Origin of the sequence: Nocardia takedensis NBRC 100417 (genome assembly GCF_000308695.1) — a bacterium.
GTDB classification, from domain to species: domain Bacteria; phylum Actinomycetota; class Actinomycetes; order Mycobacteriales; family Mycobacteriaceae; genus Nocardia; species Nocardia takedensis.
The window spans coordinates 1-53,209 of the sequence record NZ_BAGG01000003.1 but is presented as its reverse complement, the minus strand read 5'-3'; the positions used below and the strand labels follow the sequence as shown (position 1 = coordinate 53,209).

47 protein-coding genes and 1 tRNA gene are annotated in these 53,209 nt (G+C 69.6%); 27 read left to right on the top strand and 21 right to left on the bottom strand.

The genetic code is table 11. The features are described from left to right. From ON30_RS01500 to nth, 4 genes are all read right to left on the bottom strand, one after another. Positions 1–1,044, bottom strand: a 1,044-nt coding sequence (locus tag ON30_RS01500; protein ID WP_040703552.1) for a MarP family serine protease, incomplete at its 3' end; no start/stop codon positions are given. Next, positions 1,041–1,760 (bottom strand): NUDIX hydrolase, encoded by a 720-nt coding sequence (locus ON30_RS01495; RefSeq protein WP_040703551.1) that lies wholly within the window; start codon positions 1,758–1,760, stop codon positions 1,041–1,043. The genes ON30_RS01500 and ON30_RS01495, both read right to left, overlap by 4 nt. Positions 1,761–1,783: 23 nt before the next feature. Continuing rightward, positions 1,784–2,404, bottom strand: coding sequence for a TlpA family protein disulfide reductase (locus ON30_RS01490; protein WP_040703550.1), 621 nt, complete (start codon positions 2,402–2,404; stop codon positions 1,784–1,786). Further along, positions 2,401–3,102: an endonuclease III gene (nth, locus tag ON30_RS01485; protein WP_051028814.1), complete on the bottom strand. Its 702-nt coding sequence runs from the start codon at positions 3,100–3,102 to the stop codon at positions 2,401–2,403. The genes ON30_RS01490 and nth overlap by 4 nt, the downstream gene beginning before the upstream one ends. A gap of 238 nt (positions 3,103–3,340) precedes the next feature. On the opposite strand from nth, the gene ON30_RS01480 reads away from it, so the two are divergent. Together ON30_RS01480 and ON30_RS01475 are read left to right on the top strand one after the other, a co-directional pair. Then, positions 3,341–3,568, top strand: coding sequence for a hypothetical protein (locus ON30_RS01480; protein ID WP_083911079.1), 228 nt, complete (start codon positions 3,341–3,343; stop codon positions 3,566–3,568). A gap of 188 nt (positions 3,569–3,756) precedes the next feature. Then, the gene (locus ON30_RS01475; RefSeq protein WP_040703546.1) at positions 3,757–4,431 is read left to right on the top strand and encodes a Crp/Fnr family transcriptional regulator; all 675 of its coding nucleotides are present in this window, start codon (positions 3,757–3,759) and stop codon (positions 4,429–4,431) included. Positions 4,432–4,578: 147 nt separating this feature from the next. Here ON30_RS01475 and ON30_RS01470 read toward each other — a convergent pair whose 3' ends face one another. Genes ON30_RS01470 through sp36 form a run of 3 tightly spaced genes read right to left on the bottom strand, consistent with a single transcriptional unit; the run spans position 4,579 to position 6,053 of the window. Next, positions 4,579–5,370: an MBL fold metallo-hydrolase gene (locus tag ON30_RS01470; protein ID WP_040703545.1), complete on the bottom strand. Its 792-nt coding sequence runs from the start codon at positions 5,368–5,370 to the stop codon at positions 4,579–4,581. A 42-nt stretch (positions 5,371–5,412) separates the two neighbouring features. After that, positions 5,413–5,886 carry a RidA family protein gene (locus tag ON30_RS01465; protein WP_051028811.1) on the bottom strand — a complete coding sequence of 158 codons (474 nt, stop codon included), beginning with the start codon at positions 5,884–5,886 and terminating at the stop codon, positions 5,413–5,415. A 2-nt stretch (positions 5,887–5,888) separates the two neighbouring features. After that, entirely contained in the window at positions 5,889–6,053 is a 165-nt protein-coding gene (gene sp36, locus ON30_RS38305) for a Sp36 family protein (protein WP_085999251.1), read from the bottom strand. A 150-nt stretch (positions 6,054–6,203) separates the two neighbouring features. On the opposite strand from sp36, the gene bagA reads away from it, so the two are divergent. Together bagA and bagB are read left to right on the top strand one after the other, a co-directional pair. Further along, positions 6,204–7,223, top strand: coding sequence for an ATPase BagA (gene bagA / locus ON30_RS01460; RefSeq protein WP_373282471.1), 1,020 nt, complete (start codon positions 6,204–6,206; stop codon positions 7,221–7,223). Then, positions 7,223–8,359: an ATPase BagB gene (gene bagB, locus ON30_RS01455; protein ID WP_040703543.1), complete on the top strand. Its 1,137-nt coding sequence runs from the start codon at positions 7,223–7,225 to the stop codon at positions 8,357–8,359. Before bagA ends, bagB begins: the two co-directional genes overlap by 1 nt. Positions 8,360–8,639: 280 nt before the next feature. Here bagB and ON30_RS01450 read toward each other — a convergent pair whose 3' ends face one another. Next, complete coding sequence (locus tag ON30_RS01450; protein WP_040703540.1) at positions 8,640–8,963, bottom strand: WhiB family transcriptional regulator; 324 nt, start codon at positions 8,961–8,963, stop codon at positions 8,640–8,642. Positions 8,964–9,336: 373 nt separating this feature from the next. Between ON30_RS01450 and ON30_RS01445 the strand changes: the two genes are divergently transcribed. Further along, positions 9,337–11,694, top strand: a complete 2,358-nt coding sequence (locus ON30_RS01445; RefSeq protein ID WP_040703539.1) for a penicillin-binding protein — start codon at positions 9,337–9,339, stop codon at positions 11,692–11,694. A 68-nt stretch (positions 11,695–11,762) separates the two neighbouring features. Here ON30_RS01445 and ON30_RS01440 read toward each other — a convergent pair whose 3' ends face one another. Further along, on the bottom strand, positions 11,763–12,227 hold the full coding sequence (locus ON30_RS01440) for a GatB/YqeY domain-containing protein (protein ID WP_040703537.1): 465 nt from the start codon (positions 12,225–12,227) through the stop codon (positions 11,763–11,765). A gap of 191 nt (positions 12,228–12,418) precedes the next feature. Between ON30_RS01440 and ON30_RS01435 the strand changes: the two genes are divergently transcribed. The 6 genes from ON30_RS01435 to ON30_RS01410 all read left to right on the top strand — a co-directional run bounded on the left by ON30_RS01435 (position 12,419) and on the right by ON30_RS01410 (position 17,305). Then, the gene (locus ON30_RS01435) at positions 12,419–13,381 is read left to right on the top strand and encodes a metallophosphoesterase (RefSeq protein WP_040703536.1); all 963 of its coding nucleotides are present in this window, start codon (positions 12,419–12,421) and stop codon (positions 13,379–13,381) included. Between the two features lie 857 nt (positions 13,382–14,238). After that, positions 14,239–14,949 (top strand): DUF8017 domain-containing protein, encoded by a 711-nt coding sequence (locus ON30_RS01430; protein ID WP_157183573.1) that lies wholly within the window; start codon positions 14,239–14,241, stop codon positions 14,947–14,949. Between the two features lie 60 nt (positions 14,950–15,009). Continuing rightward, positions 15,010–15,083: transfer RNA gene (locus ON30_RS01425), tRNA-Pro, on the top strand. Positions 15,084–15,215: 132 nt separating this feature from the next. Beyond that, entirely contained in the window at positions 15,216–15,764 is a 549-nt protein-coding gene (locus ON30_RS01420; protein ID WP_040703533.1) for a flavoprotein, read from the top strand. A gap of 189 nt (positions 15,765–15,953) precedes the next feature. Then, the gene (locus tag ON30_RS01415) at positions 15,954–17,096 is read left to right on the top strand and encodes a helix-turn-helix domain-containing protein (RefSeq protein ID WP_083911075.1); all 1,143 of its coding nucleotides are present in this window, start codon (positions 15,954–15,956) and stop codon (positions 17,094–17,096) included. Beyond that, a complete protein-coding gene (locus ON30_RS01410; RefSeq protein ID WP_040703531.1) occupies positions 17,093–17,305 on the top strand; it encodes a hypothetical protein in 213 nt (70 codons plus the stop codon). Before ON30_RS01415 ends, ON30_RS01410 begins: the two co-directional genes overlap by 4 nt. A gap of 79 nt (positions 17,306–17,384) precedes the next feature. On the opposite strand, the gene ON30_RS01405 is transcribed toward ON30_RS01410, so the two are convergent. After that, entirely contained in the window at positions 17,385–17,672 is a 288-nt protein-coding gene (locus tag ON30_RS01405) for a hypothetical protein (RefSeq protein ID WP_040703530.1), read from the bottom strand. A gap of 258 nt (positions 17,673–17,930) precedes the next feature. On the opposite strand from ON30_RS01405, the gene ON30_RS01400 reads away from it, so the two are divergent. From ON30_RS01400 to atzF, 3 genes are read left to right on the top strand one after another with little or no spacing between them, the layout of a single operon-like run. Then, complete coding sequence (locus ON30_RS01400) at positions 17,931–18,638, top strand: GntR family transcriptional regulator (RefSeq protein WP_040703529.1); 708 nt, start codon at positions 17,931–17,933, stop codon at positions 18,636–18,638. A gap of 8 nt (positions 18,639–18,646) precedes the next feature. Further along, on the top strand, positions 18,647–22,267 hold the full coding sequence (uca, locus tag ON30_RS01395) for an urea carboxylase (protein ID WP_040703528.1): 3,621 nt from the start codon (positions 18,647–18,649) through the stop codon (positions 22,265–22,267). Then, positions 22,268–23,998 (top strand): allophanate hydrolase, encoded by a 1,731-nt coding sequence (gene atzF / locus ON30_RS01390; protein ID WP_040703527.1) that lies wholly within the window; start codon positions 22,268–22,270, stop codon positions 23,996–23,998. It begins immediately after the preceding gene. Positions 23,999–24,022: 24 nt separating this feature from the next. On the opposite strand, the gene ON30_RS01385 is transcribed toward atzF, so the two are convergent. Beyond that, positions 24,023–24,553, bottom strand: coding sequence for a MarR family winged helix-turn-helix transcriptional regulator (locus ON30_RS01385; RefSeq protein ID WP_051028810.1), 531 nt, complete (start codon positions 24,551–24,553; stop codon positions 24,023–24,025). 174 nt (positions 24,554–24,727) lie between these two features. Between ON30_RS01385 and ON30_RS01380 the strand changes: the two genes are divergently transcribed. Continuing rightward, entirely contained in the window at positions 24,728–26,704 is a 1,977-nt protein-coding gene (locus ON30_RS01380) for an MMPL family transporter (RefSeq protein ID WP_085999253.1), read from the top strand. A gap of 729 nt (positions 26,705–27,433) precedes the next feature. On the opposite strand, the gene ON30_RS01375 is transcribed toward ON30_RS01380, so the two are convergent. From ON30_RS01375 to ON30_RS01365, 3 genes are all read right to left on the bottom strand, one after another. Then, complete coding sequence (locus tag ON30_RS01375) at positions 27,434–27,817, bottom strand: Fur family transcriptional regulator (protein WP_373282470.1); 384 nt, start codon at positions 27,815–27,817, stop codon at positions 27,434–27,436. Between the two features lie 153 nt (positions 27,818–27,970). Further along, a complete protein-coding gene (locus ON30_RS01370) occupies positions 27,971–28,960 on the bottom strand; it encodes a tetratricopeptide repeat protein (protein WP_040703523.1) in 990 nt (329 codons plus the stop codon). Beyond that, entirely contained in the window at positions 28,957–30,459 is a 1,503-nt protein-coding gene (locus ON30_RS01365; RefSeq protein ID WP_040703520.1) for an ATP-binding protein, read from the bottom strand. The genes ON30_RS01370 and ON30_RS01365 overlap by 4 nt, the downstream gene beginning before the upstream one ends. A 118-nt stretch (positions 30,460–30,577) precedes the next feature. On the opposite strand from ON30_RS01365, the gene ON30_RS01360 reads away from it, so the two are divergent. Both ON30_RS01360 and ON30_RS01355 read left to right on the top strand, forming a co-directional pair. Further along, on the top strand, positions 30,578–31,834 hold the full coding sequence (locus ON30_RS01360) for an APC family permease (RefSeq protein WP_040703561.1): 1,257 nt from the start codon (positions 30,578–30,580) through the stop codon (positions 31,832–31,834). Positions 31,835–31,870: 36 nt separating this feature from the next. Continuing rightward, positions 31,871–33,220: a serine hydrolase domain-containing protein gene (locus tag ON30_RS01355; RefSeq protein ID WP_040703518.1), complete on the top strand. Its 1,350-nt coding sequence runs from the start codon at positions 31,871–31,873 to the stop codon at positions 33,218–33,220. Between the two features lie 47 nt (positions 33,221–33,267). Here ON30_RS01355 and ON30_RS01350 read toward each other — a convergent pair whose 3' ends face one another. Together ON30_RS01350 and ON30_RS01345 are read right to left on the bottom strand one after the other, a co-directional pair. Beyond that, positions 33,268–34,302, bottom strand: a complete 1,035-nt coding sequence (locus ON30_RS01350) for an aspartate-semialdehyde dehydrogenase (RefSeq protein WP_040703515.1) — start codon at positions 34,300–34,302, stop codon at positions 33,268–33,270. 2 nt (positions 34,303–34,304) lie between these two features. Continuing rightward, positions 34,305–35,570 (bottom strand): aspartate kinase, encoded by a 1,266-nt coding sequence (locus ON30_RS01345; protein WP_040703514.1) that lies wholly within the window; start codon positions 35,568–35,570, stop codon positions 34,305–34,307. Between the two features lie 416 nt (positions 35,571–35,986). Here ON30_RS01345 and ON30_RS01340 point away from each other — a divergent pair, with 416 nt between their 5' ends. Next, positions 35,987–36,391: a secondary thiamine-phosphate synthase enzyme YjbQ gene (locus ON30_RS01340; protein WP_040703512.1), complete on the top strand. Its 405-nt coding sequence runs from the start codon at positions 35,987–35,989 to the stop codon at positions 36,389–36,391. Positions 36,392–36,406: 15 nt separating this feature from the next. Here the strand turns inward: ON30_RS01340 and ON30_RS01335 are convergent, their stop codons facing one another. Further along, positions 36,407–36,976 (bottom strand): dihydrofolate reductase family protein, encoded by a 570-nt coding sequence (locus tag ON30_RS01335; protein WP_040703560.1) that lies wholly within the window; start codon positions 36,974–36,976, stop codon positions 36,407–36,409. Positions 36,977–37,050: 74 nt separating this feature from the next. Here ON30_RS01335 and ON30_RS01330 point away from each other — a divergent pair, with 74 nt between their 5' ends. The 4 genes from ON30_RS01330 to ON30_RS01315 all read left to right on the top strand — a co-directional run bounded on the left by ON30_RS01330 (position 37,051) and on the right by ON30_RS01315 (position 39,739). Further along, positions 37,051–37,623 (top strand): TetR/AcrR family transcriptional regulator, encoded by a 573-nt coding sequence (locus ON30_RS01330; protein WP_373282469.1) that lies wholly within the window; start codon positions 37,051–37,053, stop codon positions 37,621–37,623. 70 nt (positions 37,624–37,693) lie between these two features. Continuing rightward, complete coding sequence (locus ON30_RS01325) at positions 37,694–37,882, top strand: DUF1918 domain-containing protein (protein ID WP_373282467.1); 189 nt, start codon at positions 37,694–37,696, stop codon at positions 37,880–37,882. 155 nt (positions 37,883–38,037) lie between these two features. Beyond that, positions 38,038–38,493: an SRPBCC family protein gene (locus ON30_RS01320; protein ID WP_040703510.1), complete on the top strand. Its 456-nt coding sequence runs from the start codon at positions 38,038–38,040 to the stop codon at positions 38,491–38,493. 37 nt (positions 38,494–38,530) lie between these two features. Continuing rightward, positions 38,531–39,739 (top strand): low temperature requirement protein A, encoded by a 1,209-nt coding sequence (locus ON30_RS01315; protein WP_040703557.1) that lies wholly within the window; start codon positions 38,531–38,533, stop codon positions 39,737–39,739. On the opposite strand, the gene ON30_RS01310 is transcribed toward ON30_RS01315, so the two are convergent. From ON30_RS01310 to ON30_RS01295, 4 genes are all read right to left on the bottom strand, one after another. Then, positions 39,740–40,591: an ion transporter gene (locus tag ON30_RS01310; RefSeq protein ID WP_245553898.1), complete on the bottom strand. Its 852-nt coding sequence runs from the start codon at positions 40,589–40,591 to the stop codon at positions 39,740–39,742. A gap of 82 nt (positions 40,592–40,673) precedes the next feature. Then, positions 40,674–42,293, bottom strand: coding sequence for a GMC oxidoreductase (locus ON30_RS01305; protein ID WP_040703507.1), 1,620 nt, complete (start codon positions 42,291–42,293; stop codon positions 40,674–40,676). A gap of 78 nt (positions 42,294–42,371) precedes the next feature. Further along, a complete protein-coding gene (locus tag ON30_RS01300; protein ID WP_083911074.1) occupies positions 42,372–43,991 on the bottom strand; it encodes an alpha/beta hydrolase in 1,620 nt (539 codons plus the stop codon). A 73-nt stretch (positions 43,992–44,064) separates the two neighbouring features. Continuing rightward, positions 44,065–44,832 (bottom strand): sulfite exporter TauE/SafE family protein, encoded by a 768-nt coding sequence (locus ON30_RS01295; protein ID WP_040703505.1) that lies wholly within the window; start codon positions 44,830–44,832, stop codon positions 44,065–44,067. 304 nt (positions 44,833–45,136) lie between these two features. On the opposite strand from ON30_RS01295, the gene leuA reads away from it, so the two are divergent. From leuA to ON30_RS01270, 5 genes are all read left to right on the top strand, one after another. After that, complete coding sequence (gene leuA / locus ON30_RS01290; RefSeq protein ID WP_040703504.1) at positions 45,137–46,930, top strand: 2-isopropylmalate synthase; 1,794 nt, start codon at positions 45,137–45,139, stop codon at positions 46,928–46,930. Between the two features lie 274 nt (positions 46,931–47,204). Further along, positions 47,205–48,677: a MinD/ParA family ATP-binding protein gene (locus tag ON30_RS01285; protein ID WP_245553897.1), complete on the top strand. Its 1,473-nt coding sequence runs from the start codon at positions 47,205–47,207 to the stop codon at positions 48,675–48,677. 813 nt (positions 48,678–49,490) lie between these two features. Beyond that, entirely contained in the window at positions 49,491–51,203 is a 1,713-nt protein-coding gene (locus ON30_RS01280; protein WP_306307292.1) for a hydroxysqualene dehydroxylase, read from the top strand. A 29-nt stretch (positions 51,204–51,232) separates the two neighbouring features. Next, positions 51,233–52,474, top strand: a complete 1,242-nt coding sequence (locus ON30_RS01275; protein WP_040703554.1) for a Mur ligase family protein — start codon at positions 51,233–51,235, stop codon at positions 52,472–52,474. Next, positions 52,471–53,181 carry a type 1 glutamine amidotransferase gene (locus tag ON30_RS01270; protein WP_040703499.1) on the top strand — a complete coding sequence of 237 codons (711 nt, stop codon included), beginning with the start codon at positions 52,471–52,473 and terminating at the stop codon, positions 53,179–53,181. Before ON30_RS01275 ends, ON30_RS01270 begins: the two co-directional genes overlap by 4 nt. Positions 53,182–53,209: the final 28 nt, after the last annotated feature.

The following is a 53,209-nucleotide window of genomic DNA, read 5'->3' as shown; positions in this document are numbered from 1 at the left end:
GGTGTCGACCAACGGACCGCCGGAGTTGCCCGCCCGCACCAGACCGCGCACGGTGTACACCTCGCGTTCGACGGTGCCGTTGCGGTAGATGGTCGGTCCGGTCAGGTCGAGGGTCTCCCGGACCCGCGCCGCGCTGGCCGTGTAGGGCCCGCCGCCGGGATATCCGAGCACGATCGCGCTCTCCCCCGAACGGGCGGGCTCCGGCGCCTGCGGTACGACCGGCGAGGTCAGGCCGGGAACCGCGAGCACCGCGACGTCCTTGGACGGGTCGAACAGCACCACCGTGGCCTCGAGCGGTCCGCGCGCGGTGTCCACCGCGACGCTGGTGGTGCCCGCGACGACGTGCGCGTTGGTCATCACCCGCTGCGGCGCGATCACGAATCCCGAACCCTCCAGCGCGCGCTGGCAACTCGGCGCGACGCCGCGGATGCGCAGCACGCTCTGTTGCAGCGAGGCCGCGACCGGACTGGCGAGCACACTCGGATCCGGCGGATCGACCGCGGCGATCGGCGCGCGACCGAACGGTCCGATGACATCCGGCAGGCCCGAGGTGTTGAGCAGTTTGGAGAACTCGTTGGGGACCTTGCGCAGCCAGTCCGGCGCCACCGCGTTGACGTCGGTGAGCACCTTCGAACCGTTGATCGCGGTCGCGATCGAGGGCTGGGAGGAGGTGGCCAGCGGCAGGGCCAGCAGCCACGCCGTCACCAGGACCGCGACGGCCTGCAACCCCGCGCCGACCACGCTGTCCACGCTGCGGGTGATCGGATGACGCATGCCGCCGCGCGCCGCGCGACCCAGCACCATGCCCGCGACCTCGCCGACGATCACCAGCAGCACGATCAGCAGGACGCCCGTCAGCACGCGTTTGCGGCCCGCGTCCACGTGCACCAGCAGGTGCGGCGCGATCAGGATGCCCGCGACCGCGCCGAGCACGACGCCGAGGAAGGCCAGCGCGGAGGCCACCGCGCCCTGACGCCACCCGGACGAAGCGGCGAGCAGGGCGAGCAACAGGACCACGATGTCGAGCGCGGTCGATGAGCTCATAACGACATTCCCGCGGCCGCGAGCGTCTGTTCCAGATCGCGGACGTCGTCCCGGTCCCAGTCGCGCTCCCAGCCCGCCGAGCCGAAGATGCCCGCCAGGATGCCGCCGGTCAGCCCCCACACGAGCAGTCCGTCGACCAGGAAGGCCGGACTCTTGTAGCCCATGGACCCGCGCACCAGGAAACGGTTGGCGGGTTCGAGCAGCGCGGCCACCGGCACGCGCACGACGCGGTCGGTCTCGCCGCGGTCGACCACCCGCACCTCGCTGGGGGTGCGCCAGTAGGACAGCACCGGGGTGACGTCGAAACGTGACGGCGGCACGAACAGTTTCGGCATCACCATCAGCGGTTCGACGCCGGAGCGGTCCAGGCCCGTCTCCTCGACGGCCTCGCGCAGCGCGGTGTCGATCGGGCCGGTGTCGCCCGCCTCGACACCGCCGCCCGGGAAGGCGACCTGACCGCGGTGCTGGCGCATGGTGGAAGCGCGTTGGGTCAGCAGCACGTCCGCGTCGGCGGGCAGACCGCCGAGTGTGGACGGATCGGCCTCGGGCGATCCGCCGAACAGAACCAGGACAGCGGCCTGGCGCGGTTCGCCGGTGATCGTCATCGACCGGCGCAGTGCCCGGGCCAGCGACAGCGTGTCGGTGGTGTCGACGGCGTCGGAGTCGACAGCGCGCCGCAGCCAGGGCGGGGCGGCGGCGGGATTCGGTGTGGTCAAGGGCCCCCCTCGTGCCGTTTCCGTCATGCGGCCACTCCCAGGCGCGCGGACACCGTGTCGGCGATGTCGTCGACGCCGGTGAACGCGCGTACCACGACCTCGGCGACCGAGCCGTCGGGGCGCAGCAGCACCGAGATCGGCAACACCGCCGGCGCGCCGACCGCGGTGCGGATCGCGGCGTCGGGGTCCAGGACGCCGGGCAGTCGCACGCCGAGCCCGGCCAGCCGGGACAGCGCCTTGGCCTCGTCGGGATCGCTGTGCACAGTCAGCACGGTAATCGCGTCACCCGCGCGCTGCGCGTACTGGCTCAGATAAGGCAACTCCTGCGCGCACGGACCGCACCAGTAGGCCCACAGATTCAGCAGGGCGGGGCGACCCGCGAGCGCGGCCGCGAGGTCGACGGGTCGCCCGTCGGACAGGCACAGCGTGGCGATCCCGGCCAGCGGTCCCGCACCGACCACGCCCGGGGCGGGCCGGGGGCAAGGGGCGAGAGCGGCTTCGGCGCGCGCGCTCTCGGCGACGGCGGGCGTGGGGCGGGCGAGGGCGGGTTCGTCGGAGTCGCGCGGCCACAGCGCGACGGCGAGCGCGACCACCGTGACCAATCCGGCCAGCGCCAACCGCGCGGGCACGGGAATTCGCGTCACCGGCCGAGCATTCCGAGCAGATGCTCGCGTTCGGGTCCCTTCACCAGCGCGGCCGCCGCCTCGGGATCGGTGGGACCGATGCCGAACGACGGGCAGTCCTCGGCGAGGACGCAGACTCCACAGGCGGGTTTGCGGGCATGGCACACCCGTCTGCCGTGGAAGATCACGCGATGGGACAGCAGCGTCCACTCCTTGCGCTCGACGAGTGCGCCGACGATGTGCTCGACCTTGACCGGGTCCTCCTCTGCGGTCCACTGCCAGCGGCGCACGAGGCGACCGAAGTGGGTGTCGACGGTGATGCCGGGAACGTCGAAGGCGTTGCCGAGGATGACGTTGGCAGTCTTGCGCCCGATGCCGGGCAGCTTCACCAATTCCTCCATGGTGTGAGGCAATTCACCATGATGATGTTCGAGCAGGGCCTGCCCCAGTCCGATGAGCGAGTTCGTCTTGTTGCGGAAGAACCCCGTGGGGCGGATGAATTCCTCCAGTTCGGCCCGGTTGGCCTCGGCATACGCGCGCGCGTCGGGGTAGCGGGCGAACAGCGCGGGTGTGGTCAGATTCACCCGCTCGTCGGTGCACTGCGCCGAAAGTATTGTCGCCACGGCCAATTCGAGCGGCGTGGTGAAGTCCAGCTCGCAGTGCGCGCCGGGAAAGGCGCGCGCCAGGGTGCGGTTCATCCGACGGGCCCTGCGCACCAAGCCGAGTTGGGTTTCCGCTTGTCGGGACCGGGTTCTGCGCTTGCGTGCCGGAGCGTCGCCCCGGGTCGGTTCGGCGGAATCGGTGACCGGAGCCTGCCCACCGACGGCGGGGGTGGAGGAGGTGGCACGCACCCGTCCACCATACGGAACCGCGCGCGGCCCCCGACCGGCCAGATCGACTGCCGTGTTCCATCTGAGACCTCGACAGTGTTTACTCCCTGGTATGCAAGGACTCGCTGTGGTGCTGTTCCCAGTGGTGTTGATGCTGTTCGCTCTGCTCATGGAGCGGGTCGAGAATCGGCTCCGCAAGCTTCTCGAACCCGAGCCCGAGGTTCAGCAGTACCTGGACAACGCCAGCAATGCCGAGGTGAAGGAGCTGACCCGACTCGGCCTGCCCGCCGCCGTCGCCAAGGTGCGCAAGCGCCGCTCGAGGGGTGAGGACCTGGACGTCGCGCGGGCCAGCTGAGCACCGCGCCGCCACCGGAGCAGCGCCATACCCCACCGACCTCACCCGTCCGCCTGCGCACAACGGCGCGCCACGCAATACACTCGTTACGTGGTGTCTGTCACTGCGTGATCACAAGTCCGCGTAGACTGCGCTGTTGGCCGAATCGCTTCGGTCCAGGACAAGCCATTTCCCTAAGGAGCACATTCGTGGACGAGGCCCTCGCCAGAGCAGGCATCTTCCAAGGCGTTGAGCCCACCGCGGTCGCGGCACTCGCCAAACAACTGCAACCCGTGGATTTCCCACGCGGCCACGTCATCTTCAACGAGGGCGAGCCGGGCGATCGGCTCTATATCATCACCACCGGCAAGGTGAAGATCGGCCGCCGCTCCCCCGACGGCCGGGAGAATCTGCTGACCATCATGGGTCCGTCGGACATGTTCGGCGAGCTGTCGATCTTCGACCCGGGCCCGCGCACCTCGACCGCCACCACGGTCACCGAGGTCCGCGCCGTCACCATGGACCGTGACGCTCTCAAATCCTGGATCGACCAGCGGCCCGAGATCGCCGAGCAGCTGCTGCGGGTCTTGGCCCGTCGTTTACGGCGGACCAACAACAACCTGGCCGACCTCATCTTCACCGACGTCCCCGGCCGGGTCGCCAAGGCGCTGCTGCAACTGGCCCAACGTTTCGGCACCCAGGAAGCCGGCGCGCTGCGCGTCACCCACGACCTCACCCAGGAAGAGATCGCCCAGCTCGTCGGTGCCTCTCGCGAGACCGTCAATAAGGCGCTGGCCGACTTCGCGCACCGCGGCTGGCTCCGGCTCGAGGGCAAGAGCGTGCTGATCTCCGACTCCGAGCGGCTCGCCCGGCGCGCACGCTAGACCGAGACATCGACGAACCCGCCCGAGCAGCGCTCCACTGATCGGGCGGGTTCTCGCACGCTGGGGGACCGCCGCGCCTCCGTTCGCTGCTCACGGCCGGCGCGTGCCGGACACCGACCTCGAGCGGAGGCGCGCGGCGCCGACCGGTCAGCCGTGGGTGCGCAGATAGTCCAGTTGGGCCTGCACCGAACTGCGCGCCGCGAGCCACAGTCTCTGGTCGACGTCGGCGTAGACGATCCGCACGACGTCCATCGCCTCCGGGTCCGGCCCGAGTTCCGCCACGGCCGCGCGCACCTGCTCGAGGCGTTGCCGCCGGTGTGCGACGTAGTAGCGGGCCACCGGTTCCAGATCGGGATGATCGGGGCCGTGCGCGGGCAGCAGCGCCTTGCCCGCGCCCGCCTCGATCAAGGCGTCCAAGGAGGCGAGGTAGTCGGCCAGGGTGCCGTCGGTGGTGTCGAGCACGGTGGTGCCGCTGCCGAGGATGGTGTCCCCCGTCAGCACGGCGTCGTCCAGGACGAAACTCAGCGAATCCCCCGTGTGCCCGGGAGTCGCCAGCACCCGGATCGACAGACCGGCGGCCTGCACCACCTCGCCGTCGGACAACATGTCCGCCGCCCCGCGCTGATGCGCCGACTCCGCGGCGCGCACCGGTGTACCGGTCAGCTCCACCAGACGGTCGATGCCGCCGGTGTGATCAGGATGACGGTGGGTGATCAGAGTCAGCGCCACCCGACCGCCGGTGGCCCGCGCGATGGCCTCGCTGTGCGCGGCGTCCTCCGGCCCCGGATCGACCACCACGTACTCGGAGGCCCCCGGCGCGGCCAGCAGCCAGGTGTTCGTCCCGTCCAAGGTCATGTGCCCCGGATTGTCGGCCAGCAGGACCGCCGCGGTCGGTGTGACCCGGCGTAGCTGTCCGTAGGCGGGATGCGTCAGCGTCATCGGATCACCCAATCGGTCGGGAAACGTTGTCCACCACCGTGTCTAGCGCACCTCGGCGATGAGTTCGACTTCGACGGGGACGTTCTTGGGCAGTTCGGAGACGCCGACCGCCGAGCGCGCGTGCACGCCCGCCGGACCGAAGACCTCGCCGAACAGGTTCGAAGCGCCGTTGACCACCAGCGGCTGATCCGTGAAACCCGGTGCCGAGGCGACGAATCCGACGACCTTGACGATGCGCACGACTTCATCGAGTCCGACCAGGTCGTGCACGGCCGCCAAGGCGTTGAGCGCGCAGATCCGCGCGGCCTCTGTGGCCTGCTCCAGGCTGATCTCCTCCCCCGCCTTCCCGACGAAGGGCAACGCGCCGTCCACGATCGGGATCTGGCCCGAGGTGTAGACCAGCGACCCGGTGCGAATCGCCGGGATGTAGGCGGCCACCGGAGCGGCCACCGGCGGCAGGTCCAACCCGAGCGCGGCCAGGTTCTCCCGCCACGGGGTCGCGGCGTCGACGGGCACGGTTACTGCCTCGGACGCTTCAGGTAGGCGACATGCTGTTCGCCGGTCGGGCCGGGCAGCACCGTCACCAGTTCCCAGCCGTCGGCTCCCCACTGGTCGAGGATCTGCTTGGTCGCGTGCGTCAGCAGCGGCACGGTCGCGTACTCCCACAGGGTCACATCACTCATACCCGTGAGAGTAGTGCCTGCGACATCGACGTTTCGCGGGTGCTGTCCGATACCCGAATCCCCGAAATACGACGGCTGACCGTATCCCTCGGACGGCGAGTCCGAACGCGCTATAGGCTCGCGACCGTGGGAGTACCAACAGCAGTGCCCATTTCGGCGGAGCCGGAGCCGGGGCCGGAGACGGGCTGGCCCGAGCGCGCCGAACAGGCTCGCCTGCATTTCGTGTCGGGTAAAGGCGGGACGGGCAAGTCCACGGTCGCCGCGGCACTGGCCCTGGCGTTGGCCGCGGGCGGACGCCGCGTGCTGTTGGTCGAGGTCGAGAGCAGGCAGTCGATCGCCCAACTGTTCGACCTGCCGCCGCTGCCGCCCACCGAGACCCGCATCGCCACCGCCGACGGCGGCGGCGAAGTGGTCGCGCTGGCACTCGACATCGAGCACGCGTTCCTGGAATACCTGGACATGTTCTACAACCTGGGCTTCGCGGGCCGGGCCATGCGCCGGATGGGCGCGATCGAATTCGTCACCACCATCGCCCCCGGTCTGCGCGATGTCATCGTGACCGGAAAGATCAAGGAGTGCGTGGTCCGCACCGACAAGGCAGGCGCGCGGATCTACGACGAAGTCGTGGTCGACGCCCCGCCGACCGGGCGCATCGCGGGCTTCCTCGACGTCACCCAGGCCATGGGCGAGATCGCCAAGGGCGGCCCGATCGCGGGCCAGGCCGACGGCGTCGCCAAACTGCTGCACTCCGACCAGACCCTCATCCACCTGGTCACCCTGCTCGAGGCGCTACCCGTGCAGGAAACCGCCGACGCCGTCGCCGAACTCACCGCCAACGACCTGCGGATCGGCACCGTGATCGTGAATCGCGCGAGCGAGGGTTTCCTGCCCACCGACGTCCGCGGCAGCGCCGCCGAGGGCGACCTCGACCGCGACGCGCTGCGCACCGGCCTTGCCGCCGCCGGAATCGAATTGTCCGACGCCGACTTCGACGGGTTGGTGACCGAGACCGTCGAACACGCGGCCATCCTGCGCGCCCAGGACGCCAGCGCCGAGGAACTGCGCCGCGTCGATGTGCCCCAGCTGTACCTGCCCGCCCTGCCCGACGGTATCGACCTGGGCGGACTGTACGAGTTGGCCGAAGTTCTCAGCACACAGGGAGTCCGCTGATGACCCTCCCCGCAGGCGCGGCCGAACTCGACATCGCGCGCATCATCGACGACCGCACCGCCCGCGTGGTGGTGTGCTGCGGTTCCGGCGGCGTCGGCAAGACCACCACCGCGGCGGCGATCGCGCTGCGGGCGGCCGAACGCGGACGCAAGGTCGTGGTGCTCACCATCGACCCGGCGCGCAGGCTCGCCCAGTCGCTCGGGGTCGCCGATCTGGACAACAGCCCGCAGCGGGTCGAACTCGGTCCCGAGGTCCCCGGCGAACTGCACGCGATGATGCTGAACATGCGCCGCACCTTCGACGAGATGGTGCTCGAGCACACCAGCGGGGACAAGGCCGAGCAGATCTTCGCCAACCCGATCTACCAGACGGTCGCCTCCTCCTTCGGCGGGACGCAGGAGTACATGGCGATGGAGAAGCTGGGGCAACTGGTGGGCCGCGGCGACTGGGACCTGGTCGTGGTCGACACCCCGCCCTCGCGCAACGCGCTGGACTTCCTGGACGCGCCCAAACGGCTGGGCACCTTCCTCAACGGCAAGATGATCCGCCTGATCATGGCGCCCGGCCGCGGGGTGGGCCGTTTCGTCACCGGCGCGATGAGCCTGGCCATGCGCGGGGTGTCCACGATCGTGGGCGGGCAGTTGCTCAAGGACGCCTCGACGTTCCTCCAGTCGCTGGAATCGCTGTTCGGCGGCTTCCAGGACCGCGCGGAACGCACTTTCGCGATGCTGTCCAAGCCCGGCACCCATTTCCTGGTGATCGCCGCGCCCGAACCGGACGCGCTGCGCGAGGCGTCGTTCTTCGTCGACCGCCTCTCCACCGAGAACATGCCGCTGGCCGGACTGGTGCTCAACCGCACCCACCCCGCGCTGAGCGTGCTGTCGGGCGAGCGGGCCCTGTCCGCGGCCGAGCAGATCGCCGAGACCGATCCGGTGACGGCGGCGGCGCTGCGCATCCACGCCCAGCGCATCGGTACCGCCAAGCGCGAACAGCACCTGCTGCACCGTTTCACCGGCGCGCATCCCCGGGTCCGGATCGCCACCGTGACGGCGTTGCCGTTCGAGGTGTCGGATCTGGCGGCGCTGCGGGCGGTGGGCGATCAACTGACCGGTGCCGCCGCGGCCGAACCGGCCTGATGTCGTCCGCCGAACCGGCCTGATGTCGTCCGCTGAACCGGCCTGATGCCGTCCGCCGAATCCGGCGTGCGGCGAGCGTCGAACGGGCCTGACGGCAGCCGACCGAGTGCGTCCGGTGATCCGAACCGGAGTGCCCGGACGTGTCCGGAATCCGCTGAACGGGACCGGGTCGAGTCGAGACCGTCGCGTGGCCGGAATGCTACCGATCAGTTGCTTTGGCTATCGCCGCTTCAAACGACACCGAGCCCGCGTCGGCGGGCTCGGCAAGGTCTACGACGACTCACATCGCGATCTGGTGCTGGCGCTGCGCCTGGAAGAAGTCGGCCCACGAGGTGACCTCGGGATGCTGTTTGAGCAGGGCACGACGCTGTCTCTCGGTCATGCCGCCCCACACGCCGAACTCGACGCGGTTGTCGAGGGCGTCGGCGCCGCACTGCATGAGCACCGGGCAGTGCCTGCAAATCGTCGCCGCCTTGCGCTGGGCCGCGCCGCGGACGAACAGCTGATCGGGATCCACTTCCTTGCATCGGGCCTGGGCTACCCAGGCGATTCGCGCTTCTGCCTGCTCTACGTCCAATCGAGCGATGGGGGTTGTCGTATGCATTTGGTGTGCCCCTTTGCAGTCCGAACACCGGGTCAACGGCGCTCCAGAATCGCGTAACAGAATCGCAGCAACCCGAACCCCGCTGCGCTCTGCACCACATTCCACTTTGAGTGTTAGCTCTATCACACTGGGTTCTCAATCTAGGTAAAGGTATGGGCTCTGCGCAAGACCGTCTCGAGATTTATTGGTACGTCCGTCCCTGCGACATCCTCGGAGAACCGGGCGGTCGCCACGACATGCCGCGCCCTGTGTCGCGACACGCCACATTCATTCGCGCGACACGCCCATACGCCGCCGCTATGCCCGGATCGCTCACCACCGTCGGCAAACACTCGTGCGAACAGGAACCAGGGCACCCACTACTCTGAGAACCGTGCCGATCACACATACGCTCGCGAAGCTGGCAGGCAGCTGCGTGTTGGCCTCGGTGCTCGTCGCCGGTCTGTTGTTTCCGCTCGCAGGTGGTTTCGGGTTCGTGTCCAACCGTGCGGCCGACGCCGTGGACAACGTCTCCGCGGAACTGGTCGAGGGCACGGTGCCCGCGGTGTCGACCATGGTCGACGCCACCGGTGCGCCGATCGCCTGGCTGTACGAACAACGCCGGTTCGAAGTGCCGAGCGACAAGATCTCCAACAACATGAAGCTCGCGATCGTCTCCATCGAGGACAAGCGCTTCGCCGAGCACGAGGGCGTGGACTGGCAGGGCACGATGCGCGCGTTCCTCACCAACACCACCAGTGGTGAGGTGCAGCAGGGCGCGTCCACCCTGGACCAGCAGTACGTCAAGAACTTCCAACTGCTCGTCGTCGCCAAGACCGACGCCGAGCGCCGCGCCGCCATCGAGACCACACCGGCCCGCAAGATCCGCGAGATCAGGATGGCGCTCACCCTGGACCGCGAACTCACCAAAGAGGAGATCCTCACCAGGTATCTGAACCTGGTGCCCTTCGGCAACTCCTCCTACGGCATTCAGGACGCCGCGCAGACCTACTTCGGCGTCGACGCCGCCGACCTCAACGTCCCGCAGTCGGCGATGCTGGCGGGCATGGTGCAGTCCAGCTCCAAGCTGAACCCCTACACCAACGTCGACGGCGTGCTGGCCCGCCGCAACACCGTGCTCGACACGATGATCCAGAACATCCCCGCGCGCGCCGAGGAGTTCCGCAGGGCCAAGGCCGAGCCGCTGGGCGTGCTGCCCGAGCCCAAGGGTCTGCCGCGCGGCTGCATCGCCGCCAACGACCGCGGCTTCTTCTGTGACTACGCGTTGCAGTACCTCGCCAACGCCGGGATCAGCCGCGAACAGATCGACAAGGGCGGCTACCTGATCAAGACCACCCTCGACCCGGCCGTGCAGGATTCGGTGAAGCGCTCGCTGTCGGAGGCCGCGAACCCGAACCTCGACGACATCGCCCAGGTGATGTCGATCATCGCGCCGGGCGCCGACTCGCATCCGCTGGTCGCGATGGCCAGCAGCCGCAACTACGGCCTCAACCGCGAGGTCAACGAGACGGTCCAGCCGCAGCCGTACTCGATGGTCGGCGACGGCGCGGGCTCGATCTTCAAGGTCTTCACCACCGCCGCCGCGATGGAGAAGGGCATGGGCATCAACGCCGAACTCGACGTGCCCGGCCGCTTCGACGCCAAGGGCCTCGGCAACGGCGGCGCGCGCGGCTGCCCGCCCGCCACCTACTGCGTGGAGAACGCGGGCAAGTACAAGTCGCCGATGTCGGTGACCGAGGCGCTGGCCACCTCGCCGAACACCGCGTTCGTCAAACTCATCCAGGCCGTCGGCGTCACCCCGACCGTCGACATGGCGGTCCGCCTGGGCATGCGCTCCTACACCGAGGCGGGCACCTCCGGCCACGGCAACCAGAGCCTCGCCGACATGATCAAGGAACAGAACCTCGGTTCGTTCACCCTCGGCCCGGTCGCGATCAACCCGCTCGAACTGTCGAACGTCGCCGCCACCCTCGCCTCCGGCGGGCGCTGGTGCCCGCCGACGCCGGTCAAGGAAGTCATCGACCGGTACGGCAAGGCGGTGCCGCTCACCCAGCAGGCGTGCGAGCAGGTCGTCGAACCCGGTCTGGCCAACACCCTCGCCAACGCGATGAGCAAGGACGACACCTCCGGCACCGCCGCGGGCGCCGCCAAGGCGACCGGATGGAACTGGCCGCTGGCCGGCAAGACCGGCACCACCGAGAGCCACCGCTCCTCGGCCTTCCTCGGGTTCACCAACTCGCTGGCGGGCGCCGCCTACGTCTACGGCGACAGCCCCACCCCGGGCGAGATCTGCTCGTTCCCGCTGCGCAGTTGCGGCAGCGGTGACCTGTTCGGCGGCAACGAACCCGCCCGCACCTGGTTCAACGCGATCAAACCGGTGGTCGAGAAGTATCCGCCGCCGGTCCTGCCCCCGCTGGACGACAAGTACGTGCGCGGCTCCAACCAGGCCCAGGTTCCCGACGTGACCGGCATGGGTCAGGGCGAGGCCACCACGGCCCTGGTCGCCGCCGGATTCCAGGTGCAGGCCGTCAACGGCACCGGACCGCTGCCCAAGGGCAATGTGATGAGTTCCGCGCCGAACGGTTCGGCCATCCCGGGTTCGGTGGTGACGATCTACATCAGCGACGGCACCCAGCGCGCCGCGCCCACCCCGGCGGCTCCGGCGCCCGGACTGCCGCCCGCGCCCGCGCTCCCGCCGGGCTTGCCGCTACCGCCCTGGTGGCCGCGCTAGCCCCCTGAACGAAGAACCGCCGACCCGGTTGAATCCGGATCGGCGGTTCTCTCGTTTCCCGGACCTTCTCAGAGCCGGGCCTTGACCGCCGCGGACAACCGCGACCCGTCGGCCTTGCCCTCGGCGAGCCCGGTGGCGATCTTCATCACCTGACCCATCTGCCGCATCCCCGGCCGCTCGCCGATCTCCTCGGCGACCTGCGCGATGGCGGTGTCGGCCACATCGGCCACCTCGGCGTCGGTCAACTGGGTCGGCAGGTACTCGTCGATGATGCGCGCCTCGGCGTGCTCGTTGGCCGCCAGTTCCCCGCGCCCCGCCTGCGTGTAGACCTCCGCCGACTCGCTGCGCTTCTTGGCCTCCTTCTGCAATACGGAGACCACCTCGGCGTCGGAGAGTTCACGCGCCTGCGTGCCCGCGACCTCCGCGGTCTGGATCGCGGCCAGCAGCATCCGCAAGGTCGCGAGCCGCAAGGTGTCCTTGCTCTTCATCGCGGCGGTCATATCCGTCCGCAACTTCGCTTTGAGTTCCGACATAGGGAAACCGTAGCCAATCCGCTGTCGGACATCCCACACATTTGTCGCTGGTCACTCGCGCCGAGCGCGCGACGCGCCACCCGTACGTCACCTCACCCGCCCCCGCAGCCCCGCCAATGTCCGGGCACCCCACACGTATCCATCCACAATCCAACACCCCCCGGATCTGGTATCTCACCTATGCTGGGCAAATGCCCGTAATCTCGACCGCCGTCGTCCGCCGTACCGCGCTGGGAGCCGCCGGAGCCGCGGTGGCCGGAGTCGGCTACGCCTCGTTGATCGAACGGAACGCGTTCGTGCTGCGTGAGGCGACGATGCCGGTCCTGCGTCCCGGTTCGGCGAATCTCCGTGTGCTGCACATCAGCGACCTGCACATGATGCCGGGGCAGAAGTTGAAGCAGCAGTGGTTGCGCGAGTTGGATCGGCTGGAACCGGATCTGGTGGTCAACACCGGCGACAACCTCTCGCACATGAAGTCGGTGCCCGCCGTGGTGCAGGCGCTGGGCGGGTTGCTGTCGCGGCCGGGCCTGTTCGTGTTCGGCTCCAACGACTATTTCGCGCCGGTGCCGAAGAACCCGGCGAAGTACTTCAAGAAGGATCACCGCCGCGTGTACGGCGCGCCGCTGCCGTGGAAGGATCTGCGGGCGGCGTTCACCGAGCGCGGCTGGCTGGACCTGACGCATGTGCGTCGGGATCTGGAAGTGGCCGGGATCAGGATCGCGACGGCGGGCGTGGACGATCCGCATTTGCAGCGCGATCGCTACGACACGATCGCGGGCGCGCCGAACCCGTTGGCGGAGTTGCGGATCGGCCTGACGCATTCGCCGGAGCCGCGCGTGCTGGATCGGTTCGCCGAGGACGGCTACGACTTGGTGATGGCCGGACACACACACGGCGGTCAACTGGTGGTGCCGGGTTACGGTGCGCTGGTGACCAATTGCGGGATCGACAAGTCACGGGTGAAGGGCCCGTCCCGGTGGGGCGAGCACACCCGGTTGCACGTGTCGGCCGGACTCGGCACCTCGCCGTGGGCACCGTACCGGTTCTGCTGCCGCCCGGAGGCGACGCTGTTGACGCTGGTGGCCGCTCCGCCGAAGCGCCCGGAGGCCGATACGGGTCACGGGGTGTCGACGTCGGAGGCCGTCGCGCGCTGAACTGTCTTCCGGGGGTGGGGGTTCGGCGTGCCCGGTGCCCGTGGAAGCGTGGGGTCAGTCACCCGGTAGGGTCGCCTGCCGAGGTCTGACGACCTGGATCGTGATGTGTCGGAGGGGAACGACAGCATGGGTGTGCACAGTGGGCCGGATTCGTTCTGCGCGAGAACGGAGCCCATTCGTCGCGGAGAGGTGCGATGAGCGCCGGGGAAACTCCGGGGGGTGTCGGGGTGTTCGGCGGGCCGGTGCCCGTCGGTTCCGCCCCGGATGCTCCGGCGTTCGGTGATACCGCGCGGGCGACAGGTGAGCCGGATTCGGCGGTCCCGGAGTTCTCGGGGGACGCGCCGTTCGCGATGTCCGATTCGGGGAGTCCTGTCGAAAGACCCCTTGACGGGGGGTCCGAGGCGTCGTCGCCTCCACTCGAGACGTCTTTCACGCCGCGTCCGCCCGAAGCGTCCTCCACACCGCCTCCGTACGAAGCGTCCATCACAGCGCCTCCCCCCGAGACGTCCACCCCGCTGCCCCCGCCGGACGCGTCCTTCGCGCGACAGCAAGCCCCTGCCTCGTTCCCACCACCGCGGCAACCGACCGTCGGTGCGACACCGCGGTACCCAGCGCCGGAGGCAGCCCGGCGATCTCCGGTGCTGCCACCACCGCACTTCTCCTCGATGTCCCCGACACCGGCGCGGTCTTCGGTCCCCTCATCGCCGCAGCACCCGATATTCGCCGCTCCACAGCAGCAGACATCCGGTGCGGGACCGCTGGGCCGGCCGTTCGGTGCGGGACCTTTCTCGCCGCAGTCGAGCGCCCCGGCTTTCGGGCCGTCGCTCGCGCCGCGGGGTGGCAACGCGAAGGTGTGGTTGGGTGCGGGTGTGGCGGCGTGCGTCCTGGTGACCGGTGCGGTGATCGCGGTCGGCGGTGAGCGCGGAGCCGACGCCGCCGCCCACGATTCGGACCCGTCGATGGTGAGCGCGCTGTCGGTGTCCGAGCGTCCGCTCGCGCCGAAGGCGCCGCGCGTCGTGAGCACCGAGACCCCGGTGGTGCCCGGTTATCAGGTCGTGGTCGCGCCCGACAGCGAGGCCGCCTACGACGTGCCCGCCGACTGGGTGGTGGCCGATCCGATGCGATCCGGCGGCTTCGGCACCCCGCCGAACGCGGTGCGCGGCAAGGGCTACGCGACGGAAGGCGAGGACTACTGCCCCGGCTCCACCCGCACCGTGTCCTTCCTCACGGGTGCCGATGCCGCCGATTCCGCCACCGCCGCAACACAACTCGGCCTCCGAATCGCCAAGGTCGCGTACTCCAACTCCCCCGGCGGCGGCACCCCGGGCCCACCCCAACCCCTCGATTCCCTCGACGGCAACCAGCGCGGCGTATTCGTGGAAACCACCGGCACCATCGTCGATCCCCGACCGGGCTGCGCCACCCGCTACTCCATCTACACCTACGCCACCCCCACCGACTCGGGGAACTTCGTCATGGTGATCGCCGCCGACACCGGCGTCCCCAACGCCGTCGACCCCGACACCGCGCGCCGCATCTTCACCAGCATCCGCCCCCACCAACCATGACTGACCTGCCAATTTAACGTCCAGCCCCACCCTGTTGTAAGCTTTTGCACGTTCACTTCACGGGGTGTGGCGCAGCTTGGTAGCGCGCTTCGTTCGGGACGAAGAGGTCGCAGGTTCAAATCCTGTCACCCCGACGTGTTGGTTGAGACACAGAAAGAGGCCCTGACCAGTATGGCTGGTCAGGGCCTCTTTCGCGTCGGACACCGAAGCACTCCTTCGCGCGGCGGGTCGGAATCACCCCCTGATCCACGGTTAGGCTCCCGAGAATGAACAACAGAGCGCCCGTCCTGTATGCGATCGTGACCGGCGCACGGGTCGCTGAAAGTGTTGGGAAACTGGTGGATTTGGCGCAAGCTGATGGTTGGGACGTGTGCGTGATCGCGTCACCCAACGGTCGTCGGTTCGTCGACGCCGATGCGCTTGCCGTGAAGACTGGCCACCCAGTGCGCAGCGAGTACAAGCACCCGGACGCCCCGGATGTGCTTCCGCCCGCTCAGGGGATCATCGTCGCACCGATCACCTCCAACTCTCTCGCGAAATGGGCGGCGGGCATCTCCGACACCTTGCCGCTCGGCTTACTGGTCGAGGCTGTCGGTCTGGGTCTGCCCATCGTGGCGGTCCCTTTCACCAATCGAGCCTTGATCAGTTTTCCACCAGTGCAGGACGCGATTCACAAGCTCTCGCAGTGGGGTGTGACCATGCTGACCGAAGACACGCCTCACGAACCCAGGAGCGGCGGAGACTACGCCGATCGGTTCCCGTGGTCGGCAGCGTGGCAAGCCCTGCTCGACCATCCGCGCTCCGCTCATCCCTGATCTGTTCGGCCGGTCCATCGACACGCCGGTTCCATCGAGGTGAAGCGTCACAGTTGAGGACCGCTTTGAGCTGTCCCTGGACGCCCGTTCTTCATGTCACGGCCCACGCCCTGGTAGGCGGGCTCAGCGAGTGCGCAGTACCGGCGTAGTTGGTGCGTCGTGCGTGCGAAATGTGCGAGAATCGCACATATGGCGGAGATCGACGCACGGATGCTCGGCGAGCGGATCAGGGACGCGCGTAAGCGTGCGGATATCAGCCAGGAGGATCTCGGGCGGGCGGTGGGGTTGGAGCGGACCGTCGTGAACAAGATCGAGGGCGGCATTCGCAAGGTCACGGCGCTGGAGTTGTCCGATATCGCCGACGCGATCGGCGTGCGGATGACGACGTTCTTCGAAGAGCCGACTCCGGCATTGGTCTCGCATCGGTCGAGTGAAGGACTGGATACCGCGGAGTCGCAGATCGATTCGCTGTTGGCGAAGCTGGCGGGTGAGGTGGAGTTCCTGGCTTCGTTCGGTAGGAACGGGCTGCGCTTGGACGGTCTCGACGCGGTCGCCGACGCACAGATCAGTGCGCCCGGAACCAATGCCGCGGCCGAGAGTCTCGCGTGCGCGACCCGCCGTTTGATGGGGTTCGACCCAGGAGAACCCATTCACCGACTCGTGGATGGTGTCGCACGACTAGGACTTCTCGCTTTCTCCCGCGACATCGGCAAGGACACCGCCGACGCCGGGACGATTCTGTTGCGTCGTGGTGGAGTCAGCCTGGTCAACAGTCACATGAAAGTCGGAAGCAGACGGCTGTCGCTGGCACACGAGCTCGGGCACTATCTGATCGCCGAAGACTACACCGTCGACTGGCGGGTTTACGCACATTCCGACAGCGCCGACCCGATAAAATCCCGCATCGATCGATTCGCTCGGGCGCTCTTGTTACCGGACGCGGCGGTCAGCGAGCAGTGGCGGACGCTGGCCGCTTCCTCCGGAGAGCGCGGCGCGGCAGTGCAATTGGCGAGTAGATTCCGGGTCGACATGGCCACGCTCGCCAGACGCTTGAAAGAGCTGGGTGTGGCCGACGGTGAGACGGTGGTCGCGATCCGCGATTACCGTACGACGCAGACGGACATCGTCGAATTGAATCTGAACGTTCCCCTCGAGGAGATGGCCGGAACGACTGTTCCGCGACCGTTCGCGCTCGCGGTCGTCGGACTCGTGCGTGACGAGCGGATCAGCCGCGAACGTGCCCTGGACCTGCTCCAAGGCACGTTCGACGACAACGATCTACCGCCGATTCGCGGGCGACGACCCGATGAGATCTGGAAGTTCGTTTCGTGACGGTCCCGGCCGGCGCCCTGGTGTTCGACACCGGGCCACTTCGGCATTTCTCGGTGCAAGGTTGGCTGGGCGTCCTCCGCTTTCTGGCGGGCGAACGACCGGTCTATTTTCCCGACAGCGTCGAAGGCGAATACTTCCTGCCGTTCTCGGCGGGCGGGTTCCGACAGCATGTCCTGGAGAACGGCCTGCTCGACTACGACGAGATGTGACGAACCGCTGAAGCACTGTGTGAAGTCTCGTCGGACTACTCCTGTGCACGCGTCAGGTCCGAGTCCGCGGGAGGGCTGGTCAGTCGGTGGGGTAGCCGGCGGCTCGGAGGGCTCGGGAGGCGGCGGCTTTGCGGGGGCAGCGGTCGGTTTGGCAGGGGTGGTGGCGGCGGAGGGCTTGGCGGGCCTCGAATAGGGTGAAGGGGCGGTCGGGGGCTTCGTGGGGCCGGCCGGCGGGCCACATGTCGTGGACGTGCTCGTCGGCGGCGGGGGCGGCGTGCGAGGGTAGGGGCCACCAGACCGATCCGACGATGACGGCGAGCAGTCCGGAGACCAGCGCGAGCAGTGCGACGAGTACGAACAGGTCCATGGCCACCTCCGGCGGGCGTTCCGCGGCGCACCGCTTCGCGGGTCGCGGTGTTGCCTGTCGGAGAAGTGTGCGCGCGTTGTTCGACAAGAATCGGTGAACTCGATGACATGTCGGCGGGCGTGCGGCGAATTCTGGGTAACGTGGTGACCGGAAACCGCTGTTCCCGGTGTCGGCGGCGGTGTGCCGGTGAGCAGAGTATTACGACGAGCTAACCTGCCGTCATCTGCTGGAAACGCGCGCTCCATAGCGTATACACGTATGTCGACACGGGTGGCCACACTGGCCGATGCTGCGGGACGGCCTTTGCGCGACGTCGTGTACACGACGTTGCGGGCCGAATTGATGAATGGTGACATCAAATTCGGCGAGCGCCTGACCGAACCGAAACTCTCCGCGCGCTTCGGTATTTCGCGTACTCCGATCCGCGAGGCGCTGACGGTGTTGTGTTCGGATGGTCTGCTGAAACGCGAGGAATACGGGTTCAGTCCGGTGCGGCCGAGCATCCCGCTGATCCGCGACCTCTACGAGCTGCGGATCACGTTGGAACTGGGCGGGATCCAGCGGGCCATCGACAATCCCTCGGTGACCCACGATCACGCGCTGTTGACCGCCGAGCGGGCGAGTTGGTTGGCGTTGCAGGCCGATCCGCCCGCGCAGGAGCCGGGTTTCGTGGTGCGGGACGAGGAATTCCACGTCACGTTGCTGACGGCGGCGGGGAACGCGGAATTGGTGCGGTCGTTGCAATCGGTGAATTCGCGGATCCGCCATGTCCGTATGTACGACTTCATGGTCAACAACCGGATCGAGACGACGATCACCGAACATCTCGGAATTCTGGACGCGGTGCTGGCCGATGATCTGCGGTCGGCGTACCGACTGTTGCACACCCATATCGGGGAATCGTTGGATGTCGTGCTCGATCGCGTGACGCGGGCGATCACGGCGATGTCGTTGGCGACCGAGTAGGGACGGCGATGGATTTCGATACCGTCCTGGTCGCGAACCGGGGTGAGATCGCCTGTCGGATTCTGCGGTCGGCGCGCGAGCTGGGGTTGAAGACGGTCGCGGTGTATTCGGCGGCGGACGCGGGCGCGGCGCACGTGGAGTTCGCCGATGTCGCGGTGGCGGTGGGGCCGAGCGCGGCGGCGGAGTCGTATCTGCGCGCGGATCGGGTGATCGAGGCGGCGCTGTCGAGCGGGGCGGGCGCGATCCATCCGGGCTACGGGTTCCTTTCGGAGAACGCCGAGTTCGCGACGGCGGTGGCGGCAGCGGGGATCGCGTTCGTCGGCCCGACGCCGGAGCAGTTGCGGATCTTCGGTGACAAGCACACCGCGCGGGCGGCGGCCGCGGCGGCCGGTGTGCCGCTGATCCCGGGCAGTGACCTGCTGACTTCGGCGGATCACGCGGTGGCGGAGGCGGAGCGCATCGGGTTCCCGGTGATGGTGAAGGCGGTCGGCGGCGGGGGCGGCATCGGGATGCGCGCCTGCGCGGACGCGGAGGCGGTCCGCGCGGCGTATCTGGCGGTGCGACGCCTGGCGTCGACCAATTTCTCCTCCGACGGGGTGTTCCTGGAGCGTTTCGTGGCTCGGGCCAGGCATGTCGAGGTGCAGTTGTTCGGGGACGGGGCGGGCCGGGTGGTGAGTCTGGGCACCCGGGACTGTTCGTTGCAGCGTCGCCATCAGAAGGTGGTGGAGGAGGCGCCCGCGCCGGGGTTGAGCGCGGAGTTGACCGATCGGTTGACCGCGACGTCGCGGGAGTTGGCGCGGTCGGTGGACTACCGGTCGGCGGGCACGGTCGAGTTCGTCTACGACGCGGAGCGGGACGCGGCGTCGTTCTTGGAGGTGAACACGCGATTGCAGGTGGAGCATCCGGTGACCGAGGCGGTGACCGGTGTCGACCTGGTGGCGTGGATGTTGCGCCTGGCGGGCGGTGACGGCGCGATGCTGGACGGGATGGCCGAGTCCGGTCCGCCGATCGTCGGCAGCGCGGTGGAGGCTCGCGTGTACGCGGAGGACCCGGCGGCCGATCACCGGCCCAGCGCGGGCACGATCACGGCGGCGGAGTTCCCCGATGACGTGCGCGTGGACACGTGGGTGCGCGCGGGGACCGAGGTCAGTCCCCACTACGACCCGATGCTGGCGAAGGTGATCGCCGCGAACGCCACGCGGGAGGCGGCGTTCGCGGATCTGGGGTCGGCTCTGTCGCGCACGGCCGTGCACGGCGTGCGCACCAATCTGGCGCAACTGCGCGCGGCGGTCCTGGACCCGACCGTGCTGGCCGGACAGCATTCGACGACGACTCTGGCCGGTATCGATCCGGTCGAACCCCGCGTGGACGTGCTGCGCGGCGGCACGATGACGACCGTGCAGGACCATCCGGGCCGGATCGGGTTGTGGCGGGTGGGGATTCCGCCGTCGGGGCCCATGGACGACCTGTCGTTCCGGCTGGCCAACACGGCGGTCGGCAACGCGGGATCGGCGGCGGCGTTGGAGTGCACGTTGCAGGGGCCGGCGCTGCGGTTCTCGGTCGACGCGGTGGTCTGTGTGACCGGCGCGCCCGCCCCGGTGCTGGTGGACGGCGACGCGGTCCGCATGTGGGAACCGGTGGCGGTGTCGGCGGGGTCGGTGCTCGATATCGGCGCGCCCGCGGACGCGGGGTTGCGCACCTACTTGGCGGTGCGCGGCGGGTTCGCCGTTCCCCGGTACCACGGCAGTGCGGCGACGTTCACCCTCGGCGGTTTCGGCGGGGTCGCCGGGCGGGCGCTGGCCAGTGGCGACGTCCTCGATCTCGGGTCGGCGGCTCCCGGGCAGCCGGGGGCGGTCGCGCGGACGAGTCGGCCGGAGTTCGGGCACGAGTGGGAACTCGCCGTCGGGGTGGGCCCGCAGACCGCGCCCGCCTATTTCACCGACGCCGACATGGACCAGTTCTACGCCCATCCGTGGCGGGTGGGCACGCACGCCAACCGGACCGGCATCCGCCTGGAGGGTCCGAAGCCGACGTGGTCGCGCGATGACGGCGGCGACGCGGGACTGCATCCGTCGAACCTGCACGACAATCCGTACAGCGTCGGGTCGCTCAACGTCTCCGGGGACACGCCGATCCTGCTGGGGCCCGACGGCCCGAGTCTGGGCGGGTTCGCCTGCCCGCTGACCGTGGTCTCGGCGCACCGCTGGAAGTTGGGTCAGCTGCGTCCGGGTGACACGGTGCGATTCGTGCCGGTCACGGACGCGGAGGCCGATCGGCTGCGCGGTTCGGACACCAGGGCGCGCGCGTCCGTGGCGAGCGCGGTGGGGCGCGCCGATCCGCGCACCCGGGACGCGGAGGTCGACCGCGGTGTGCTCGGCGGGGTCGAGGCGGGCGCGGACCGCCCGCGCGTGGTGTATCTGCGCGGCGGTGACGACAACATCCTGGTCGAATACGGCGACATGGTGCTCGATCTCGGGTTGCGGATGCGGGTGCACGCGCTGGCCGAGGCCCTGGCGGACGCCGGTCCGGCCGGGATCGTCGACGTCACCCCGGGTGTGCGGTCCTTGCACATCCACTTCGATCCCGACGTACTCCCGCAACGTCGACTGCTCGGCGTGTTGGCCGAGTTGGAGGCGGATCTGCCCGCGGGCAACGATCTGGTCGTGCCCAGTCGCACGATCCGGTTGCCGCTGTCGTTCGACGATCCGTCCATCGCCGAGGCGATCGACCGCTACCGCAGCGGCGTGCGCGACACCGCGCCGTGGCTGCCCTCCAACACCGAGTTCATCCGCCGCGTGAACGGACTCGACAGTGTGGACGAGGTCCGCGCGGCGGTCTTCGACGCCGAATATCTGGTCCTGGGCCTCGGCGACGTCTACTTGGGCGCGCCGCTGGCGGTGCCGTTGGATCCGCGGCACCGGTTGGTGACCACCAAATACAACCCCGCGCGCACCTGGACGCCCGCCGACGCGGTCGGCATCGGCGGCAAATACCTGTGCGTGTACGGGATGGCCTCCCCCGGCGGTTACCAGTTGATCGGGCGGACCGTCCCGATCTGGTCCAGCCACCGGCAGACCGCGCCGTTCGAGCCGGGCACCCCGTGGTTGTTCCGCTACTTCGACCGCATCGTCTGGGAGCCGGTCACCCCGGAGGAACTGCTCGAACACCGCGCCGCGGCGAAGGCGGGCCGTTTCGAGGCCGAGGTGGTCGCGGGCAATTTCGCGCTGGCCGATCACCGGCGCGTGCTCGCCGAGAACGCCGAGGCCATCGCCGCGTTCGAGTCCGCGCAGGCCGCGGCCTTCGAGGCCGAGAAGCGGGCGTGGCGGGCGGCGGGCGAATTCGAGCGCGACGCCGTCGCGGCGCCGGTCGCGGCGGTGGTCGACGATCCGCTGGCGGGTCTGCCCGCCGACGCGACCGTGGTGACCGCGCCGATGATCGGCAATGTGTGGCGGGTGGAGATCGTGGAGGGTCAGCGACTCGACGCGGGCGCTCCGGTCGCCGTTCTGGAAGCCATGAAGTTGGAACTGCCGGTGCACAGCCCGGGCACCGGCACCGTTCTGAAAGTCCTCGCCACCCCGGGGGCGAAGGTGGAACCGGGAACCCCGCTAGCAGTGATCGGAGTCGACTGAATGACCACAGGCGTCCTGGACAACACCGAGGTGCACGAATCTCCCACCGAACGGGTCGCGGCCGCGTTCCGGCGTATCGCCGAGGTGGACCGCCCCGAGGTGTGGATAACCCTGCGGCCTCGCGAGGAGGTCGTCGCGGACGCCGCCGCGGTCGAAGCCCGACTGGCCGCGGGTGAGTCGCTGCCGTTGGCGGGCGCGCTGCTCGCGGTGAAGGACAACATCGATGTGGCGGGTCTGCCGACCACGGCGGCCTGCCCGGAGTTCGCCTACGACGCCGCGGTGACGGCGGTCGCGGTGCGGCGGTTGGTGGCGGCGGGCGCGATCGTGCTCGGCAAGACGAATCTGGACCAGTTCGCGACCGGTCTGGTCGGCACCCGCAGCCCGTACGGGGCGGTGCGCAACGCGCTGGACCCGGAGCTCGTCTCGGGCGGGTCGAGTTCTGGGTCGGCGGTGGCGGTGGCGCTGGGCATCGCCGACATCGGGATCGGGACGGATACCGCGGGTTCGGGCCGGGTGCCCGCGGCGCTGCACGGGATCGTCGGGGTGAAGGCGAGTCTGGGGATCATTCCGGCCCACGGCGTCGTCCCGGCCTGCGCCGACTACGACGCGGTGACGGTGTTCGCCGCCGATCTCCCGGCGGCGGTGGCGGCGGCGCGGCTGATGGCCGGTCCGGACGCGGGTGATCCGCGCAGCCGGACCTGGCCCGCCGACGTCGCCTTGGCCGCGCCCGCCACGCCCAGACTGGCGGTGCCGCGCGCGGCGGATCTGGCGGTCTTGTCGCCCGAGTACCGGGCCGCGTTCGCGGCGACCGTGGCGGGGTTGGGCGAGGCGGGCATCGAGACGACCGAGATCGACGTGTCGGGTCTGTTGGCGGCGGCGCTGCTGCTCTACGACGGCTCGGTGGTGGCCGAGCGGTTCGCGGCGGTCGGGGAGTTCCTGGCGGCCGATCCCGCGAGCGCCGACCCGACGGTCGCGGCCATCATCGCGGCGGCCGGTCGCACCACCGGTCCCGGATTCGCCGCCGACCTCGACACGCTGGCCCGCGCGAAGGCGGCGGCGGTGGCGCTGTTGGCAGACGTAGACGGCCTGCTGCTGCCGACCACGACCGAACATCCGTCGATCGCGGCCGTGGCCGCCGACCCGATCGGGATCAATCGGCGCATGGGCACCTACACGAATTTCTGCAACCTGCTGGACATGGCCGCGGTGGCGGTGCCGGGCAGTCCGACCGCGAGCGGCGCGCCGTTCGGCGTGATGGTGGTGACGCCCGCGTTCGGCGATCAGGTCGCGGTGGACATCGCCGCGCGTATCGTCGGTGTCGAGTCGCCCGCCTTCGTCGCCGAGGGGGTGGAGTTGGCGGTGTTCGGCGCGCATCTGCGCGGGCAACCGCTGCACTGGCAACTCGAACGGATCGGCGCGCGCTTCGCCGGCGAGATCACCACCTCCGACGCCTATCGGCTCACCGCGCTGGACACCGTGCCCGCCAAGCCCGGTCTGGTGCGGCACGGGACGGGGCTGGGCGCGCCGATCCTGGGCGAGTTGTTCCGGGTCTCGCGCGCCGGGCTCGGGCAGTTCCTCGCCGAGCTGCCCCCGCCGATGGCTTTGGCGAGCATCGACCTGGCCGACGGACGCGCGGTGGTCGGGTTCGCCTGTTCGTTCGACGCGGCGAGCGCGGCGACCGACATCACCGCCTTCGGCGGGTGGAAGGCGTATCTCCAGCGGCAGAACTGAGCCGGCCCAGCCCCTCGGGATCGGCTAGTCCTCGGACTCCGGTGCCGGGGGGCGGCCCAGCGCCGCGAAGTGTTCGCCGAGCGCCGCGATGACGGCGGTGAGCACCCGGTGGGTGACGTCGAGGTCGTCGTCGGAGAATTCCGCCATGGCGGCGCGGGTGCGCCGGCCGAGCGGGACGAAGAAGTCCTCGGCGGCGGCCCGGCCGGATTCGTCGTGGTGGATCAGGACGCGGCGGCGGTCGTTGCGGTCGCCGTCGCGGCGCAGGTGGCCGGAGTCGATCATGCGCTCGACCAGGTAGGTGACGGCGGCCGAGGACATCCCCATGAGTTTGCCGAGCTGCCCCGGGGTGAGGGGGCTCTCGGCGTGCTCGGCGGTGGCGACGTGGAGCAGGGCGCGGAAATCGTTGGGGCGCAGGTTGTTCGAGCGGGCGAAGACGTGGCCGAGCTGGTCCGAGATCGCCGTGAGGGCCCGTAGGTCGGACCCGATCGCGGTTTCCAGCGCGCCACGAGCGGTTCCTTCGTTCGCGTGTCGCGCCGGGGTGTCGCTGTCGGTCACCCGGTCAGCCTAACGCCGTATCGGCCCCGAACCGTCATGTTCTCTCTGTTGTTTAATAGTTAAGATTATGAGAGAGTTCGCCGCGTGGGAATCTGGGATCGATACGCCGCCGCCGTGACCGCCCGCCTGTCCTGGGTGTTCCTGCTGATACTGCTCGCCCTGGCCGCGGGGCTGATGGCGGGTATCGGCGAGAACGACACCGCAGGTCAAGCACCGAATTCACTACCCGACGCGGCCGAATCGGCCCGGGTGGTCGAAGCCCGCGAACAGTTCACCGACGCGGGTTCGGCGTCCGCGATCGTCGTCGTCACCCGGGCCGACGGCGGCCCGATCCAGGACGCGGACCGCGCCGCCGCCGCCGAAGTGCTCACCCGGGCGGCCACCGCGAGTCAGGACCCCGTCGGCGGACCACCCGGAGTGCTCATCCCGTCGCAGGACGGCGAAGCCCTGCTCGGGCAGGTCCCCATCTCGGCCGACCTGAACGGCACCGCGCTCACCGAGCGCGTCGACGCCATCCGATCCGCCGCCGCGGCGGACACCCCCGACACCTTGCGCGTGCAGATCACCGGCGGCCCGGCCTTCGGGGCCGATATCGCCGACTCGTTCTCGGGCGCCAACACCACCCTGCTCGCCGTGACCGCCTTGGTCGTGGCCGTCCTGCTCATCCTGACCTACCGCTCCCCGGTGCTGTGGTTGGTCCCGCTGCTGGTCATCGGCATCGCGGACCGGTTGGCGACCACCGTCGGCACCGGGATCGCCCGGCTGACCGACCTGAGCTTCGACGGATCGACCTCGGGCATCACCAGCGTGCTCGTCTTCGGCGCGGGCACAAACTACGCGCTGCTGTTGGTCTCGCGGTACCGCGACGAACTGCACCGCCACGACGACCACCGCGCCGCGCTGCGGGAAGCGGTGCGCCGCGCCGGCCCGGCCATCCTGGCCAGCAACCTCACGGTCGTCGCCGCGCTGCTCGTGCTGGTGCTCGCCTCGGTGCCCAGCACCCGCAGCCTCGGCGTGCTCGCGGCCGCGGGTCTGCTGGTGGCGCTGATCTTCGTGCTCGTCGGCCTGCCCGCCGCGCTGGCGCTGTGCGGACGCAATATCTTCTGGCCGTTCGTCCCGCGCCCCGACGACCGCGACACCACCGAAACAGGTCTCTGGCACACCATCGCCACCCGCGTGGTGGCCAGGCCGGTCGCCGTCGTGGTCGCCGCGACCGCCCTGCTCGCGCTCTTCGCCGCCGGACTGTTCACCGTCGACGTCGGCCTCACCCAGACCGAACAGTTCCGGGTGCGCGCCGAATCGGTCGAGGGCTTCGACACCCTGGCCGAACACTTCCCCTCCGGGTCCTCGGACCCGGCGACGGTGATCGCCGACGCGCAGGCGGCCCCGCGCGTGGAATCCGCGCTGACCGGCGTGGACGGCGTCATCCGGGCGACCCCCACCGGCACCTCCCCCACCGGGCTGGCGCGCTGGTCGGTGGTCATCGACGCCGATCCCGCCTCCGACCGCGCCTTCGAGATCATCGAGAACCTGCGCGGCGCCCTGGCCGAGATCCCCGACGCCGACGCCATCGTGGGCGGCAGCGACGCCGAGGAATACGACGTCCGCGAAGCCGCCGCACGCGACCGCGCGGTCATCATCCCGCTGATCCTGGCCGTGGTCGCCGTCATCCTGCTCGCGCTGCTGCGCGCGGTCCCGGCGGCGGTGCTGCTGGTCGGGGTGACGGTGTTCAGCGCGGTCGCGGCGCTCGGGCTGGGCAGTTGGCTGAGCACCCACGTCTTCGGGTTCCCCGGCATCGACACCAGCGTTCCGCTGTTCGCGTTCCTGTTCCTGGTGGCCCTCGGCGTCGACTACACGATCTTCCTGGTCACCAGGGCCCGTGAGGAGACGCCCGGTCACGGGACCACCGGCGGGATCGTGCGGGCAGTGTCCGCGACCGGCGCGGTCATCACCAGCGCGGGCATCGTGCTGGCGGCGGTGTTCTGCGTGCTCGGCGTGCTGCCGCTGATCACCTTGACGCAGTTGGGCATCGTGGTCGGCATCGGCATCCTGCTCGACACCTTCGTGGTGCGCACGGTCATCATCCCGGCGCTGTTCAGCCTGATCGGCCCGAAGGTGTGGTGGCCCAGCGCGCTGACGAAGGCCGAGTGAGTCAGCCGACGGCGATTCGAACGGGAACCGGACCGGTCATGGGACCGGCCCGGTGAATCCGGAGTGGGGTCGACGACATACACCGATGGTTACCGGTCGCAGCGATGGCGCCCCGATCGCCCGTCAGCTCCCGGAAGTGCCTAGTCATGCGTGCCCGATGACGCCGACGGTCGGATCGATCACCCCTCGTGGACCGATCCGACCGGCGTCATCCCGCGCCCCGACTTGTCACCCCTCGTGGACAAGTCGCGCCGCGTTCCCCACCCGGCCCTTCGACTGGCTCTCCCCCTTCCCCCGGTTACCGGCAGTGGTCGAACGTCCCGAGTGCCGCTCGACCCACCTTGTGCGGGTAGCTCGCGGCGATCTCGTCACCCGAGTTGCCGATCATCCGTCCCTCCTGAGTGCTCGGTGTTATCGGATTGCTCCGCTGTCGAGATACACAATGCGATGGGGGGCTTGCTGCGCACTTAAAAAGACCTTGGAGCACAGAACACGCTGGTGACGGCCATTTCGCCCCGCCCGCCCGCCATTGGGGCGATGATGTAGTCAGTGCGCCAAGAAGATTGGAGCGACGATGGAAACCGTGGTGGTCTTCGTGCTGGCCTGCCTGTTGTATTGGTGGGGCCTGCTCTGAGATTCGACTGATCCCGGGCCGGTCGTCTCCGCGACCGGCCCCGACTACCACTCCGGCCCGCTCGCTCGGGCCGGCTTCGCGCGGTCGGCGCCCGCTCAGGCGGTGACGGCGGCCGCGCGGCACTCGCCGCAACGGCCCCAGAACACGACCTCGGCCTCATCGACGCTGAAGCCGTGATCGTCGCCGGGCTCGAGGCACGGCATCGCGCCGACCACGCAGTCCACGTCCACCACCGCGCCGCAACCGCGGCAGACCAGGTGGTGGTGGTTGTCCCCGGTGCGGGTCTCGTAGAGGGCCGAGGAACCGGCGGGTTCGATGCGCCGCAGGATGCCCGCGTTCACGCACGCGCGCAGCACGTCGTAGACGGCCTGCGTGGACACCGAACCGAGGTCCGTGCGGACGGCCGCCGCGACCCGATCGGCATCGGAATGCGGCCGTTCCGCGACAGCGTGCAGCACGGCGAGGCGGGGTGCGGTCACCCGCAGTCCCGCCGCTCGCAGCCACTCGCGTGGCCCACCGTCGCTGTACACATCAACGATGGTCCCAGTTCCTCGGACCCGGTCAAGAAAACGGTGGTCGGATGTGAGGTTGTCGACAGCGGTCCGGTTCCGCTCTCACCGGGTCGGTGTCGCTCATCTCGGCGCGGCGGGGGTGGGCGACAGCGAGATCCGCGGGACCAGGACGCCGGTGGGGAACTCGCGCTGCGGCGGCACGTAGGGCCGTCGACTCTCCCAGTTCATGTACTGCGTCATGATCGCGGGGATCGCGGGCGTCCGGGAGGTCCGGTGGTCGTGACTCGCCGATTCCGGCCCGCCGTCGAGCAGCGCCGCGCCCAAGCAGATCACCAGCAGGACCCCGGCCGCGATCAACCGCATCTGCCCGGCCGACAGCCCGCCCGAGTGCGGGGTGGGCGCGTCCAACCCGTGCCCGCGCCGGATCTCCGACAGTTGCGCCCTGACCTTCGGCGCCCGGGTGTGATCGGCCCGCGCGACCTCGTTCAACCGCCGCATCGCGGTGGCCCGGCGACCCGCGGCCAGATCGATCAACGCCATCTCGTGCAGCGCGTCCACGTTGTCGGGGTCAAGCGCCAGCACCCGGTGTACCGCCGCCTGGGCGTCGACCAAACGCTCCGGGGCGGTGAACCCGCAGCGCAGCACGGCGGCGTGCAACAGGTGCAGATCCACGTTGTCCGGGTCCAGTTCCAGCCCGCGCAGCGTGCTGCGCAGCCCGCGCGCCGGATCGACGTCGGCGGTGACCACGCCGAGGATGCGGTGGTTCTCGGCGTTGTCGGCGTCGAGTTCGACGCAGCGTTCCGCGGCGTGGATCGCCTGCGCGCGCAGCGCCGCGCCCCGCCTGCCCGGCCCCGCCGCCTCGGCGAGTTGCATATGCGCCAAAGCCAGTAGTCGCCACGGGAACTCGAAATCCGGAGACACCCGCAGCGCGTTCCCGCACGCCTGCACCGTGCCCGCGTAATCCGTGCCCGCGTAGCGGCACAGCGCGAGGTAGGCCAGCGCGTCGGGAGCCTCCGGGTCACCCGCCAGCACCTCGCCCAGCAGTTTCGTCGCCGCGTCGAAACGGCCGAGATCGATCAGCAGCGCGGCCTTCTCGACCTTCCCGTTCACCGCTTCATGCGCTTCATGTACAGCGCGAGTTCGTCGTAGCTGCCGTCGCCGTTGGCGAATTCCACCACGTTGCGGGCGGATTCGAACCACGCGCCCGCACTAGGCCGCACCTGCGCCAACGCCCGCAGCAGATCGTCCATCGTGACCGGGCGCACGGTGCCGGTGCGCAGCGAGTCGGCCATCGCGAGTTGGGTGGCCGAGGTGCACACGTGCGCCAGGTCGGCGCCCGAGAACCCTTCCGTGCGCCCCACCAGCGCACCGAGATCCACGCCCGCGACCGGCCGATCGCGCAGGTGGTAGTGCAGGATCGACGCGCGGGCCGCCGGATCGGGCAGGCCCACCAGGATCATCCGGTCGAAACGGCCCGGACGCCGCAGCGCCACGTCCACATCCCACGGATGATTGGTCGCCCCGAGGATGTAGACGCCCTCGTTGTCGCCCGACACCGAATCCATCTCGTTGAGCAGCTGATTCACCACATTGCGCATACTCGACGAGCCCGACATCTGACTGCGCTTGTGGCCCAGCGCGTCCACCTCGTCGAAGAACAGCACGCACGGGGCGTTGCGGCGGGCCACCTCGAAGATGTTGTGCAGGTTGCGTTCGCTCGCGCCGATGTAGATGTCGAGGATGTCGGCGATCTCGATCGGGTAGAAGTTCGCGCCCAACTCCCCCGCCACCGCCGAAGCCAGGAAGGTCTTGCCGCAGCCGGGCGGGCCGTAGAGCAGCAGGCCGCCGCGCGCCGACGTCCCGAAAGCCTTGGCCAGTTCGGGATTGCGCAGCGGGCCCAACAGTCCGAGATCGATCTGCCGCTTCACCTCGTCCATCCCGCCGACGTCGGCGAGAGTCACCTTCGACTTCGAGAACAACCCGGCATCGCCCGCTACGACGAACTCACCCGGCTCGCGATCCACGAACGCGGGCGCGATGATGTCGGCGACCTCGTCCTCGGCGGCCTTCCAGTCGTAGCCTTCCGGACGCCGCGCGGGCTCGCCGGCCTGCGGATTCGCCGCGTCGGCGTTCGCTTGGTCCCGCTCGGAACGGCCGGACGAATACTCGCCCCGCCCTGCGGAATCCGGTTCCGATCGGCTCGCGGCGGCGTGCTCGTCCGTCTCGGCGGCTCGGCCCACGGGGGGCGCGGCATCGGGAGTCGCGGCGGCGGTGTCACCGGAAACAGCAGCTCGGCCCACGGGGGGCGCGGCATCAGGAGTCGCGGCACCGGCGTCACCGGAAACGGGGGCTCGGCCCGCGGTGGGCGCGGCGCCCGGGGCGACGGCGGCGGGTGCGCCCGACGCGAGGGCGGCCGTGCAGTGCTGGAGCAGTTCCAGCACCCGGGTCTCGCCGGGTTGCTGGGTGAGTGCGAGACCGCAATGTCCGAGGGCGTCGGCGTAGCGGCCGCGTTCGGCGAGCAGTTCGATCACACGTACGCGCAGCGGCAGCACCTCGGGACTGCGCGCGAGCGCGGCGAGCATTTCGGCCAGTACTGGATCATCGTTCATGACGCCCCCCGGGGTTCTTCCTACGAAATCTCCATGATCGTAAGCGGGAACACCGACGGTGGCACGGATCACCCCGAGCCGCCGGGAACTGGTCGACGGGGTGCAGCAGGATGCAGGGGTGACCACGCACAGCGCACTACCGCGCAGGCTCGGCCTCACCGATTCGGTGGTGATCGGGCTGGCCTCGATGATCGGGGCGGGCGTCTTCGTCGCGTTCGCCTCGGCGGCCGCGGCGGCGGGTGACCTGCTGCCCGTCGCGTTGGCGATCGCGGCGTTGCTGGCCTACTGCAACGCGACGTCCACGGCCCGATTGGCCGCGCGGTACCCGGTTTCCGGCGGCGCCTACGTCTACGGGCGGGAACGGCTGGGCGCGTTCTGGGGATATCTCGCGGGCTGGGGATTCACGGTCGGCAAGACGGCGTCCTGCGCCGCGATGGCCTTGACCATCGGCGCGTACGCCTGGCCCGAGCACGCCCGCGTGGTGGCGGTGGCCGCAGTCGTGGCGATCACCGCGATCGACTACACCGGAATCCAGAAATCGGCCCTGGTGACGCGGGTCCTGGTGGCGGCGGTCCTCGCGGTGCTGGCCGCCGTGGTAGTGGTCGGGTTGAGCGGTGACGACGACGCGGCGCGTGCCGTTCTCGATCCCGGCGGCCCGAAAGGCGTACTGGAGGCGGCCGGTCTGCTGTTCTTCGCCTTCGCCGGTTACGCGCGACTGGCGACGCTCGGCGAGGAGGTGCGCGACCCGCGCCGCACCATCCCGCGCGCGATCATGGTCAGCCTCGGCCTCTGCCTGACCGTCTACGCGCTGGTCGCCGCGGCGGCGTTGCGCACCCTCGGCGCGGGTGGACTCGCCGCGAGCGTCGACCCGCTGGCCGCGCTGGTGACCGCCGCGGGTGCGCCCTGGCTCGCCCCGGTGGTCCGCGTCGGCGCGGCCTTGGCGGCGGCGGGCGCGTTGCTCGGCCTGCTGCTCGGCGTCTCGCGGATGGTGTTCGCGATGGCCCGCGACCGGCACGTCCCGGCGGCGCTGGGCGCGGTGCATCCGCGCTTCGGCGTCCCGCACCGGGCCGGTCTGGTGGTGGGCGCGGTGGTGGGGGTCCTCGCGGCGACCACGGATCTGCGTGCGGCCATCGGCTTCTCGTCGTTCACCGTGCTGACCTACTACCTGATCGCGAACATCGCGGCGAGCACCCTCGACGAACCCCGGTCGCGGCTCGCGCGGGCCGTGCCGTACCTGGGCGCGGTCGGCTGTGTGGTCGTGGGCTTCGCGCTGCCGCTCGAGTCGGTCCTGGTCGGGCTCACCGTGTTGGCCGTCGGCGCGGTCTGGTTCGTGGTGCGGCGCCGCCACGGTCCCGCCGCGACCCGCCGGGAATGACTGGTCGGGCGACCACCTGCGCGCTAATCTTCAGCGATGGGGCGAATCCGGGGTTTCGTGGTGCGAATCGCGGCGGTGGCGCTGGTGGCGGGGAGCGTGGGCACGGGGGTCGCCCAGGCCGCGCCCACGGACGGCGGCGTGCGCTGCGCGGTGTCCTCCGGGCGCGAATTCGCGCGCGCCACACCCGAACAGGCCGGGTTCGATTCCGAACTACTCGACGAAGCCTTGCGGTTCGCGAGCACCCGCAACCGACTCAACGTGCAGGTGTTCCGCGACAACTGCCTGGTCGGCGAAGGGCCGACCAACGCGGCGACCGGCGACGTGGCGTGGAATATCTGGAGCGCCACCAAGAGTGTGGTGTCGGTGCTCGTCGGCATGGCCTGGGACAGGGGCCTGCTCGACCTCGACGCGCCGATCGACCGCTACCTCCCGCCGGGGCTCGGTGACGCCGCGCACCGCTCGATCACCGTGGAGAACCTGCTCACCGAGACCTCCGGCATGAAGGTTGGCGTGCTGACCGAAGGCATCACCGGGGTCATCCCGCTCGATCCCAACAGCGCGGTGCAGGCGCTCGGTGTGCCGCTGGACAATCCGCCCGGCACCGCGTTCAGCTACAGCCAGCGCACCGTCGACCTGCTCGCCTACGTCCTGGAGATCGCCCTCGGCGAACCGCTGCAACAGTTCGCCCAGCGCGAGTTGTTCGACCCGCTCGGCATTCCACGCTCCGACTACTACTGGGCGCGTGACCGTTCCGGCAACACCTACGGCTACGCGCACCTGATGATCCCGCCCAACGACTTCGCCAAACTCGGCTTGCTGGTCGCCGACGACGGGCGCTGGGGTGAGCGGCGCATCGTCTCGCGCGCCTACCTCGACGCCGCGCGCAGTCCGTCGCGGACGAATCCCTGCTACGGCTACCTGTTCTGGCTCGGCCCCGGCTGCGCGGAAACGGCGGGTTTCCTTCCGCCGGACGTGTATTCGATGGCCGGGCTCGGCATGCAGAACGTATTCGTCATCCCGAGTCTCGACCTGACGGTGGTGTGGACGGGCGCGTACGGCAACGTCAGCCGCTACGGACCGACCGGCGTCATCCAGAACACCGCCGAACTGCCCTGGGAATTCTTCCGCAGGCTGTTCGCCGCCATGCACGACAGCCCGGTGCCCGATCCTGGGCCCTATGTGGAACCGCCGCTGCGCACCGATCCGGGGCGGTTCATCGACACGAACATCCTGGTCGCGGTGTTCGGCATCGGCCCGAGCGCCTATCCGGGCTGCACCGTGGTGAGCTGCCTGAACTATCCGCTGGCCCCGCCCTTCGCCGACACCGCGCCGGGTTGCGCGATCCTGGCCTGTCTCGGCCCGGACGCGCCGGGCATCCGCCGCTGACGGAAACGGGCCCCGGGAGATTCCCGGAGCCCGTCACCCGATGTCGATCAGCGTTCGCTGAGCAGGACTTCGGCGATCTGGATGGTGTTGAGCGCCGCGCCCTTGCGCAGATTGTCACCGGAGACGAACAGCGCCAGGCCGCGTCCCTCCGGAGCGCCCGGATCCTGACGGATGCGGCCGACCAGCGATTCGTCCGCGCCCGCCGCCTGCAACGGCGTCGGCACGTCGACCAGTCGCACGCCGGGCGCGCCGCCGAGAATCTGCTTGGCCCGCTCGACCGAGATCGGGTCGGCGAATTCCGCGTTGATCGACAGCGAGTGCCCGGTGAACACCGGGACGCGCACACAGGTGCCGCTGACCAGCAGGTCCGGCAGGCCGAGGATCTTGCGACTCTCGTTGCGCAGCTTCTGGTCCTCGTCGGTCTCGAAGCTGCCGTCGTCCACGATCGCGCCCGCCAGCGGGATGACGTCGAAGGCGATCGGCGCGACGTACTTGTTCGGCGCGGGGAAGGTGACCGCGCCGCCGTCGTGCACCAACTTCTCGGCGTCGTCCACCACCGCGCGCACCTGCGAGGCAAGTTCCTCGACGCCGGCCAGGCCGCTGCCGGAGACCGCCTGGTAGCTGGAGACGACGAGCCTGCGCAGCCCGGCCGCGTCGTGCAGCGGCTTGAGCACCGGCATGGCCGCCATCGTGGTGCAGTTCGGGTTGGCGATGATGCCCTTGACCAGATTCCTGGTCTGCTCGGGGTTGACCTCCGAGACGACCAGCGGGACTTCGGGATCCTTGCGCCAAGCCGAGGAGTTGTCGATCACCGTGACGCCGGCGGCCGCGAAACGCGGCGCCTGCACGCGCGACATGGTCGCGCCCGCGGAGAACAACGCGATGTCCAGGCCCGACGGATCGGCGGTCTCGGTGTCCTCCACGACGATCTCGCCGCCGCGCCACGGCAACGTCTTGCCCGCCGAACGCGCCGAGGCGAAGAAGCGCACCTCGTCGGCCGGGAAGTCGCGCTCCTCGAGCAACTTGCGCATGACGGCGCCGACCTGGCCGGTCGCGCCGACGACTCCTACGCGGATACCCATGTCTATCGCCCCGTTCCCGCGTGCACGACCGCGACCTCGTCGCCGCCGAGATCGAACGCCTTGTGCAGCACGCGTACCGCGTCGTCGAGTTCGGTGTCCTTGACCAGCACCGAGATCCGGATCTCGGAAGTGGAGATGAGGTCGATGTTGACCCCGGCCTCGGCCAGCGCCTCGCAGAAGGTGGCGGTGACGCCGGGATGGCTCTTCATGCCCGCGCCGACCAGCGACACCTTGCCGATGTGGTCGTCGTAGAGGACCTGGGCGAAACCGATCTCGTCCTGGTAGCGGGTGAGCAGTTCCACCGCGCGCGACCCGTCGGTCTTGGGCAGGGTGAAGGTGATGTCGGTCTTGCCGGTATCGATCTTCGAGATGTTCTGCAGGACCATGTCGATGTTGATCTCCGCGTCGGCGACGGCGCGGAACACCTTGGCGGCGTAGCCCGGCACGTCCGGCAGTCCGACGACGGTCACCTTGGCCTCGCTGCGGTCGTGCGCGACGCCGGTGAGGATTGCTTGCTCCAAGGGGATGTCCTCCATCGATCCGTAAACGTAGGTGCCCGGCTTGTCGGTGTAGGACGAGCGGACGTGGACGGGCACGTTGTAGCGGCGGGCGTATTCGACGCAGCGCAGCATGAGCACCTTGGCCCCGCAGGCGGCCAGTTCCAGCATCTCCTCGTAGGAGACCTGATCCAGGCGCTGGGCGTCGGGCACGATCCGCGGATCGGCGGTGAACACGCCGTCGACGTCGGTGTAGATCTCGCACACGTCGGCCTCGAGCGCCGCCGCCAACGCTACGGCGGTCGTGTCGGAGCCGCCGCGACCGAGCGTGGTGACGTCCTTGCTGTCCTGGCTGACGCCCTGGAAGCCCGCGACCAGCACGACCATTCCCTCGTCGAGCGCGGACCGCAGCCTGCTCGGGGTGACGTCGATGATCTTCGCCTTGCCGTGCGCGCCGGTGGTGATGACGCCGGCCTGCGAACCCGTGAACGACCGCGCCTCGGCCCCCAGCGAATGGATGGCCATCGCGACCAGCGCGTTGGAGATGCGTTCGCCGGAGGTGAGCAGCATGTCCATCTCGCGGGCGGGCGGCGCGGGCGCCACCTGCTGGGCGAGGTCGAGCAGTTCGTCGGTGGTGTCGCCCATCGCGGAGCAGACGACCACGACGTCGTGGCCCTGTTTCTTCGTTTCGACGATCCGTTCAGCGACGCGCCGGATACGCTCGGCGGTGGCCACCGAGGATCCTCCGTACTTCTGAACCACGAGAGCCACGTCAGGGTCCTCCAAGATCGACAAACAGCAGCTGACAGCAGTCCAGAGTACCGGCCGGATTCCGGAGAACGGGGTGCTACCTCCGCCCTCGCCGTGCGTCGCGACCGGCTCGGCGCGTCGCCGTCGAACTCGGATCGGACGGGGAATCGGCAAAGTCGCAGGGGTGGTTGGCCTTCGGTTCCGTGGCCGCGCCGCTCGGTCGTCCGGGACGGCCCGCGCCCGGGATCGCGCAGGTCACGTCCGTCGCGTGCGGTCGGCGACGAGACCGGAGACCGGTCGGGACCGGTCGCCCCGCACCGCCGAGCCGACACCGCGGCGGCGACGCGAACCGGTCGCCGTGCACGGCTGCGGCGCGCACGTGAGGTAATCCACACCTTTGTACGTCACACCCCGATCCGCGAAAGAGGAGCAGATCCATGAAATCCACCGTGCTGTCCGTGCGTACCGGAGCGACCGAGGTCGTCCACGATCTGACCGACGCGTGCGCGGATTTCGTGGCGGGAGCGGGCGACGGACTGCTGCACGTGTTCGTCCCGCACGCGACGGCCGGTATCGCGATCATCGAACTCGGCGCGGGCAGCGACGACGACCTGTTGGCCGCGCTGCGCGACCTGCTGCCCGCCGATGACCGCTGGCGGCACGCGCACGGGTCACGTGGTCACGGCCGGTCCCACGTGATGCCCGCGCTGATCCCGCCGTACGCCACGGTGCCGGTGCTGGACGGGCGGTTGGCCCTGGGCACCTGGCAGTCGATCGCGCTGGTCGACCTGAACGTCGACAATCCCGACCGCCAGGTGCGCCTGTCGCTGCTCACCGGCTGAGCCGAACCGTCCCGTTCAGACGCGGTCGAACCAGGAGACGATGACGTCACCGAATTCCTGCCTGCGGGTCGGCCGGAACCGGGTCGGGTCGAATCCGCCCGCGACCAGCGGGACGCCCGCGCCCGCGATCACCGGGTAGCTCTTGAGGATCAACTGGTCGATCTCACCGAACAGTTGTCCGGCCAGATCGCCGCCGCCGCAGAGCCAGATGTCGAGGCCCTCCTCTTTCTTGAGTCGCCGCACCAAGCCGAGCGGGTCGGCGTCGACCACCTCGAGGTCGGGGGCGTCGACCGGGCCGAGGCTGCGGGAGACGACGTACTGGCGCAGATGCGCGTAGGGGCTGGTGATTCCCATCGCCACGCCGGGGTCGTAGGTGCCGCGCCCCATGACGAGGGTGTCGCAGTGCCGGTTGGGCGCGTCCGCGATGCCTGCCATCCCCCGGGCCGGGGTGGGCACAAATTCGGGGTAGTCGGCGTGGATCCAGGCGAGCAGGTCGTCGTTGGTCGGGAAGAAGTCGTATTGGCCGTCCGGACCCGCGATGTATCCGTCGAGCGTGACACCCACGTAGTAGACGAGCTTTCGCATGAACCACACCACCTGAACTGTTGTACTCTACTTGAAGTGGTTTGAAGGTAGTACTACAGATGGAGTGGTGTCAAGTGCGGACCAATCCCGAGCGCCGACAGGCGCTGCTCGACGCGTCGATCGAGGTGCTCGCGGCCGAAGGCGCGCGCGGCCTGACCTTCCGCGCCGTCGACAAACAGGCGGGCGTCCCGGCGGGCACCGCGTCGAACTACTTCGCCAACCGCGACGACCTGCTGACCCAGACCGGGGCGCGGTTCTACGAGCGGATCGTCCCGGGCGCGGAGGCGATGACCACCCTGGCCGACGGGCCGCGCACCCGCGAGACGGTCACCGTCCTCATGCGCGAGATCGTCGGACGCCTCGAAGGCGACCGCAGCGGCTACCTCGCCCTGCTCGAACTGCGCCTCGAGGCCACCCGACGGCCGGAACTGCGCGAGGTGCTCACCCGCCGGGTGCGCGAGGATCTGGAATTCAATGTGCGAACCCACCTCGAAGCGGGAATGCCGGGAGACGAGACCTCGGTGGAGTTGCTCTATCTGGCGCTGAACTGGCTCATCGTCGATCGACTGACCCTGCCGGGCGTCTTCGACGAGCGGCGCGGCGAGGAGTTGATCGCCGCGGCGGTGGATCGATTGATCCGGCCGTGAGTCCGCAGCGCGCGTCACAGTCGAGAACGGTGTTGTGACCCGCATCACCAGCGAGGACACTGGAGGCATGATGGCTGTTATCGGAGACCGACTGCACATCCACGGCACCGTGGTCGGACGGGCCGACCATCGCGGCGAGATCATCGACGTGCGCGGCCCCGACGGATCGCCGCCCTATGTGGTGCGATTCGCCGACGGGCACGAGTCGCTGGTCTACCCCGGACCGGACGCGGTGATCGAACACGACGGCGGTAGCTGACCGGCAGCCGCCCTGCCAGGCAACACGGGGTGGTCATTCCGCCCTGCCATTACCCGCCGGTAGTGTCATATCCGAACCGCATCACACGGTTGACGGACCATCATGCGGCTGTGCAGAATCGGCCGAGTTGATCCGCCGGGGGGTGGAGGTATGGCATGCGCACGAAAGTCGATATCCACTTCGGCACCCGGTTGGGGCGTGCGCAGATCTTCGAGGCGTTGGCCGCCATCGAGATGCTGCCGTCCTGGTCGATGTACCAGGACGCGCGGGTCGCCACCCGCGACGAGAACGGCCGCCCGGCCCGGGTCTACGTGACGGCCGACGTGTTCGGCAGCTCCGATCTCCAGGTCCTGGAATACGAGTGGACCCAGGTCCGCTGCGCCTGGCAGGTGGTCGACTCCTCGCGCGGCATCGGCGGCGGCGGGTGGTTCGAGGTCACCGAGGAACCCGAGGAGACCAGGATCTGGTACCGGGCCGAAGTGCACTCCAAAGTGCCGTTACCCGGGCTGGTGATGAAGCGCAAAGTGCAGCGCTGGCACGAGACGGTCGCGCAGAACTTCCTCGAATTCGCCGAGACCTATCCCGAGGCGCAGGACTACCAGGTCCTCTGACCCGCCCGACCGCTCCCAGGGTGCGACGATGTGCACCATGATCGGAAGCAGGAAGGCCCGGTTCCAGCGCCAGGCCGAAACCGGGTCGGTGACCCAGCTCGAGCTGTTCTTCGACCTCGTGCTCGTCTTCGCCTTCACCATGGTCACCGACCTGGCCGCCGAGCAGACCACCGCCAAGAACATGGTGCGCGCGGTGCTGGTGCTCGCGGTGCTGTGGTGGGTGTGGATCGCCTATTCGTGGCTGGGCAACGTGGTCAAGGCCGACGAAGGACTCACCCGGGTCGCGATGTTCGGGGCCATGGGCGGCGGCCTGATCGCCGCGATCACCATCCCGGAGGCGTTCCGCGACATGCCCGGCGGCTGGTTCGGGCCGCTGGTGTTCGCCATCGCCTACATGGTGACCAGGCTGATCCACCTGGGCGTGTTCTACATGGCCAGCGCCGACGACCCGCAGTTGCGCGGGCAGGTCATCCGCTGGAGTCTGGGTTCGATCACCATCGGCACCACGCTGCTGGTGATCGCCGCGACGACCTCGGGCGCGGTGCAGATCGCGCTGTGGGTCGCCGCCATCGCGGGCGACATGCTGTGGACGCTGTTCGCCGGCGAGGACTGGCGGGTCAACTCACCGCACCACTTCGCCGAACGCTACGGGCTGATCATCATCGTCGCGCTCGGCGAATCGATCGTCTCGATCGGCATCGGCGTGGCCGGACTGCCGATCTCCTGGCCCATCGCGCTCGGTTCGCTGCTCGGCCTGGCCATCGCGGGCCTGCTGTGGTGGGCCTACTTCGACGTCGCGGCGCTGTCGGTGGAACACGAACTGGAACGGGCCACCGGGGAACGGCGCGTCAAGATCGCCAGGAACTCCTACACCTACTGGCACTTCCCGATGATCGTCGGCATCATCGCGCTGTCGCTGGGCCTGAAGAAGGTGCTGTACTACGTCGGCGACGCCTCGCACCACACGCTGCGTGACCCGCTGTACGGGATTCCGCTGTTCGCCCTCTACGGCGGCGTGGTGCTGTACCTGATCGCGCTGGTCGGGTTCAAGCACTACGCGACCCGCGAAATCTCCTGGCAGCGTCTGGCCACGGCGGCGGTACTGCTCGCGCTGATCCCGGTGGCCTGCGCGCTGCCCGCGCTGGCCTCGCTGAGCCTGCTCTGCGCGATCCTCGCCGCGCTGATCGCCTGGGAGGTCACCCGCTACGCCTCACCGCGCGAGCAGATCCGGCACGGCGAGCACTGATCAGGGCGCGGGCGGGCGCTTGGTCAGGTGCGCGGCGCGCATCTCGTGCGGGGTGTGGCCGTAGTTCGACGGCTCCACCCGCACCCCGTCCACGACCGCCGCGCGGATCTGGTCGACGTTCTCCCGGATCATGTCAGAGACCAGTTCGTCGGTGCGCGGATCGGCCAGCACCTGGAACACGATGCGGAAGGTGGTGTCGGCGACCAACCGCATGATGTCGTCGTGGAACGGGACGTAGCGCACCACGCCGGCCTGCGGGTCCTTCTTGATCAGCTCGATGATCATCTCGTCCATCTCCGCGCGGTTCTCCTCCAGCGCGGCGGCGATGTTGCGGGTGTAGTGACCGGTGCGCAGGACCTTCGCGACCTCGTCGAGCACGGCGATCGTCATCGGCCGCTTGATGACCTCGACGATGGTGCGCACGAAACGGTTCACCACCGCGGCGGTCACCCGGTCGCCGAGCGCGCGGTCGGCCACCCGGCCCAGGCGCATCGCGATCACCACCACCCGCAGCAGCCGGAACCCGCGGAAGAACGGACTGGTCACCGGGATCATGCCGAGCACTTCGTACCAGTAGACGAACGGGAAGGTCCACGGCCAGCCCGCCCGCCGCCAGCGCCACAGGAACTCCAGCGCGAAGACGCCGCAGATGGTCCAGTCGGCGATCACGACCGCGTGGTAGGTCCGGTCGGAGACGGTGAAGAAACTGACCCACACCACCAGCGCCAGCGAGATCACGGCCAGCACCAGCATCGCCACGTCGGTCCACAGCGCGGGCGGCTTGCGCACCAGACCCGGCCTGGCCGCGTCGGCGGGCACAGGGTCGACGGGTATGGGGGCGGTACCGACCACAGGACAATCCCTTCGAGCCGAACGGTCTCGCCGAGAGTAGCCCGCCGGGCGCGCCCCATTCGCCGAATGCGGCGGCGACCGCTCAGCGACCGGCGCGGATGATCTGCTCGATATTGCGTTCGGCCAGCGCGGTGATGGTCAGCGACGGATTCACGGTGGCGGTGCTGCCCGGTATTGCCGCGCCGTCCATCACGTACAGACCCGGGTGCCCGTGCACGCGGCCGTAGGCGTCGGTGGCCTTGCCGAGCACCGCGCCGCCCAGCGGATGCGCGGTGAACAGCGCGTTCGCGTCGTAGCCGAGCGCGCCGTACTCGAACAGCGCGCCCGCCTGCTCGGCGATGCGGCGGTCGACGGCGCGGGCGACCTCGGTGGTGCGCTCGCGGTCGCGCGTCGACCAGGTCAGCCCGACCCGTCCGCTGGCCGGGTCGTAGCCGAACCGGGTGCGGGCGTCCTCCAACACCATGCCCAGCGAGGCCAGCGCGCCGGTCTCGAACGGGATGCCGGGGATGTACCAGTTCTCCAATGTGACGGGCGCGTCGCGCTCGTCGAAGATGCGGCTCGCGCTCGGCACGCCTTGGCCGAAGCCTCCGACAGCGCTCGCGCCGCGGGCCAACACCACGTCGCCGTTGGTGCCCCAGCCACCCCCGACATGCTCGTTCAGATTCGGCAGCGCCCCGGTCGCCTGGGCGCGGACCAGCAGTTCGGAGGTGCCGATCGAACCCGCGCCGAGGAATAGTCGGTCACAGGTGAGCGTGCGGGTTCCCAGCTGTTCGCCGGTAGGGGCGAGTTTGGTCACCGTGACGGTGAAACGGCCCGTTCCCTCCTGGGCGATGGCGTCGACCCGATGGCCCGGGAACACCGTGGACCTGCCGGTCTCCCGCGCGTACTTCAGATAGTTCTGGTTCAGGTCGAACTTGGCGCCGTTGGAGTTGCCGAGGTTGCTGCGCGCCACGGTCGCCGACGGGCGGGTGCCGCCCGCGAGCTCACCGCGCAGGATGTTCCAGTCGAAGATCGAATCATTGGGCAGCGGTTGGTATCCCGCCTTGCGCACCTGGTCGTCCCAGGCGCGCGAATGGGTGAACGGCGCGGAGTTGTAGAGGTCGGCGGGCAGCGGGTCCAACCGCAGCATCTCGCGGACCCGCGGGTAGTAGACGGCGGCGAGTTCGCCGTAGTCGACCACCCCGCCGAAGACGTGGTCGAACAGTCGTCGCTCGGGGGCGACCATCGCGCCGGTGAAGATCACCGAACCGCCGCCGACCGCCGCCGCCCGCCACACGTCGATGCCGGGATAGGTGGTGCAGTCCAGGACGCCGCCGAAACTGGCGAAGCGCATCGGCACTTTGGTCACGCCGGTGAATTCGGTGCGATGCCAGAAGCCGCGACCGTCGGGGAGGTCGTCGCCGGTGAAGACCTCGCGCCACGGGTCGTTCGGCCAGAGCGAACCCCGCTCCAACACGGTGGTGGCGACCCCGGCTTCAGCCAACCGCAGCGCGGTGACGGCCGCGCCGAATCCCGAACCGACGACGATCGCGGGGGTGTGCTCGGGCGGATCGGCCAGCGGAGCGAACAGTTCCGGAACCCACTCGCGGAACACCGAATACCAGATCGGGTCCGCCGCGGCGGGCCGCGCCGCCAGCGACGGTCCCGCGGCTCCCAGCAACGCCGCGGCGCCCGCCGCCCGGAAAAAGGCGCGTCGGTCCACAGGCCACCTCCCTCATCACGCATGGCCGACGCGCAGATTACCGGGAATCGGGCATGTCGACCACACCGCGGCGAGGGATCAGGAGGGGAACGGCGCCAGGTCAGCGGTGCAGGTGGCGCCGGGGGCCGGTAGCTGGAGATCCACCAGATACCGTTCGCGCAGCCGGGCGGCGCACTCCCCGGACGGGGTGTGGCCGTACCCGTCGGACACCGTGACCAGGCGTGCGTTGACCATCGCCCCCTGGGCGCGCTGGGCGAACACCAGGGGGGTCACCGGGTCGTAGCGGTTGTTCAACAGCATGGCCGGTTTGTCCGAGATCAAGGTCCATGGACCTTCGTAGCGTTGCGGGTAGCCGTCGGCGGGCACCGGCCAGGACGCGCACGGTTCGCGCAGATACCACCACAACGGCCCGAAAACCGGTGCGACGCGCGCGATCTCCGCCGCCGTCGCGGGCCAGGAGTCCGGTCGCATCGGCAGGGTGTGATCGGCGCAGGAGATCGCGGTGAACGCCTCCGCCGATTCGGCCCCGATCGCGGCGGACGACAGGATCTCGCGCACCGCGCCCGCGTCCCCGGCCGCACCGCGCTCCAATTCGATCAGCAGGCGCGCCAACGCGGGCCAGCCTTCCTCGAGGTCGTAGAGCAGCAGCGCGTGCGCCTGCACGGCCTCCCCGTAGCGCACGGTGACCGCCGTCTCCCCGCCGCCGACCGTGATCGGTTCCCGCCGAAGCCTTTCCAGCACCGCGTCGTCGCGGGTTCGCAGGTCCTCGGCGGTGGGCCGGTTCGCGCCGTCGCGGATCGGGTCCATCCCCGGCGATCCGGCGAACGCGCACCGCGAACGCCCCGCCGTCGCGCACGACCGCAGGAATTCGGCCAGCACCTCCTCGGTGCCCACCGCGGTGTCGCTCAACGCCGTGCGGGTGTCGCGGGCGTAACTGTCGGGGTCGATCATCGACGACAGTTGCAGCGCCCTGACCCGCTCACCGAACAGCGCGCCGTAGACGATGCCGAGATAACTGGCGTACGAGCCGCCCTGGTAGGTGAGCAAGGTCTCACCCACCGCGCGGCGCAGCAGGTCCAGGTCGCGGGCCGCGTCGACGGTGGTCAGATGCGGCAGCAGCGCGGAACTGTGGGTGGCGCATCCCTGCGCGAATTCCCGGCTCGCGCGGGCGCTGTCCTGCTCGTCGGCGACCGTGGCGGGCGGCAGCGACGTGGTCGCCGACCAGAACCGCTGCCGCGCCGCGTCGTCGACGAAGCACTTGACCGGCGCACTGCGGCCGACCCCGCGCTGATCGAAGGTCACCACGTCGAACCGGCGACTCACCTCCCCCGGCAGCAGCGGTCCGCTCGCCGCCCGGTCCAACCCGGAACCACCCGGGCCGCCCGCACCCACGAACAGCGACCCGATCCGCCGATCCGGATCGCTCGCGCGCTGGCGCAGAACCGCCAGCGCGATCGTCTCGCCTTCCGGCCGCGCGTAGTCCAGCGGCACCCGCGCGGTCGCGCAGTCGTACCCGGACAGTTCCAGGTCGACGCACGGGGCCCAGTCCAGGGTCGGCGTCGGCGCGGCGTCGGCCTGCGCGACCAGTTCCGCGACCGCCGACGCGTGCTCGGTCACCGGGCCGCAGCCACTCGCCCCGGGCAACACCGCCAGCACCGCCACCGCGATGAGAGTCCTCCACCTGCGCACGTCACTCATCGTCGACCGCCGGAGGGCTCGCGGTCGTCATCCTCGGTGACGACATCCCACCCTGATTTCAGCCACCGCCCGCTCACGCCGTCAGCAACCGGACGACCGCGATCGTGCCCACCACCACGATCACCCCGCGCAGCACCGTCGGCGACAGTCGCCTGCCGACCGTCGCGCCGAGTTGGCCGCCGATGATCGAACCGCCCGCGATCAACGCCACCACCGTCCAGTCCACCTCCGCGACCACGATGAAGATCACCGCGGACACGGCGTTGACCAGCAGCGCGAGCACGTTCTTGACCCCGTTCAAACGCTGGATGTCCTCGTGCACGAAAACACCGAGCAAACCGATCAGCAGCACACCCTGCGCGGCCCCGAAATAACCGCCGTAGATGCCCGTCGCGTACACCGCCGCCAACAGGATCGGGCCGCCGTGCCGCGGCGCGGGCGCGTCGTTGCTCTCCCGCCGCTTCTTCACCCACGCCGCCAACCTCGGCTGCACCACCACCAGCACCAGCGCGACGATGATCAGAACCGGCACGATCGCCTTGAACGCGTCGGGCGGCAGCACCAACAGCAGGATCGCGCCCGTCGTGCCGCCCAACAGCGACGCCGTGCCCAACTGCGCCAACCGGGCGCGCTGACCTGCCAGTTCCCGGCGATAACCGATCACGCCGCTGATCGAGCCCGGCACCAGACCGATCGTGTTCGACACGTTCGCCGTCACCGGCGGGATGCCGAAGGCCAACAACGTCGGGAAGGTGAGCAGCGTGCCCGATCCCACCACGGTGTTGATACCGCCCGCCGCGATCCCCGCGGCGAACACGGCCACCATCTCCAGCCAGGTCATAGCGCACAATCCTTCGACGTCCCGTCGGGCGGTGCCCGTACAAGCGTTCCAGCACCGGGCGCACGAGCCTCCGGTAACCTGATCCGGTTCGGACTGCTCCGACGCTAACGCCCGGCATCCCGACGCCCGACGACGGGACCGGGTTCGGCCGACGACCGCGGCGGAGGTAGAGTGAACGACATCATGCAGCGGGCGCTTCTTCTCGGTCGCCGCGACGGGGTCTGAACAGACCGGCTCCCGTCGCGGGGTTCCGCCACGCCGGTCGACCCTCATACGGGATCAACCCACACCCTGGAGAAATCGCATGTCCCCCGCTGACGTATTCGTCTCCGGTTCGCGCACCATCGCCGCACCCACGAAGCCGGCACCCGCGGACCAGCCCGCCTGGAACACCCAGAAGAACTCGTCCATGCCGACCTACCGCTACCGCCCGTACGCGGAAGAGGTCGAACCCGTCACCGTGGCCGACCGCACCTGGCCCGACCGGGTCATCGACCGCGCCCCCGGATGGTGCGCCGTCGACCTGCGCGACGGCAACCAGGCGCTGATCGACCCGATGAGCCCCGCCCGCAAACGTCGCATGTTCGACCTGCTGGTGCGGATGGGCTACAAGGAGATCGAGGTCGGCTTCCCCTCGGCCAGCCAGACCGACTTCGACTTCGTGCGCGAGATCATCGAAGACGGGGCCATCCCCGAAGACGTCACCATCCAGGTGCTGACCCAATGTCGCGCCGAACTGATCGAACGCACCTTCGAGGCGTGCGCGGGCGCGAGCAACGTCATCGTGCACTTCTACAACTCCACCTCCATCCTGCAACGCAAGGTCGTCTTCCGCGCCGACCGCGACGCCGTCAAGAAGATCGCCACCGACGCCGCCGCGCTGTGCCTGGAAGTCCAGCAGCGCTACCCCGACACCAACTGGCGCTACGAATACAGCCCGGAGTCCTACACCGGCACCGAGTTGGACTACGCCAAGGACGTCTGCGACGCGGTCACCGCGATCATCGCGCCCACCCCCGACAAGCCGATGATCATCAACCTGCCCGCCACCGTCGAGATGGCCACCCCTAACGTCTACGCGGACTCCATCGAATGGATGAGCCGCAACCTGGCCCGCCGCGACTCCATCGTGCTGTCGCTGCACCCGCACAACGACCGCGGCACCGCCGTCGCCGCCGCCGAACTCGGCTACCAGGCCGGCGCCGACCGCATCGAAGGCTGCCTGTTCGGCAACGGCGAACGCACCGGCAACGTCTGCCTGGTCACCCTGGGGATGAACCTGTTCTCCCGCGGCGTCGACCCGCAGATCAACTTCTCCGACATCGACGAGATCCGGCGCACCGTCGAATACTGCAACCAGTTGCCCGTCCACGAACGCCACCCCTACGGCGGCGACCTGGTCTACACCGCGTTCTCCGGTTCGCACCAGGACGCCATCAACAAGGGCCTGGACGCGATGAAAGCCACCGCCGACGCCGCCGAACGCGACGTCGCCGACATCGTGTGGGAAGTCCCCTACCTGCCCATCGACCCCAAGGACGTCGGCCGCACCTACGAAGCCGTCATCCGCGTCAACTCCCAGTCCGGCAAGGGCGGGGTCGCCTACATCATGAAAACCGATCACGGCCTGGCCCTGCCGCGCCGCCTGCAGATCGAGTTCTCCCAGGCGATCCAGAAGATCACCGACGGCGAAGGCGGCGAAGTCACGCCCAAGGAGATGTGGGACGTCTTCCACGGGGAATACCTGTCCCCCATCCGCCCCCTGGAACGCATCCGCCAGAAAGTGACCGCCTCCGAAACCGACGGCGGAGTCGACGCCATCACCGCGGTGGTCAAGGTCGACGGCGTCGAACAAGAAGTCAGCGGCAGCGGCAACGGCCCGCTCGCCGCCTTCATCGACGCCATCGCCACCGTCGGCTTCGACGTGCGCGTCCTGGACTACTCCGAGCACGCGATGTCCGCGGGCGACGACGCCCAAGCCGCCGCCTACGTCGAATGCGCCATCGGCGACAAGGTCGTCTGGGGCGTCGGCATCGCCACCTCGATCACTACCGCCTCGCTGCGCGCGGTGGTCTCGGCGGTCAACCGCAGCGTGTGAGTCGAGTCCCCCCGGGTCGGTCGGCGGCCGGCTCGGGGGGTTCGTGCAAGGTGTACTTCGACCGGGTGGTTAACGCCGGTTGACCAGGGGGGATGGGGGTTTCGGGTTTGGTTTGATCGCCCTGGGTTACCACGAAGCGAGGGGCGGAACCCCGTGCTAGCGTTGGTTCCGCATCCACGCGCCGAGCTCTCTGCTCGAATCCCGAGCAGATGGGGGAACTGTGACAAACAACGACCACAACCCGACCTCTCCGCCCTGGCTGCAGAGTCATTCGGTGGATACGGCCGACGTCACCGCCGAATCGGGGAGCGTCGAGGGCGAGCGGTCCGAAGGCGGCAACGCCGAGAAGGCCAAGGACGCCGGGGATTCCGCTCGCGAAGCCGCGCCGCAGGAGGCGCCCGGCTACGCGGGGTACGCGGGTCAGGCGCCGGGGTATCCGCAGAACTACGGCGGCGGTGAGGGTTTCGCGCCGCCCGCCGAACAGCAGTACGGGTCGCCGTATCCGCCGGGGCAGTTCCCGCAGTACCAGGGCGGTCCGTACCCGTCCGACCCGCAGCCGCCGGCTCCCGAAGCGCCGCAACAGCCTTCGCCGTACGGTGCGGGCGCACCGGACCAGGACGGCCCCATCTACAGCTGGGCTCCGCCGCCGCTGCCCGCGCAGCCGCCCGCGCCGCCGATGTATCAGCAGCCGCAGCCCGGTCCGCAAGGTCCGCCGACGGGCCAGTTCGCGCCGCCCGGTCCCGGTGGGCGTCCGCCGTTCCAGCCGCAGCACGTCCAGCATCCGGGTCAGCCGGGAAATTCGGTCAACGACCTGAATCTGCTGCGCCGGGCCCGTCGAGCGCCGCGCAGCGGATGGCGTCGGGCCGTGCACAAGGCTTCCGGCGGCATGATCAACCCGGGCGAATCCGCCGCCGACATCGTGCACCGCGACCTGGTCGACCGGGTGAACCAACCGGTGCGCGGCGACTACCGCATCGCGATCCTGTCGCTCAAAGGCGGCGTCGGCAAGACCACCACCACCGTCGGACTCGGGTCCACTTTCGCCTCGCTGCGCGGTGACCGCGTCATCGCGATCGACGCGAACCCCGACCTGGGCACGCTCGCCCACCGGGTGCCGCGCCAGACCCGCTCCACGGTCCGCAACCTGCTCGAAGACCAGCAGATCTCGCGCTACTCCGATGTCCGCGCGCACACCTCGCAGGCGCCCAGCCGCTTGGAAGTGCTCGCCTCGGAACAGGATCCGGCCGTCTCGGAAGCGTTCAGCGAAGCCGACTACCGCAAAGCGGTCGGCATCCTGCAATCCTTCTACAACATCATCCTCACCGACTGCGGCACCGGCCTGATGCATTCGGCGATGTCAGGCGTGCTCGACATGGCCAGTTCGCTGGTCCTGGTCACCTCCCCCGCGATCGACGGCGCGCGCAGCGCCTCCGCCACACTGGACTGGCTCGACCACCACGGCTACAGCAAACTGGTGGAACGCACGGTGGTCGTCGTCAACGCCTCACGGCGCGGCGCGTCCACGATCGACCTCGAGCAATTGCGCGGTCTGTTCCTGGACCGCACACGCGCCGTGCAAGTCGTCCCCTTCGACGACCACCTCGCCGAAGGCGCGGAAATCGACCTCGAACTCGTCGGCAAAAGCACCCAACGCGCACTGCTCGAACTCGCCGCGATGGTCGCCGACGACTTCGGCTACATCGCCGCCCAGCAATACCGCAACCAGGGCCCGCCCGGGGTTCACTGAGCTGTGCTTGATTGGCCGCGCTTTCGACGCGGCGTGTTCGCGGCCGAGTGGGGGACGTTGGCCGGTGATGTTGCTTGTGGGGTTTGCCATGCGGCGGGCTTTGGTGGTGACGTCGCCGGTGAGGGGGCGGGCGTTGCCGGATTACGGGTCTCAGGGCGGTGTACCCGGTGTTTGATTGGCCGCGCCTTCGGCGCGGCGTGTTCGCGGCCCCTTATGTCTCGTCGGCCGGCGGGCGAGACTCGCGCCTGCGGCGCATGCGCTTCGCCCACCGGCCGACGAGACGGCCGCGAACGTCGCTCGCAAGACTCGCACCCGGGTCGGGGACGTGGGGTGGGGATGTTGCTTGTGGGGTGTACCGGGCAGGGCAGCGTGAGGTGGGGATATTGCTTGGGGGGTTGTACCGAGCAGTGGCCGGGCGCTTCGCCCGTAGCTGACTGGGCCGCCGCGGACGTTGCTCGTGGGGCTCGTTCCCGGGTCGGGGACGCCAGGCGGTGACGTCGCCTGTGGGGGTTCGCCAAGGGGGCAAGGTCGATGGTGCATGCGCTTCGCTAGTTGGGCTCGCTACCCCGTGGTGACTTCGGTGGGTTCGCTGCGGTGGGGTGGCGGGGGCGGTAGTCTCGGCCCCCGCGGTTCGATGGTGCCCGCGTGCGGGGCGGGTCGGGTCGTCGGATCGTGCCTCTCTACAGTGGGGGCGGCTTGAAGACATGGCGGCGAGGACCGAGCGGCAGAGACTGGGCAGCGAACAAGCGCATGGCAGAACAGCGATGGCCCGTTACGCGGAGATCGATGATTCGCGGCACGATGGCGATGGGGATGGCGACAGCGGGTGCGTTGTCGGCCGGGGTGGTCGGATCGGGGTCGGCGAGCGGCGCTCCGCCGGGCGCGCGGGTCGCGGTGCTGGGCGGCGGGGTGGCCGGGTTGACGGCCGCGCACGAACTGGCCGAGCGCGGGTTCCGGGTCACCGTCTACGAGAAGCGGGCGCTGGGCGGCAAGGCGCGCAGCATCCCGGTGCCGGGCACCGGAGCGGGCGGGCGTCCCGATCTGCCCGGTGAGCACGGTTTTCGTTTCTTCCCGGGCTTCTACCAGCACATTCCCGACACCATGCGGCGGATTCCGTTCGGCGGGAACGCCAACGGGGTGTGGGATAACTTGATCGAACTCACCGAGGCCCGGTTCGCGCGGCGCGACGCCGACGATTTCCGCATCCTGCCGCTGAGTCCGGCCGCGGCCGCCGGCGCGACGCAGGACGCCTTCCAGGAGACGGTCGGCGCGATGATCTCGGCGTCGCTGAACCTGCCCGCCCCGGAGGGGCTGTATTTCGCCAATCGGCTGCTGGTGTTCAACTCCAGTTGCGATGCCCGCAGGCTCGGGCAGTGGGAGCGGATGGGGTGGAACGAATTCGTGGGCGGGCACTCCCGGTCCCACGAGTTCCGCGCGTTGATCTCGCGCGCGCTGACCAGTCTGCTGGTGGCGGCCAAGGACGAGATCGCCAGCGTCCGCACGATCGGCACCATGGGCGAGCAGTTCCTCGGCAACCCGTTCCAGGTCGGCAACGACGGACCGTTGGACCGGGTGCTCAACGGCCCGACGAACGCCGCCTGGATCGATCCGTGGGTCGCGCGGTTGCGCGAGTTGGGTGTGGAGTTCCGCCTCGGCGCGCGGGTGGTCGGCCTGGATGTGCGCGACCGGCGGGTCACGGCGGCCCGGATCAGCGGACCGGACGGCGCGGCCACCGTCGAGGCGGACCATTTCGTGGTGGCGCTGCCGGTGGAGCAGGCGCGCACGCTGTGGTCCCCGGAGGTGCTGGCGGCCTGGCCGGAGCTGGCGGGGATGGCCCACCTCTACGTCGACTGGATGACCGGAATCCAGTTCTACCTGCGTCGACCGGCGACCATCTCGCGCGGGCACACCGCCTACATCGACGCTCCGTGGTCGCTGACCTCGATCACCCAGAATCAGCTGTGGACCCGCAAACTGCCCGAGTACGGCGACGGCACGGTCGCGGACTGCCTGTCGGTGGACATCTCGGACTGGAACACTCCCGGCGTGCTGTACGGCAAGACCGCCAAGGAGTGCACCCACGAGGAGATCGCCCGCGAGACGTGGGCGCAGTTGCGGCAGCATCTGGACGACAACGAGTCGACGTTGCGCGACGCCGACCTGCACTCCTGGTTCCTCGATCCCGGTGTCACCTGGCAGGGCGATCAGCGACGCAATGTCAACGAGGATCCGCTGCTCATCAACACCGCCGGGTCCTGGGAGCATCGGCCGACGGCGCACGGCGGGGTGGAGAACCTGTTCCTCGCGGGCGACTACGTGCGCACCGATGTGGATCTGGCCACCATGGAGGGCGCGAACGAGTCGGCGCGGTCGGCGGTGAACGCGCTGCTGGACGTGGTCGGTTCGGACGCGCCGCGCTGCCGGACCTACCGGATGTATCGCGCGGTGGAGTTGGAGCCGTTGCGCGCGCTGGACGCCGAGCGCTGGGCGGCCGGTCAGCCGAACCTGTTCGACCGGCCCACGTAGAGCGCGTGGTCCGGGGGCCTCGTGCGAGACTGGGCGGCGTGAAGATATCGGTGCGTGGGCGGATCGCCCTGCGGGCGGCGGCGCTGGCGTCGTGGGCCTCGCAGCGCGCGGGCCGCGGCAAGGGTTCGATGATCGGCGGGTTGATCGCGTTGAAGATCGATCCCACGATCATGGATCAGTTGGGTCGCGGGCGGCGCACGGTGCTGGTCACCGGCACCAACGGCAAATCCACCACCACCAGGATGACCACGGCGGCGCTGGCCACCCTCGGCGAGGTCGCCACCCAGGCCGACGGCGCGAACATGGACGCCGGGATCGTCGCGGCGCTGAGCGTGCACCAGGGTGTGGAACTGGCCGCGATCGAGGTGGACGAACTGCATCTGCCACACGTCACCGATTCGCTGAACCCGGCGGCCGTGGTGCTGCTGAACCTGAGCCGTGACCAACTCGACCGGGTCGGCGAGATCAACATGATCGAGCGCAGGCTGCGCGCCGGACTCGCCCGGCATCCCGACACGGTGGTCGTGGCGAACTGCGACGACGTGCTGATCGCCTCGATCGCCTACGACCACCCGAATGTGGTGTGGGTCGCGGCGGGCAGCGGGTGGGCCGTGGACGCGACGAGTTGTCCGCGCAGCGGCGAGCCGATCCTCTGGGAGGGCGCGCACTGGCGCAGTACGGGCACGGATTTCCAACGGCCGGAACCGGATTGGTGGCTCGATGACGACAAGCTGTGCGGCCCGGACGGTCTGCGTCTGCCGTTGACGCTGTCGCTGCCGGGTCGGGCCAACCGCGGCAACGCCGCGCAGGCGGTCGCGGCGGCGGTGGCGTTGGGCGCGGACGCGACGCAGGCGGTCGCGGCGGCGGGCACAGTACGCGAGATCGCGGGCCGCTACCGCACGGTGCAGGTGGGTGAGCACGCGGCGCGACTGCTGCTGGCGAAGAACCCGGCGGGCTGGCAGGAGGCGCTGTCGATGATCGACCCGTCCTCGGCGGGGTTGGTGATCGCGGTGAACGGGCAGGTGCCCGACGGCGAGGATCTGTCCTGGCTGTGGGATGTGCGCTTCGAGCATTTCGAGGGCGTGCAGGTGGTGGCCTCGGGTGAGCGCGCCACCGATCTGGCCGTCCGGTTGACCTACGCCGGTGTCGAGCACACGACCGTGCCCGATCCGGTGCGCGCCATCGCCTCCTGCCCGGCCGGCCACGTCGAGGTGTTGGCGAACTACACCGCGTTCCGCGATCTGAACCGCGACCTCGAGGCGAAGCGATGAGCGAATCGACCCTGCGGATCGGGCTGGTGCTGCCCGATGTCATGGGCACCTACGGTGACGGCGGCAACGCGCTGGTGCTGCGTCAGCGGGCGCGGATGCGCGGTTACGACGCGGAGATCGTGGAGATCACGCTGCCCGATCCGGTGCCGGAGTCGCTGGACCTCTACACCCTCGGCGGCGCGGAGGATTCCGCGCAGCGCCTGGCCACCCGGCACCTGCAACGGTTCCCCGGACTCCAGCGGGCCGCGGGCCGCGGTGCGCCGGTGCTGGCCATCTGCGCGGCGATCCAGGTTCTGGGCCACTGGTACGAGACCTCGGGCGGCGAGCGCGTCGACGGGGTCGGCCTGTTCGACGTCACCACCGCGCCGCAGTCGGTGCGCGCGATCGGTGAGGTGACCACCACCCCGCTGCTCCCCGGCTTGACCGCGCCGCTGACCGGTTTCGAGAACCATCGGGGCGGAACGACACTCGGCAAGGACGCGACCGGGTTGGCGCGGGTCACCCGCGGGGTCGGCAACGGCGTCGGCGATGGTCTGGAAGGCGTCGTGCAGGGTTCGGTGCTGGGCACCTACATGCACGGCCCCGCGTTGGCCCGCAATCCCGAACTCGCCGATCTGCTGCTCACCCGCGCGCTCGGGGTGTCCGAACTCGCGCCGCTGCCGCTGCCCGAGGTGGAGCAGTTGCGGCGGGAACGCCTGCGCGCCTGAGGTTCCCGCCGCCCGATCAGGACGTCGC

Bases quoted from the DNA above. Each gene is read 5' to 3' on its own strand.
- ON30_RS01315 (WP_040703557.1), top strand. From the start codon at position 38,531: ATGATCGGAAGCAGGAAGGCCCGGTTCCAGCGCCAGGCCGAAACCGGG.
- ON30_RS01440 (WP_040703537.1), bottom strand. From the start codon at position 12,227: ATGTCGGAACTCAAAGCGAAGTTGCGGACGGATATGACCGCCGCGATG.
- ON30_RS01470 (WP_040703545.1), bottom strand. From the start codon at position 5,370: ATGACGCTGACGCATCCCGCCTACGGACAGCTACGCCGGGTCACACCG.
- ON30_RS01405 (WP_040703530.1), bottom strand. From the start codon at position 17,672: ATGGACCTGTTCGTACTCGTCGCACTGCTCGCGCTGGTCTCCGGACTG.
- ON30_RS01300 (WP_083911074.1), bottom strand. From the start codon at position 43,991: ATGAGTGACGTGCGCAGGTGGAGGACTCTCATCGCGGTGGCGGTGCTG.
- ON30_RS01270 (WP_040703499.1), top strand. From the start codon at position 52,471: ATGAGCGAATCGACCCTGCGGATCGGGCTGGTGCTGCCCGATGTCATG.
- ON30_RS01365 (WP_040703520.1), bottom strand. From the start codon at position 30,459: ATGAACGATGATCCAGTACTGGCCGAAATGCTCGCCGCGCTCGCGCGC.
- sp36 (WP_085999251.1), bottom strand. From the start codon at position 6,053: ATGAGTGATGTGACCCTGTGGGAGTACGCGACCGTGCCGCTGCTGACG.
- ON30_RS01280 (WP_306307292.1), top strand. From the start codon at position 49,491: ATGGCGACAGCGGGTGCGTTGTCGGCCGGGGTGGTCGGATCGGGGTCG.
- leuA (WP_040703504.1), top strand. From the start codon at position 45,137: ATGTCCCCCGCTGACGTATTCGTCTCCGGTTCGCGCACCATCGCCGCA.
- ON30_RS01435 (WP_040703536.1), top strand. From the start codon at position 12,419: ATGCCCGTAATCTCGACCGCCGTCGTCCGCCGTACCGCGCTGGGAGCC.
- ON30_RS01320 (WP_040703510.1), top strand. From the start codon at position 38,038: ATGCGCACGAAAGTCGATATCCACTTCGGCACCCGGTTGGGGCGTGCG.
- ON30_RS01420 (WP_040703533.1), top strand. From the start codon at position 15,216: ATGAACAACAGAGCGCCCGTCCTGTATGCGATCGTGACCGGCGCACGG.
- ON30_RS01295 (WP_040703505.1), bottom strand. From the start codon at position 44,832: ATGACCTGGCTGGAGATGGTGGCCGTGTTCGCCGCGGGGATCGCGGCG.
- uca (WP_040703528.1), top strand. From the start codon at position 18,647: ATGGATTTCGATACCGTCCTGGTCGCGAACCGGGGTGAGATCGCCTGT.
- ON30_RS01400 (WP_040703529.1), top strand. From the start codon at position 17,931: ATGTCGACACGGGTGGCCACACTGGCCGATGCTGCGGGACGGCCTTTG.
- ON30_RS01350 (WP_040703515.1), bottom strand. From the start codon at position 34,302: ATGGGTATCCGCGTAGGAGTCGTCGGCGCGACCGGCCAGGTCGGCGCC.
- bagB (WP_040703543.1), top strand. From the start codon at position 7,223: ATGACCCTCCCCGCAGGCGCGGCCGAACTCGACATCGCGCGCATCATC.
- ON30_RS01325 (WP_373282467.1), top strand. From the start codon at position 37,694: ATGGCTGTTATCGGAGACCGACTGCACATCCACGGCACCGTGGTCGGA.
- ON30_RS01335 (WP_040703560.1), bottom strand. From the start codon at position 36,976: ATGCGAAAGCTCGTCTACTACGTGGGTGTCACGCTCGACGGATACATC.
- ON30_RS01450 (WP_040703540.1), bottom strand. From the start codon at position 8,963: ATGCATACGACAACCCCCATCGCTCGATTGGACGTAGAGCAGGCAGAA.
- ON30_RS01380 (WP_085999253.1), top strand. From the start codon at position 24,728: ATGGCGGGTATCGGCGAGAACGACACCGCAGGTCAAGCACCGAATTCA.
- ON30_RS01355 (WP_040703518.1), top strand. From the start codon at position 31,871: ATGGGGCGAATCCGGGGTTTCGTGGTGCGAATCGCGGCGGTGGCGCTG.
- ON30_RS01415 (WP_083911075.1), top strand. From the start codon at position 15,954: ATGGCGGAGATCGACGCACGGATGCTCGGCGAGCGGATCAGGGACGCG.
- atzF (WP_040703527.1), top strand. From the start codon at position 22,268: ATGACCACAGGCGTCCTGGACAACACCGAGGTGCACGAATCTCCCACC.
- ON30_RS01340 (WP_040703512.1), top strand. From the start codon at position 35,987: ATGAAATCCACCGTGCTGTCCGTGCGTACCGGAGCGACCGAGGTCGTC.